This is a genomic window from Sphingobacterium micropteri (assembly GCF_014692515.1).
Taxonomy (GTDB): Bacteria; Bacteroidota; Bacteroidia; order Sphingobacteriales; family Sphingobacteriaceae; genus Sphingobacterium; species Sphingobacterium micropteri.
On sequence record NZ_JACOIK010000020.1, the window covers coordinates 1 to 57,671 of the forward strand.

General features: G+C 42.1%; 50 protein-coding genes (1 of these 50 running past the window's edge). 25 read left to right on the forward strand and 25 right to left on the reverse strand.

Translation table 11 applies throughout. The features are described 5' to 3' along the window. The first annotated feature begins 126 nt into the window (after positions 1 to 126). Together H8B06_RS19990 and H8B06_RS19995 are read left to right on the forward strand one after the other, a co-directional pair. Positions 127 to 504, forward strand: a complete 378-nt coding sequence (locus tag H8B06_RS19990) for an ATP-binding cassette domain-containing protein (RefSeq protein WP_190995959.1) — start codon at positions 127 to 129, stop codon at positions 502 to 504. A 15-nt stretch (positions 505 to 519) separates the two neighbouring features. Beyond that, complete coding sequence (locus tag H8B06_RS19995) at positions 520 to 1,458, forward strand: ChuX/HutX family heme-like substrate-binding protein (RefSeq protein ID WP_223857821.1); 939 nt, start codon at positions 520 to 522, stop codon at positions 1,456 to 1,458. A 19-nt stretch (positions 1,459 to 1,477) separates the two neighbouring features. On the opposite strand, the gene H8B06_RS20000 is transcribed toward H8B06_RS19995, so the two are convergent. Next, on the reverse strand, positions 1,478 to 2,458 hold the full coding sequence (locus tag H8B06_RS20000) for a helix-turn-helix transcriptional regulator (protein WP_190995961.1): 981 nt from the start codon (positions 2,456 to 2,458) through the stop codon (positions 1,478 to 1,480). A 147-nt stretch (positions 2,459 to 2,605) separates the two neighbouring features. Then, the gene (locus tag H8B06_RS20005; RefSeq protein WP_190995962.1) at positions 2,606 to 4,381 is read right to left on the reverse strand and encodes an aminopeptidase P family protein; all 1,776 of its coding nucleotides are present in this window, start codon (positions 4,379 to 4,381) and stop codon (positions 2,606 to 2,608) included. A 158-nt stretch (positions 4,382 to 4,539) separates the two neighbouring features. Here H8B06_RS20005 and dacB point away from each other — a divergent pair, with 158 nt between their 5' ends. From dacB to ruvA, 3 genes are all read left to right on the forward strand, one after another. Beyond that, positions 4,540 to 5,964 carry a D-alanyl-D-alanine carboxypeptidase/D-alanyl-D-alanine endopeptidase gene (gene dacB, locus H8B06_RS20010; RefSeq protein WP_190995963.1) on the forward strand — a complete coding sequence of 475 codons (1,425 nt, stop codon included), beginning with the start codon at positions 4,540 to 4,542 and terminating at the stop codon, positions 5,962 to 5,964. Between the two features lie 75 nt (positions 5,965 to 6,039). Further along, positions 6,040 to 8,316 carry an NADP-dependent malic enzyme gene (locus H8B06_RS20015; protein ID WP_190995964.1) on the forward strand — a complete coding sequence of 759 codons (2,277 nt, stop codon included), beginning with the start codon at positions 6,040 to 6,042 and terminating at the stop codon, positions 8,314 to 8,316. A gap of 2 nt (positions 8,317 to 8,318) precedes the next feature. Continuing rightward, complete coding sequence (gene ruvA, locus H8B06_RS20020) at positions 8,319 to 8,903, forward strand: Holliday junction branch migration protein RuvA (protein ID WP_190995965.1); 585 nt, start codon at positions 8,319 to 8,321, stop codon at positions 8,901 to 8,903. A gap of 13 nt (positions 8,904 to 8,916) precedes the next feature. Here ruvA and H8B06_RS20025 read toward each other — a convergent pair whose 3' ends face one another. The 11 genes from H8B06_RS20025 to H8B06_RS20075 form a co-directional block, all read right to left on the reverse strand. Then, positions 8,917 to 9,831, reverse strand: coding sequence for a WD40 repeat domain-containing protein (locus H8B06_RS20025; RefSeq protein WP_190995966.1), 915 nt, complete (start codon positions 9,829 to 9,831; stop codon positions 8,917 to 8,919). A gap of 14 nt (positions 9,832 to 9,845) precedes the next feature. After that, entirely contained in the window at positions 9,846 to 10,427 is a 582-nt protein-coding gene (hisIE, locus tag H8B06_RS20030; RefSeq protein ID WP_190995967.1) for a bifunctional phosphoribosyl-AMP cyclohydrolase/phosphoribosyl-ATP diphosphatase HisIE, read from the reverse strand. A gap of 12 nt (positions 10,428 to 10,439) precedes the next feature. Further along, complete coding sequence (hisF, locus tag H8B06_RS20035; protein ID WP_190995968.1) at positions 10,440 to 11,198, reverse strand: imidazole glycerol phosphate synthase subunit HisF; 759 nt, start codon at positions 11,196 to 11,198, stop codon at positions 10,440 to 10,442. A gap of 1 nt (position 11,199) precedes the next feature. Further along, the gene (locus H8B06_RS20040; RefSeq protein WP_190995969.1) at positions 11,200 to 11,952 is read right to left on the reverse strand and encodes a 1-(5-phosphoribosyl)-5-[(5-phosphoribosylamino)methylideneamino]imidazole-4-carboxamide isomerase; all 753 of its coding nucleotides are present in this window, start codon (positions 11,950 to 11,952) and stop codon (positions 11,200 to 11,202) included. 76 nt (positions 11,953 to 12,028) lie between these two features. Beyond that, complete coding sequence (gene hisH, locus H8B06_RS20045) at positions 12,029 to 12,619, reverse strand: imidazole glycerol phosphate synthase subunit HisH (RefSeq protein WP_190995970.1); 591 nt, start codon at positions 12,617 to 12,619, stop codon at positions 12,029 to 12,031. A gap of 10 nt (positions 12,620 to 12,629) precedes the next feature. Continuing rightward, a complete protein-coding gene (gene hisB, locus H8B06_RS20050; protein WP_190995971.1) occupies positions 12,630 to 13,757 on the reverse strand; it encodes a bifunctional histidinol-phosphatase/imidazoleglycerol-phosphate dehydratase HisB in 1,128 nt (375 codons plus the stop codon). After that, on the reverse strand, positions 13,758 to 14,819 hold the full coding sequence (gene hisC, locus H8B06_RS20055; protein ID WP_190995972.1) for a histidinol-phosphate transaminase: 1,062 nt from the start codon (positions 14,817 to 14,819) through the stop codon (positions 13,758 to 13,760). A 134-nt stretch (positions 14,820 to 14,953) separates the two neighbouring features. Next, positions 14,954 to 15,868, reverse strand: a complete 915-nt coding sequence (locus tag H8B06_RS20060) for a ribonuclease Z (RefSeq protein WP_190995973.1) — start codon at positions 15,866 to 15,868, stop codon at positions 14,954 to 14,956. Further along, positions 15,855 to 16,241, reverse strand: a complete 387-nt coding sequence (locus H8B06_RS20065; RefSeq protein WP_190995974.1) for an STAS domain-containing protein — start codon at positions 16,239 to 16,241, stop codon at positions 15,855 to 15,857. The genes H8B06_RS20060 and H8B06_RS20065 overlap by 14 nt, the downstream gene beginning before the upstream one ends. 29 nt (positions 16,242 to 16,270) lie before the next feature. Continuing rightward, the gene (locus tag H8B06_RS20070) at positions 16,271 to 17,218 is read right to left on the reverse strand and encodes a phosphoribosylaminoimidazolesuccinocarboxamide synthase (RefSeq protein WP_190995975.1); all 948 of its coding nucleotides are present in this window, start codon (positions 17,216 to 17,218) and stop codon (positions 16,271 to 16,273) included. Positions 17,219 to 17,229: 11 nt separating this feature from the next. Beyond that, entirely contained in the window at positions 17,230 to 18,192 is a 963-nt protein-coding gene (locus tag H8B06_RS20075; protein WP_190995976.1) for a PhoH family protein, read from the reverse strand. Positions 18,193 to 18,396: 204 nt separating this feature from the next. On the opposite strand from H8B06_RS20075, the gene H8B06_RS20080 reads away from it, so the two are divergent. The 16 genes from H8B06_RS20080 to H8B06_RS20155 all read left to right on the forward strand — a co-directional run bounded on the left by H8B06_RS20080 (position 18,397) and on the right by H8B06_RS20155 (position 33,092). Continuing rightward, positions 18,397 to 19,182 carry an SAM hydrolase/SAM-dependent halogenase family protein gene (locus H8B06_RS20080; RefSeq protein WP_190995977.1) on the forward strand — a complete coding sequence of 262 codons (786 nt, stop codon included), beginning with the start codon at positions 18,397 to 18,399 and terminating at the stop codon, positions 19,180 to 19,182. Positions 19,183 to 19,231: 49 nt separating this feature from the next. Further along, entirely contained in the window at positions 19,232 to 19,732 is a 501-nt protein-coding gene (locus tag H8B06_RS20085) for a hypothetical protein (RefSeq protein WP_190995978.1), read from the forward strand. A 54-nt stretch (positions 19,733 to 19,786) separates the two neighbouring features. Then, positions 19,787 to 21,628, forward strand: a complete 1,842-nt coding sequence (locus H8B06_RS20090; protein WP_190995979.1) for an ABC transporter ATP-binding protein — start codon at positions 19,787 to 19,789, stop codon at positions 21,626 to 21,628. 115 nt (positions 21,629 to 21,743) lie between these two features. Then, complete coding sequence (locus H8B06_RS20095; protein ID WP_130141651.1) at positions 21,744 to 22,118, forward strand: hypothetical protein; 375 nt, start codon at positions 21,744 to 21,746, stop codon at positions 22,116 to 22,118. A gap of 60 nt (positions 22,119 to 22,178) precedes the next feature. After that, on the forward strand, positions 22,179 to 22,838 hold the full coding sequence (locus H8B06_RS20100; protein ID WP_190995980.1) for a heme exporter protein CcmB: 660 nt from the start codon (positions 22,179 to 22,181) through the stop codon (positions 22,836 to 22,838). Between the two features lie 12 nt (positions 22,839 to 22,850). Beyond that, entirely contained in the window at positions 22,851 to 23,516 is a 666-nt protein-coding gene (gene ccsA, locus H8B06_RS20105) for a cytochrome c biogenesis protein (RefSeq protein ID WP_190995981.1), read from the forward strand. A gap of 20 nt (positions 23,517 to 23,536) precedes the next feature. Continuing rightward, positions 23,537 to 23,737, forward strand: a complete 201-nt coding sequence (locus tag H8B06_RS20110) for a CcmD family protein (protein WP_190995982.1) — start codon at positions 23,537 to 23,539, stop codon at positions 23,735 to 23,737. A gap of 6 nt (positions 23,738 to 23,743) precedes the next feature. Then, the gene (locus H8B06_RS20115; RefSeq protein WP_190995983.1) at positions 23,744 to 24,727 is read left to right on the forward strand and encodes a DUF6427 family protein; all 984 of its coding nucleotides are present in this window, start codon (positions 23,744 to 23,746) and stop codon (positions 24,725 to 24,727) included. Positions 24,728 to 24,852: 125 nt separating this feature from the next. Further along, positions 24,853 to 26,175: a porin family protein gene (locus H8B06_RS20120; RefSeq protein ID WP_190995984.1), complete on the forward strand. Its 1,323-nt coding sequence runs from the start codon at positions 24,853 to 24,855 to the stop codon at positions 26,173 to 26,175. A gap of 2 nt (positions 26,176 to 26,177) precedes the next feature. Then, a complete protein-coding gene (lptC, locus tag H8B06_RS20125) occupies positions 26,178 to 26,777 on the forward strand; it encodes an LPS export ABC transporter periplasmic protein LptC (protein ID WP_190995985.1) in 600 nt (199 codons plus the stop codon). Positions 26,778 to 26,890: 113 nt separating this feature from the next. Then, the gene (locus H8B06_RS20130; protein WP_223857819.1) at positions 26,891 to 28,990 is read left to right on the forward strand and encodes a peptidylprolyl isomerase; all 2,100 of its coding nucleotides are present in this window, start codon (positions 26,891 to 26,893) and stop codon (positions 28,988 to 28,990) included. 60 nt (positions 28,991 to 29,050) lie between these two features. Further along, a complete protein-coding gene (locus tag H8B06_RS20135) occupies positions 29,051 to 29,566 on the forward strand; it encodes a DUF2480 family protein (protein WP_190995987.1) in 516 nt (171 codons plus the stop codon). A 31-nt stretch (positions 29,567 to 29,597) separates the two neighbouring features. After that, entirely contained in the window at positions 29,598 to 30,386 is a 789-nt protein-coding gene (locus H8B06_RS20140) for a DUF3108 domain-containing protein (RefSeq protein WP_190995988.1), read from the forward strand. A gap of 5 nt (positions 30,387 to 30,391) precedes the next feature. After that, positions 30,392 to 30,955 carry a DUF3109 family protein gene (locus tag H8B06_RS20145; protein ID WP_130141661.1) on the forward strand — a complete coding sequence of 188 codons (564 nt, stop codon included), beginning with the start codon at positions 30,392 to 30,394 and terminating at the stop codon, positions 30,953 to 30,955. Positions 30,956 to 31,061: 106 nt separating this feature from the next. Then, positions 31,062 to 32,033: a polyprenyl synthetase family protein gene (locus tag H8B06_RS20150; protein WP_190995989.1), complete on the forward strand. Its 972-nt coding sequence runs from the start codon at positions 31,062 to 31,064 to the stop codon at positions 32,031 to 32,033. Between the two features lie 12 nt (positions 32,034 to 32,045). After that, positions 32,046 to 33,092 (forward strand): TerC family protein, encoded by a 1,047-nt coding sequence (locus H8B06_RS20155; protein ID WP_190995990.1) that lies wholly within the window; start codon positions 32,046 to 32,048, stop codon positions 33,090 to 33,092. A gap of 370 nt (positions 33,093 to 33,462) precedes the next feature. Here the strand turns inward: H8B06_RS20155 and H8B06_RS20160 are convergent, their stop codons facing one another. Beyond that, positions 33,463 to 34,740 carry a hypothetical protein gene (locus H8B06_RS20160; RefSeq protein ID WP_190995991.1) on the reverse strand — a complete coding sequence of 426 codons (1,278 nt, stop codon included), beginning with the start codon at positions 34,738 to 34,740 and terminating at the stop codon, positions 33,463 to 33,465. On the opposite strand from H8B06_RS20160, the gene H8B06_RS20165 reads away from it, so the two are divergent. Next, the gene (locus H8B06_RS20165) at positions 34,727 to 34,960 is read left to right on the forward strand and encodes a hypothetical protein (RefSeq protein ID WP_190995992.1); all 234 of its coding nucleotides are present in this window, start codon (positions 34,727 to 34,729) and stop codon (positions 34,958 to 34,960) included. The two genes, H8B06_RS20160 and H8B06_RS20165, sit on opposite strands and share 14 nt — an antisense overlap. A gap of 224 nt (positions 34,961 to 35,184) precedes the next feature. Beyond that, a complete protein-coding gene (locus tag H8B06_RS20170) occupies positions 35,185 to 36,855 on the forward strand; it encodes a glutamine--tRNA ligase/YqeY domain fusion protein (protein WP_190995993.1) in 1,671 nt (556 codons plus the stop codon). Positions 36,856 to 36,904: 49 nt separating this feature from the next. Here H8B06_RS20170 and metF read toward each other — a convergent pair whose 3' ends face one another. The 4 genes from metF to H8B06_RS20190 all read right to left on the reverse strand — a co-directional run bounded on the left by metF (position 36,905) and on the right by H8B06_RS20190 (position 40,225). Then, the gene (gene metF / locus H8B06_RS20175; protein WP_190995994.1) at positions 36,905 to 37,861 is read right to left on the reverse strand and encodes a methylenetetrahydrofolate reductase [NAD(P)H]; all 957 of its coding nucleotides are present in this window, start codon (positions 37,859 to 37,861) and stop codon (positions 36,905 to 36,907) included. A 60-nt stretch (positions 37,862 to 37,921) separates the two neighbouring features. Continuing rightward, the gene (gene rimM / locus H8B06_RS20180; RefSeq protein WP_190995995.1) at positions 37,922 to 38,443 is read right to left on the reverse strand and encodes a ribosome maturation factor RimM; all 522 of its coding nucleotides are present in this window, start codon (positions 38,441 to 38,443) and stop codon (positions 37,922 to 37,924) included. A gap of 68 nt (positions 38,444 to 38,511) precedes the next feature. Continuing rightward, positions 38,512 to 39,081, reverse strand: a complete 570-nt coding sequence (locus H8B06_RS20185; RefSeq protein WP_190995996.1) for a 30S ribosomal protein S16 — start codon at positions 39,079 to 39,081, stop codon at positions 38,512 to 38,514. A gap of 154 nt (positions 39,082 to 39,235) precedes the next feature. Further along, positions 39,236 to 40,225, reverse strand: a complete 990-nt coding sequence (locus H8B06_RS20190; RefSeq protein ID WP_190995997.1) for an RHS repeat protein — start codon at positions 40,223 to 40,225, stop codon at positions 39,236 to 39,238. Between the two features lie 212 nt (positions 40,226 to 40,437). Between H8B06_RS20190 and H8B06_RS20195 the strand changes: the two genes are divergently transcribed. Together H8B06_RS20195 and H8B06_RS20200 are read left to right on the forward strand one after the other, a co-directional pair. Continuing rightward, positions 40,438 to 43,806 (forward strand): UvrD-helicase domain-containing protein, encoded by a 3,369-nt coding sequence (locus H8B06_RS20195; protein WP_190995998.1) that lies wholly within the window; start codon positions 40,438 to 40,440, stop codon positions 43,804 to 43,806. 13 nt (positions 43,807 to 43,819) lie between these two features. Continuing rightward, a complete protein-coding gene (locus H8B06_RS20200) occupies positions 43,820 to 46,702 on the forward strand; it encodes a PD-(D/E)XK nuclease family protein (protein ID WP_190995999.1) in 2,883 nt (960 codons plus the stop codon). On the opposite strand, the gene hpt is transcribed toward H8B06_RS20200, so the two are convergent. The 7 genes from hpt to H8B06_RS20235 all read right to left on the reverse strand — a co-directional run. Beyond that, a complete protein-coding gene (gene hpt / locus H8B06_RS20205; protein WP_190996000.1) occupies positions 46,663 to 47,220 on the reverse strand; it encodes a hypoxanthine phosphoribosyltransferase in 558 nt (185 codons plus the stop codon). The two genes, H8B06_RS20200 and hpt, sit on opposite strands and share 40 nt — an antisense overlap. Positions 47,221 to 47,237: 17 nt before the next feature. Continuing rightward, on the reverse strand, positions 47,238 to 49,319 hold the full coding sequence (locus H8B06_RS20210; protein ID WP_223857820.1) for a transglycosylase domain-containing protein: 2,082 nt from the start codon (positions 49,317 to 49,319) through the stop codon (positions 47,238 to 47,240). Positions 49,320 to 49,430: 111 nt separating this feature from the next. After that, positions 49,431 to 50,285, reverse strand: coding sequence for a glycoside hydrolase family 16 protein (locus tag H8B06_RS20215; RefSeq protein ID WP_190996001.1), 855 nt, complete (start codon positions 50,283 to 50,285; stop codon positions 49,431 to 49,433). A 30-nt stretch (positions 50,286 to 50,315) separates the two neighbouring features. After that, positions 50,316 to 51,266, reverse strand: coding sequence for a hypothetical protein (locus tag H8B06_RS20220; protein ID WP_190996002.1), 951 nt, complete (start codon positions 51,264 to 51,266; stop codon positions 50,316 to 50,318). Positions 51,267 to 51,275: 9 nt separating this feature from the next. Then, positions 51,276 to 52,796: a RagB/SusD family nutrient uptake outer membrane protein gene (locus H8B06_RS20225; RefSeq protein WP_190996003.1), complete on the reverse strand. Its 1,521-nt coding sequence runs from the start codon at positions 52,794 to 52,796 to the stop codon at positions 51,276 to 51,278. A gap of 13 nt (positions 52,797 to 52,809) precedes the next feature. Next, positions 52,810 to 55,929, reverse strand: coding sequence for a SusC/RagA family TonB-linked outer membrane protein (locus H8B06_RS20230; protein WP_190996004.1), 3,120 nt, complete (start codon positions 55,927 to 55,929; stop codon positions 52,810 to 52,812). Between the two features lie 301 nt (positions 55,930 to 56,230). Next, a protein-coding gene (locus tag H8B06_RS20235; protein ID WP_190996005.1) for a triple tyrosine motif-containing protein crosses the window boundary here: on the reverse strand, positions 56,231 to 57,671 show its 3' portion. Its footprint extends 1,382 nt past the window's final position; the window shows 1,441 of its 2,823 coding nt (coding positions 1,383-2,823); its start codon lies off the right edge, out of view; it ends in the stop codon at positions 56,231 to 56,233.

Sequence of the window (57,671 nt, forward strand, 5' to 3'; positions counted from 1 at the left end):
CCGAACCTCTAACAACGCTCAGATCCACCGCCATTATCTTAAATGAATCATCAAACTTTCTATGCATCTCTACAAATTTAAAATTACTTATTAAATCTGTCTCGCACTAAAGGTAGCAACTCCAAGTTGGATATGCTCTACCAGCACCAGACGTTGGCCATTGCCAATGCGCTGGCAAAGAAAGGTTATATGGTCATATGTGTACTGCACGAAATCAATTTGGCAGCCCAATATGCCGATAGGGTCATTATGCTGAAAGGCGGGCGCAAATGGTGGGACGGTGCTCCCGAAGAGGTTTTTACCGCACGTAATATATTTACCGCTTTTGGTGTACACACGACGGTGCAGACCAATCCCCGCACATTGATTACCCAAGTCACCCCGAACGGTATCAAGTTCGACGCAGCGGCTTTTAACTCCAATCTGGCCCGGGAATACAATAAGCTTTCACTTAAAGAGCGATTTGTTTCCTATCGAGACGAATACCCCGCACAGCCGCTCTAGCAGGTTGCAGATGTACTGGGTGTAAGCGAGGCCGATCTGATGTTGTTGGGCTTAGGTGAAAACGTTACGTTGTTACGACCTGAAATGGATCATATTTTACAATGTATCGAGGGTATCGGTGTGGTAAAAGCCGTAACCTACAATCCATATTGCGAAACAGAACGGTGCGGGGTATACCGCAATTTCTCCAAAGAAGATTTCACCACATTGTTTTTGGACGAGGACATAGACCTGCGCATTTTTACAAGTAGGTGGAAGATTGCGCTGGCGGCTGAAGAGATGGGAAAAGAGAGCTTACAGTTCTACGATGTGTCGGGACGGGCAGTGCATAAGATTTACCTGACAGATGCCAGCTATCGCCAGGTCTATCTCGGTTTGATTGCCCGTTTCCGTGACGACAGACAGGCCGTTCCACATATTGAAAAACCTGTGCGCAAGCGCATGGAAGAACGCCGGGATGCAGAGATCGACATCGAAGAATTCCAGAAAGCGTGGAACAACATGCAGGATACACATGATTTCTTTGGCTTGATCCGAAAGTTTAGGCTGACACGTATGCAAGCGCTTAGGCTTGCACCGCCACGTAGGGCCATGCAGGTAAGCCTAGAATCTTTTCGCCGCACCATCGTACAATGTTCAGTAACCGAGACGCCGGTCATGATGTTCACGGCCAATGCGGGCTGTGTGCAGATCAATACGGGGAAGCTGGACCGCATCGATCAGGATACTTCGTGGTTAACGATCAGCGAAGCATCCGGTGGAAAGGTAAGCTTCAACGAAGATGCGGTGCATAGTGTGTGGCATGTGGTCAAGCCCACGGTCGATGGAAATGTAAACTCCCTTGAACTCTATGATACGGAAGGGGAATTGATCGTACAATTCTTCGGATACCGCAAACCAGGTATCGCAGAATTGGAACGTTGGCGTGAGGCATTAGGCAGCAATCTGTTATAAGCGTAGATAGTGCACCGGGCTATACACCAACTTCGGTAGGAGAGAGTCCGTAATACCGCTTAAACGCCCTCGTAAAATTACTCTGGTGTTTGAACCCGACCAACATGGCTATCTCGTTCATGTTATTATTTTTCTCCTCCATGATCAGTCGACGGGCTTCCACCATGCGCAGCCGGGTTATAAAATCGTAGATGGTCGTACCATAATATTTCTTGAAGCCCGTACGCAATTTTGATTCATTGATAGTCGCAACCCTCGCCAATTCCTTTTGAGTGGGGGGATTCACATAGTTCGATTCCAAAAGTTCCCGGACAACTTCAAGTTTTTCGATGTCCTCACCGTGGAGTATTTCATTTTCGTTCTGCAAGAACTGGCTGAACTGCTCAAGCTGATAGATAATCAGCTCCATAATACGGGCATCCGTAAACATCCGTTTGAGTCCCCCGTCGTGCTTGCATTCCCGTATTCCCTCAATGGATTTTCGCATTTCGGGCGTGATATAAAGGTCTTCGTCCATGAACGAAATAGTTACACCTTTTTCCATCTCGCGCATAAAATCCTCGTGCAGAGGTGAAGATGTATCCACAAGATGGAGATAATAGTCTTTGGACAGCACGACCAAAAAGTAAACATATTCCTGATCGGCCTTTACTTCGTATGATTCCCTACTGGCCGGAATATAGCGGATATTGTGTCGACCACGGGCATATCGGGTACTTTTGGAAAATGTGAGATTTCCTTTTTCCTTACAAAAAATAAACTGACTGGCTATGGCATCTCCTTCGACTTCGGTCTCTATCCGTACACGCTCACTGAAATTCATCTCTGAATATAGCAGAAACAGTCCGTTGGTGGAGAGCTGATAGTTTTTCATATCGACAGGCGCATTCTTGATACTTATCTGCCGTTCGGATAAACGATGATTGGGGACGTATTTTTCCGGAATTTCTTCCAGAAACAACCATTCATTATGGTTTTCGAGCTTTGCCTTGACCAGCATTTGTTCTCTTCTTAATTTAAAGGATATAAATTGACAATATCATCTCGGCGTCAAATATACGTATTATTTATAAACATTCTAAATAATAGTTTTATTTCTCCGGCTCGTTGTCCTTATCCAATATCACGAATATAAACCGAAGGCATATTAAATCGCCCTTGTCTTAGCTCTCAACCATTCTGCTTCTTCCGTTCCTAAATGAGAAGAAAGCTTCTCAAATACCCATCTATTATAATTATTCAACCATTGCACATGTTTATTATCCAATAACGATTTATCGACCAAATCTGTCGCGATATAGCAAATCGTTAAGGTCTCGAAGTGTATAAAATCTCCAAATTGGTTAGATTCAAAAGCCTTGCTCAACACCAAGTTTTCGATACGGATACCATATTCCCCCTCTCGATATAATCCCGGTTCAATAGAAGAGATCATCCCCTCTTCTACCGGAATATCCACATTCGTCGGGTTAAACACATGCGGCCCCTCGTGTACGTTCAGGAAGAAACCAACACCATGCCCCGTTCCATGTCCGTAATTTCGTAGTGTTTCCCACAACGGACGTCGCGTGACCGCATCAATCTGATAACCACACGTTCCTTTAGGAAACACCAGCTGAGATCCTTCAATCATCGCCTTCAAAACAAGGGTATAGTCCGCTTTTTCCTCGTCCGTGATATGACCTAACGATACGACACGTGTAATATCGGTTGTACCGTCCTTGTATTGTCCACCAGAATCCACCAGCAATAAGCCTTCTGTTTTTAGAGCAGCGTTACTTTCTTCGGTAGCCTTATAATGTGGCAATGCTCCGTGCGCCCGGTAGCCTGCGATAGTGTCAAAAGAAATATCAACGAAATCATCCCCCTCGGCACGTAGTTCCTGCAATTTATCCGCAATCGAAATTTCTGTTAACTGCCCGAATGATACTTGCTCTTCTACCCATTTGAAAAAACGCGTCATGGCTACACCATCTTTTACCATGACATCTCGCGTGTGCGCTGCTTCGACATCGTTCTTTACAGCTTTCATCAACGTAGACGGGTTAAGGTCTTCCATTATTTTAGTTGATACCGGAACCGCATCATACATCGCGAAGCAGGTTCTTTTGGGGTCTAGCAAGATCGTATCAGCTTTTAACGATGAAACTGCTGCATATGCTTCTGCATACGGTCTGATCTGCACCGCTGCTTGCTCCAATACAGACTTATCCACTTCACTTATTTTGCCCGTATCTATAAACAAAATTGTTTCATTTCCGGCTAACAGTACAAAACCCAATACTACCGGGTTACACGGCACATCGTTTCCCCGAATATTTAATAACCACGCTAAATCATCTAAAGAAGAGACCAGATGTGCGGAAACACGCTTAGCGCTCATTTTTTCACGCACACGGCTTAATTTGCTGATCGTGCTTTCTCCCGTCGTAGCTTCATCTAATAAAAATGCCGGAGAGGTCGGGAGTATAGGTCGATCCCGCCAAATTACTTCTAAAATATCTACATGTCCGTCCACGACTATAGCTAATGGGGCCAGAGTGTCTTTAACGGCTTGTGCCAAGGCTACGGATGCTAAATTACCATCAAACGCCACTTTGCTGCCGGAAGGAAGCTGTTCTGCCAACCAAGTCGCGTATTCTGCAGCACCTTGCGTCTTCAATTTCACGAGTTCGAACCCCGTTCCTGCTAGCTGTTCATTCGCCTGCACAAAGTAGCGCGCGTCCGTCCATAAACCCGCAAAATCAGCCGTAATCACTAATGTCCCCGCCGATCCTGTAAAACCAGAAACCCAGGCAATACACTTGTAGCGCTCCGGCAGATACTCACTAATGTGCGGGTCTGACGACGGAATGATATACGCATCAATTCCCTGCAATTTCATCTCTCTTCGGATAGCATTTAAGCGTTCTATATACGACATATTAAATCAATTCTAGTATTCGCGCAAGTTAATTTAATCTTTTTTTTTCGCAAAAAAAGAAAACAAAAAACTCATCATAGCGAATCAAACATCAAGGACGATGTACATTTTGGAATGCTTCTTGAGTAGAGGAACCGGCATAAACAGACAAAACGCATATGTTAAAGAAAACAATCTACACGATATTATTCCTATTTATATTTTTGTCCATACATCCAGGTTATGGACAAATAGGCAAAGACAACATCAACAACGCTTATCAACAATTTGTAAAAAGTGGTAAATTTCCGAACGGCATAGCATCACTCACCGTATTGGATGGTAAAACAGGGCAACCGATATTTACGAACAACGCTTCCATTGGGTTGCCAACCGCTTCGACCATGAAGGTTATCACCTCCATCACCGCCTTGGATATATTGGGTCCCGATTACACCTATCAAACCAAATTAGCTTATACGGGTGAAATTGACAGCTTGGGTGTGTTACATGGCGACATTATCGTGATCGGTTCCGGCGACCCTACACTAGGCAGTGATCGTTATGCTGCCACCAAAGCCGAAACCATATTAAACAAGTGGGTATATAAAATTCAGCAAGCAGGTATCACCCATATCAACGGACATGTGGTAGGTGACGACCTGTATTTAAACGGCAATGATGTGCCCCCTACGTGGACTTGGGTCGATATGGGAAACTATTATGGTGCGGGAATTTCCGGATTAAACTGGCGCGAAAATAAAGTAGGTGTTCGTTTTAATCCGGGTATAATTGGGGGTACCGCAGCTATTAGCAGCACAACCTCCTCATTAACAAGCGTTCATTTGATCAACGAGGTCGCGACCGGTCCCAATGGATCGGGAGATAAGGTATATGCGTATTCTGCGCCGTATTCCAATACGGTATATTTACGTGGAACATACGGCAAAGACTTGAAAAAAGTCATCGAGATTTCTGTTCCAGATCCGGCTATGGCATTGGCAGAGGAACTCCACGAAGCATTGACCGAAGCAAATATTCCGGTAGACAGTCTACCAGCTACCGGGAAAGGTCTTCGCAATCAAGGCGTACACCTCGGCAAGCCAACAAAACAACTGGATACCCACCAGTCGCCAACACTGCAAAACATCGTACATTGGTTCAACCAAAAAAGCATTAATCTGTATGGCGAAGCCATGCTAAAAAGTTTTGGCATCATCAGCCACAATAAATCCAACAGCGAAGAAGCCGCTACATTGCTCAGTAAATATTGGGAACAGAAGCTAAAAATTCCCGCTAGCGAACTGCACATCCACGACGGATCCGGCCTTTCGCCGCAAAACCGTGTCACTACACTAGCCATGGCGAAAATAATGCATTATGCACAAAGCAGACCTTGGTTTGCCGATTTTCAAAAAAGTTTACCGACCATCAATGGTATAACTATGAAGAGCGGTACCATCGGGGGAGTTTTAGGATATACGGGCTTTCATACGAATAACGCGGGTACGCCGGTTACTTTTTCACTCTTAGTCAATAACTATACAGGAAGTACTTCCGCCATGCGGCAAGAAATGTTTACATTATTGAATAGTCTTAAATAACCTAAAAAATTCGCTAATCTTCTTTTGAAGTTATAGATTTGTAGCTATAGAGATGACGATAATTTACGTAAACAGATGAGTATTAATAGAAAAAAAGACGCTTTAGACTACCATTCCAAGGGAAGACCTGGCAAGATTGCAGTCGTTCCGACCAAGCCTCACAATTCACAACGGGACTTATCATTGGCGTACTCACCCGGCGTAGCTGAACCCTGTTTAGCCATCGCTGAAAATAGTGAAGACGCGTATAAATATACATCCAAAGGAAACTTGGTCGCCGTTATCAGTAATGGGACGGCCGTGTTGGGATTAGGTGATATCGGGGCGCAGGCAGGTAAACCTGTCATGGAAGGAAAAGGTTTATTGTTCAAGATATTCGCAGACATTGATGTTTTTGATATTGAATTAGACACTAAAAATGTAGACGAATTTGTCAATATCGTTAAAGCGCTCGAACCAACTTTTGGAGGTATAAACCTGGAAGATATTAAAGCTCCCGAGTGTTTTGAAATAGAACGTCGCTTAAAAGAAGAAATGAACATTCCGGTCATGCACGATGACCAGCATGGTACAGCTATCATTTCAGGTGCGGCGTTAATCAACGCTTGCGAACTGATTGGAAAAGATATCAGCCAGGTCAAAATCGTTGTTAACGGAGCCGGAGCTGCGGCCATATCCTGTACGTCCATGTATATGGCTGTTGGTGCAAAAAAAGAAAACATCGTGATGTTGGACAGCAAAGGGGTTATCCGTACCGATCGGGAAAACTTGGATGCCACAAAAGCGCAGTTTGCTACGGAGAGGGATCTTTATACTTTAGCCGATGCGGTGAAGGATACAGACGTCTTCATCGGATTATCTGCGGCAGATGTACTGACACCGGAAATGCTGCTTTCTATGGCGCCGAGGCCCATCGTATTGGCTATGGCAAACCCTAATCCGGAAATCGCTTATGATCTGGCCGTAGCTACACGCGACGATGTGATTATGGGCACGGGCCGCTCGGACTACCCCAACCAAGTTAACAATGTATTGGGATTTCCGTACATTTTTAGAGGGGCCTTAGATATTCGCGCAACGAGTATTAACGAAGAAATGAAGATTGCAGCGGTTCACGCCATTGCTACATTGGCGAAGCAGCCTGTTCCGGAAGAAGTAAATCAAGCTTACGACACCAATAATTTGAAATTTGGCCCAGAATACATTATCCCCAAACCAACAGATCCTCGTCTCATTACAGAAGTATCCGTGGCCGTAGCAAAAGCAGCGATAGCTTCCGGTGTCGCTAGAATAGAAATCGAGGATTGGGAACATTATAAAGAGGAGTTACGCAAGCGTCTGGGCAAAGACGATCGGATTATCCGTAATTTGACAAGCCGAGCCAAGAAAACCCCCAAACGTGTCGTTTTTGCTGAAGCCGACAATTATAAAACGCTCCGGGCAGCTCAGATTGTAAAAGAAGAAGGAATCGCATTCCCTATTTTATTGGGTGATAAAGAGAAAATACAAAGTTTAATTCAAGAATACAGTTTCGATTTGGGGGATGTAGAAATCATTAACCCAACGGAAGAAAAAGGTTCTGAGCGCTTCAACAGATTTGTCCAACACCTTTATACCAAAAGGCAGCGCCGCGGTCTGACAGAGCACGAGGCGGCCAAATTGATGGCGACCAACCGTAACTATTTTGCGGCAAGTATGGTGCAGTTTGGCGAAGCGGACACCTTGATTTCCGGACTGACTCGCAACTATGCAACGACTATACGGCCCGCTTTGCAGGTTATTGGTGCAAAACCAAACAGTCGTGTTGCGGGTATGTATATCATGTTGACTTCAAAAGGACCTCTTTTCTTTGGCGACACCACCGTCAATGCTGATCCTACACCAGACGAATTGGCGGATATCGCCATCTTATTGGATGAAGCCATCAGACGTTTTAATATTACGCCACGCATTGCGCTGCTGTCTTACTCCAACTTTGGCTCAAACGATGGTCATACTGCCGTTAAAGTGCGTGAAGCTTCAAAGATCCTTCGTGAAAAAGCACCACACATCATCGCTGACGGCGATATACAAGCAAATTTTGCTTTAAATAGCAATCTTTTGAAAGATAACTTCCCATTCAGCACCTTAAATGGTGAACCGGCTAATACCCTCGTATTTCCCAATCTTGAATCCGGCAATATTGCTTACAAACTCTTGCAGGAAGCAGGTGATGCAGAGGCTTTAGGTCCTATTCTATTAGGGATGAATAAGCCAGTCCACGTATTGCAGCTGGATAGCTCCGTCCGAGAGATTGTCAATATGGTGACCATTGCTGTGGTTGATGTGCAAGAACACGAGAAGAACAAATAGAAATGTACGATTATTTCAACGGAAAATTAGTATTCAAAGCCCCCACCCATGTCGTCTTGGACGTGGGTGGGATCGGTTATCATATCCATATCTCGCTGACAACCTTTAGCCAGATCAAAGACCAGGAGCAGTGTAAGCTATATATCTCTTTTCAAGTCCGAGAAGATTCTCAAACGCTATATGGGTTCTCGACGGAGGGAGAACGACAACTGTTCAACCATTTGATTTCGGTGTCAGGTATAGGTCCGAATACAGGGCGTATGATGCTTTCTTCCATTACACCCGAAGAAATCCAAAGCGCCATCATTAACGGGCAAGTACAGGTAATCCAGAAAATAAAGGGAATAGGTCCGAAATCTGCACAACGTGTTATCCTCGAACTGCAAGATAAACTGAAAAAACAAGGGCCGGATGCGCTCATTCCGCTTCCGATCGCCAAGCAGTCGGTACCCGAAGAAGCACTCACGGCATTGGTTATGCTAGGCTTTGGTAAACCACAAGCAGAAAAAGTGTTAAACAGCTTGGTAACGAGTGATCCGGAACAAACCGTTGAACAGCTTATTAAAGCGGCGTTAAAGCGTTTGTAAACACATAGGTTAATTAATTCTCCTGTGCAGAGACCTCCCACACTTTCACCAACTTATCGTCGCCGGCGGTAATCAACTGGTTACCTATCCACGTGGCCGTATTGATAGACAAACGGTGGGCATCATAACCACGCTCTATGCTTATATTTTTGAGCAAAGACAACGATAGCACATCCCATATTTTGATGGATTTATCCCGACTAATGGTGGCTACAATAGGTAAGGTGGGATGCGGAAGAATACCATACACGGTAAACATATGCGGTGTTAGGGATTCCAGAACGGATAGATCATTCTTTGCCAACCGAACGAGCTTCGCATCTCGACCGCCCGAAAGCAAGCTGGTGTCAGCCGTAGCCAACGCTGTTACAGGTAAACTGTGTATCTGTTGTTTTGTTATCTCCCGAAAATCTGTCGTGTCGTATAGATGTACAATGCCATCCTTATCACCAAACGCGACTTGCTTCGCCTTCACAGAAGGTTCGATGACACGCACAGTGGTGTCTGTTATTTTGAATCTGTATAGCAAGGCATAGGTATCTAATGACCATACATAGGCCATACCTTCTTCTCCTGTAGCGATGATTTCCCGTTTTCCAGGGAGTACTTTAATCGAGAAGACCGCTCCCTTTTCCGTTTGCACCTTGCTGATAAGGGATTGCTTTTCTATATCTACAAACCACACTTCGCCATTGCGCAAACCGATGACCAAGATCCCTTCTCCCTCCAAAAGTTGCAACGCATAAACCGATGCCGGTACCGAACACAAAATACGTCTGAATTTCCCTTCTTTCAAATCCCATTCCACTACCCCCTTATCGTTTCCACCTGTAAAAATTGTCGTAGCGTCCATTCCGGGGGATACGGTAAAAATAGGGTTTTGATGACCGGCTAGCGTATTAGATAAAGAAACATCGATCCTAAGCATATCCTCGTTCTTTCTTATTGGTGCCGGCCTTCCAGATTCTTGGCAATCGTTTGTAAATCCAGTCCTTTTTCCCGAAGCAATACCAGAAGGTGAAAAAATAAGTCAGAAGATTCATTGATAAAATCCTGTTCTGTTTCGGCCAATGCAGCAATAACGGTTTCTACAGCTTCTTCACCTACTTTTTGTGCGATTTTATTCAACCCCCGCTGACGTAGTTTGTTGACATACGACTCTTCGGTAGGCATATCATAACGTTGCTGTACAATGCGCTCCAATTGTAAGAGAAAATTTTGGTTATATTCCGTTTGGAAACAACTACGGGCACCGGTATGGCAAGTAGGCCCTGCTGGTTTAACTTTAATCAATAAGGTATCCTGGTCACAATCTACATGGGCAGAAACGACATCCAGAAAATGGCCGCTTTCCTCTCCTTTTGTCCACAATCGATTTTTGCTTCGCGAATAGAAGGTTACACGCCCCTCTTGTTGGGTTTTCGTCCACGCTTCCTCATTCATATACCCTAACATCAGTACTTCCAGTGTCTGATTATCTTGTATAACAACGGGAATTAATCCGTCTCCCTTTTTAAAATCCATTTTATTTATTTTTTATTCCTCCCTCACCACAATCCCATTGGCTCGTAATGTTTCTTTCAGTTCCGGAATCAATATTTCTCCGTAGTGAAATACCGAAGCCGCCAATGCTGCATCCACATTTGCCTGTTGAAACACGTCCACAAAATGCTGTTGCTGACCTGCTCCTCCCGATGCGATTAACGGAATATGTATGGTATCGTTAATTTTCTTTAAAAACGTATTATCAAAGCCATTCTTTGTTCCATCGTGATCCATCGAAGTCAATAGAATCTCTCCTGCACCCCGCTGTTCGGCTTCTTTGATCCAATCCTCCGTATGTATATCCGTTTTATCCCGTCCGCCACGTAGATAAACAAAATTTTCACCGTCCACGACACGCGTATCTACCGCTACCACCACAAACTGCCGACCAAACGAACGGGCAAGTTCATCAATCAGCGTCGGATTGCGTACCGCGGCAGAATTAATCGAGATCTTATCCGCCCCTGCGTTAAGCAACACTTCCGCATCTTTCAATTCATTAATTCCGCCACCTATTGTAAAAGGAATATTGACCTGACGTGCTACGGCCTTGACCAATTCTATGGTTGTTTTCCGTTTTTCATGTGTGGCCGTAATATCAAGAAATACCAGTTCGTCCGCGCCCTGTTGTGAATATTGCCAAGCGAGCTCTACAGGGTCTCCCGCGTCCCGAAGGTCAACAAAATTAACGCCTTTCACCGTACGGCCATCCTTTACATCTAAACAGGGGATGATACGTTTCGCCAACATATTAAATACTGATGAGGGTCTTCAAGTTCCAATCTTTAATCTCATCAATGGAAATCTTATTCTCGTAGATAGCTTTACCCACCACGCAGGATTCTATTCGACCTAACGCATTCAAAGCACGGATATCGTCCATGGAGCTTATTCCACCTGAACCAATTAGTTTGATGATTGGCGAATGATCCAAAAGTTTCTGATAGAGTTCAACACCGGCTCCTCCTAGTTTACCATCTTTACTGATATCGGTACAAAGAAAGCGGAAGAAACCTAAAGAAAGACACTTATCTATGTATGAGATCAGCTTAATAGGCGAACTTTCCAACCAACCGGAATATTTGATAACCTCATCTAGCACGTCAATCGCAATAACAATATGTTTTGCATATTTTACACGTCCTTCGTTCAGCTTGGCCAGCTCCTCCAAAAAAGTAGGGTTGGTAATCGCTTGTGTTCCCACGATGACGCGATAGATTCCCGCATCAACCAATTCCTTTACTTTCTCAATACTTCTTACTCCTCCTCCATATTGCACTTTCATATCCGTTTTACGAATAATATCAAACAGATATTCCTGGTTGCTGAAATCGCCCTTTGCCCCATTCAAATCGATGATGTGCACGAGTTCGGTACCATTGGCATGATACATTTTAATTTGTTCTTCCAATGATATGTCATACGTCGTGACGTCATCGTAATTGCCCTCTCTCAGACGGACAACCTTTTTATCCAAAACATCAATAGCAGGAATGATATACATATTTTAAAGTAATAAGTTAAAAGTCAAAACTTGTAAAGTCGTCAATTATTAATCAACAATTATAAGCAATATCTACCTATAATCTGGAAAAATTAAGCAATATCTGTTCGCCAACCTTTCCAGATTTCTCAGGATGAAATTGCACACCATAAAAATTACCCTTTTTTATTGCTGCAGAAAAAACAACATCGTACGTGCAAAACGCACTGGTATACTGCTCATCAGCTTCAATAAAATAGGAGTGTACAAAATAAAAATAGCTATTATCTGCAATATTCTCAAAAAGAGGACAATCCTTTTTAGGGGACACACCATTCCAGCCCATGTGCGGAACTTTTTTGCCAATACGTTTATCAAAATGTAACGTCTTCAATGGCACAATGTTCAAAAGCTCGGCATCCCCCTCTTCCGAAAAGGAAGTTAGCAATTGCATACCTACGCAAATTCCCAATACGGGTTTCTTCAAGGATATTATATGCTGCACCAGACCTGTTTCCTCCAGCTTGTGCATGGCAGCGCCGGCATGTCCTACACCCGGAATAATAATACGGTCATAATCCTTAAAATCATCCAATTTATCGACCATACCATAACTTATCCCCACGCGATCCAGTGCCGCTGTCAACGAAAAGATATTCCCTGCTCCGTAATTTACTATTCCAATCATTTTTTACAATCTACAAAACCCCTTTCGTACTCGGCAACTGCATATTTTCTGCATCCCGTCGTACGGCTTTCTTTATCGATTTCGCAAAGGCTTTGAAGATAGCTTCAATTTTATGATGCTCATTATCGCCCTCTGCTTTGATATTCAAGTTCGATTTCGATGCATCGGAGAACGATTTAAAGAAATGGAAAAACATTTCGGTCGGCATATCTCCTATTTTTTCCCTGTTGAAAGCCGCATCCCATACAATCCAATTCCTGCCCCCAAAATCAATGGCTACCTGTGCCAAACAGTCGTCCATAGGCAATGTGTAAGCATAACGTTCGATACCCCGTTTATCACCCAATACCTTCAGAAAAATTTCGCCCAATGCGATACCTGTATCTTCAATGGTGTGGTGCTCATCGATATGTAAATCACCCTTCGCTTTTACCGTAAGATCAATTGCGCCGTGTCGTGCAATTTGGTCGAGCATATGATCGAAAAACGGTAATCCGGTATCTATATCCGATTTTCCGGAACCATCAAGATTCAATTGGATAAAGATATCTGTTTCATTCGTTTTACGATGGTGCTCCCCGGTACGTGTACCTAATTTTAAAAATTCATATATAGATCTCCAATCAGTTGTCTCCAACGCGATGGAATCACTTTTTATACGGAGGCTTTCGGCCTGACCTAATGCATCATTATTACGCAACCAGATAGCTTTAGCACCTAAATTCTCTGCTAATTTCACATCATTGACACGATCCCCGATCACAAAAGATTCGGTTAAATTATACTGTGCGGCATCAAAATATTCATGCAACATACCAATACCGGGCTTACGTGTCGGCGCATTCTCGTGGGGAAATGTGCGATCGATGTGTTCTTTCACAAAATGAACACCTTCTCCGGCAAATGTGTCGACGATAAAATGATGTACGGGCCAAAAGTTCTCCTCTGGATGAGAAGAAGTTCCCAATCCATCTTGGTTAGACACCAACACCAATTCAAAATCAAGTTCTTTCGCGATACGCGGGAGGTATTGCAACGCTCCTGGGTAAAATTTGAGCTTGGCAAACGAATCTATTTGTTCGTCCTCGGGCTCCAATATCAATGTCCCATCGCGATCTATAAATAATACTCTTTTCATTTATCCATTATAAAATCTCTTCACTTCTTTCAACAGCGTCTTGTTTTCCGCTGGTGTGCCGATAGTCAGACGTAAACATCCTTCGCACAACTCTACTTTGGAGCGGTCTCGTACAATAATCCCCTTATCTACCAAAAAATTGTAAAGAGCTCGAGGTTCTTCCAATTTGACCAGTATAAAATTGGCATCCGACGGTGTTACGTGTGTAACTTGAGGTAATACTTGTAAAGCTGCGGACAACTTCTCCCGTTCGCCAACGACTTCCTTAATCCATTCGTTTACAATCTCCACACCTTCCAACGCCTCTAAAACAATGTCTTGGGTGGCTTGATTAATATTATAAGGTGGTTTGATCTTGTTAAATACCGCAATAATTTCTTTATTGGCAAAAGCCATCCCTAACCGCAATGCCGCTAGCCCCCAAGCTTTCGAAAGCGTTTGTAACACGACTAAATTCGGAAACTCTGCCAAATCTGTGGTAAAGGAAGGTTGTTTTGAAAAATTGATATACGCTTCATCTACCACTACAATCCCATCAAAATTGACCAAAATCGTTTCGATATCTTGCCGACGGATACTATTTCCGGTAGGGTTATTTGGGGAGCAAATAAAAATCAGCTTCGTATGCGCATCAATCGCCTCTGCGATTCCGTCTAAATCCAGCTGGTAATCGATCGTTAAGTTTACCTTTTTATAGGCTACATTGTTGATGTTCGCCGAAACTTCATACATACCATAGGTAGGCGGTACCAAAATAACATTATCCCTTCCCGGTTCACAAAATGCGCGAAAAAGGATATCAATAGCTTCATCGCTACCATTACCTAAAAAGATATTTTCTACCGGAACACCTTTAATACGATGCAACTTTTCCTTCACCCGGTGCTGAAGCGGGTCTGGATAGCGATTATAATTTCTAGCATAAGGTGAACCAAATGCATTTTCGTTGGCATCTAATAAAATAGATGCCTCTCCCTTAAATTCATCTCTTGCCGATGAATAAGGTACTAATCTTTTTATGTTATCCCTCAGCAACAGGTTCAGGCTAAAAGACGTCTTCATATTTTTCATTAGAATAATGTATTCTTTATGGCAATGAAGCTTGCATGAGCTAAGTTATTCATATCCTTTTCTTAGCGGCAGCTCATGCAGGTTTCAATTGAGCGTGTAAAGATGGGGAAAAATCTACAAAAAGCCTATACTAAAAACCACTTACCTTCTTCAGACAGCTCAGTATGGGGAAAAATTGTTTGAGATTCGTCCAAAAGAGGTTGCAAATCTTTATAACGGGCGGAGAAATGTCCGAGCAAAAGTTTCTTGGCATTTACGGTTTGTGCCACCTGCGCCGCCTCCAAACTGGTGGTATGAAAGGTTTCCTTAGCCCGCTCTATACGGTCGTGCAGGAATGTCGCCTCGTGATATAATAAATCTACGCCCTGAATAGCGCCTAAATAATCCGTATTCATCACCGTGTCAGAACAATAAGCATAACTTCGAGGTTGTGGTGGCGCATAGGTTAAATCTTTGGCCGAATAAACAGTACCATCATCTGCAACATAATCGACGCCTCTTTTCAAAAGACGCCTATAGGGAACAGGTATATTCAACCGCTCTACTTCTTCTTTCTTCAATGACGCCGACCGGGGCTTTTCATCAAATCGAAAACCAGTACACGCAATACGGTGTTGTAATGGGAAGCTGGTCACCTGGAGTTGTGTATTTTCGAATATGACTTCTTGACGATACGCATTCGTCGGGTGAAAAATCAATGGATAACGTAACCGCGTATCAGAGTGTTTAAATTGTAAATCTAATATCTCTTTCAACGCGGAAGGACCATAAACGTGTAGGTCGCTCTGGCGCCCTACCAAATGTTGCGAAGAAAGTAGCCCAACAAGCCCCAAATAATGATCTCCATGCAAATGGCTGATAAAAATATGACTTATCCGGCTACCTTTAATTCCATAGCGGAGCAACTGCATCTGTGTACCTTCCCCACAATCTATGAGGAAGAATTGTTCGTTAAAGTTTAGAACTTGGGACGTCGGATGACGACCGTACATAGGTGTCGCCGAACTATTCCCCAATATCAAAACCTCAAACCTCGTCATGTTGGCCAGTTCTTAAATCTAATCGAATCTCATTGCCAAAAATCATATCTTCGGCAGCAGAAACCGTCGATGCAGTTTTGAAATACCCCTCCATATTGGCCATTTTAAGTAGGGTCAAGAGTCGGTCGTTTAATCCGGTAAGAATAAAGAGTCCGCCAGAGGCTTTACATAGCCGGCGTGCTAATAATCCCATGCGTAAACCATCTTCATCCGCATCCGCCACATGACAAAGATTTAATACAATATTACGTTGCCCACCTGTATTGCGCAACATAAACTCACCTTTCAATTTCGCCGCCGCTCCTCCATCTAGGAAATCTGTCAATGGTTCAATAACCACATAGCGTTCATGCTTGTCAACCGTAAATTTCATCTGTATATTTTTATCTTTTCGTCTCTAATCTACAATAATTTGTTTAAAGCTTCCATTATATTTCGCTCTACCCGCGAAATGGCATCTTCATCTGCCGGATATTGAAATTTCTCACCCGCGATATGTTCATATAGTTCAATATAGCGTTCGGATATGGATTGAACAATATCGTCGGTCATTTCAGGCACGGTCTGCCCGTCCTTTCCTTGAAAACCATTATCCATTAACCATTCTCGTACAAATTCTTTAGACAACTGCCGTTGCGGCTCACCATTCGCCTGCCGTTCTTCATAGCCATCAGCATAAAAATAACGAGACGAATCTGGCGTATGGATTTCATCCATCAAGTATATTTGACCATCTTTTTTGCCAAATTCATATTTCGTATCCACCAATATCAACCCTCGCTCCCGTGCCATTTCTGTACCTCGCTGATATAATGCATGGGCAAATTTCTCCAGCTGTATATAGTCTTCTTCAAGTACAATACCCTTAGCTATAATATCTTCCCGTGAAATATCTTCGTCATGTCCCACATCGGCTTTCGTTGTCGGTGTTATAATAGGTTCTGGAAGTTTATCGTTCTCTTTCAATCCTTCCGGCAGGGTTACTCCACAGAGCGTTCTGCCTCCGTCGCGGTAAGTACGCCATAAATGCCCCGCCAAGTATCCTCTAATCACCATCTCCACCTTAAATGGTTCGCATTTATACCCTATGGTAGCATTCGGGTCTGGCACGGTAATGACCCAGTTTGGAATAATATCTTTTGTGGAAGAGAGGAATTTCTCTGCAATCTGGTTAAGCACCTGTCCTTTATAAGGAATAGGGCGCGGCAAAACGACGTCAAAAGCAGAAATTCTATCTGAGGCCACCATCACCAGATATTCATCGGCTATGGTATATACATCACGCACCTTCCCTTTATAAAAGGCCGTCTGTTTATCAAAATTAAATGTTGTTTCTTTTATTGCGTTCATTGTATTAAATCTTATATATCTCCATAAGCCTCCAAAATACGTCTCACCAATTTATGCCGAACGACATCTGATCCGCTTAAATGGATAATATCAATACCATTGATGTTTTCCAACAACTTCACCGCTGTTGCCAATCCGGACTGGGTTTTCTTCGGTAAGTCAATTTGTGTAAGGTCACCCGTAACGATAAACTTCGCCGTTGGTCCCATCCGGGTAAGGAACATTTTTAACTGCATATCCGTGGCATTCTGCGCTTCATCCAGGATAACAAAACAGTTGTCCAATGTACGTCCTCGCATAAATGCTAATGGAGCTACCTCTATTACGCGGCGTTCCAAATAATCTTTCAGCTTATCAGCGGGAATCATATCGTCCAATGCATCATAAAGCGGGCGTAAATAGGGATCCACTTTTTCTTTGAGATCGCCCGGCAGGAAACCTAGATTTTCCCCCGCTTCGACGGCAGGACGCGTCAAGATAATACGTTTTATCTCTTTATTTCGCAATGCCCGAACCGCCAATGCGACTGCTGTATAGGTTTTGCCCGTACCTGCGGGTCCAATGGCGAACAGAATGTCATTTTTGGCTATACTCTCCACCATTTTAAGCTGATTTGGTGTACGGGCACGAACAATCAGTCCATTAGGCCCGTATACAATCGGCTCCCCTTTAAAAACAGCGGGTTCTCCGATTTTCTTTTCCGCCGACCTTTCAGGTGCACCATTTATCCCCACCAAATCCTCCAGTGCATTGGAATCCAAGTTTTGAAATTGTTCAATATGTCGCAATATACCATCAAACACTTGTTTAAACCGTTGTTGTTCCGATTCCTCTCCCAACACCTTCAATTCATTTCCACGTGCCACCAACCGCAGTTTCGGAAACCCTCTTTTTATCCACTCAAAATGCTCGTTTTGAGCGCCCCATAACGTCACTAAATTAACGTCGTCTAATGGTATACGTATTTCGTTCAAATTGTCTATTTTATTTTTTACGTAATAAAGATAAATCAAAAATACAAACTATAATCATCTATTTGTATCTACATGACAAAAAATGGAAATTTAGCTTTGCAGCAATTAATATTGCACTTTCTTTTATTACTTTTGTAGTTCTTTTAAGAAGAGGGCAGCATCGTATTTTAACGTTTTTAGTATCTTTAAAGGGGTACATAATGTATGGGAGTAATAACGCTTACAACAGATTTGGGGCATCGTGATTTTTATCAGGCGGCATTAAAGGGCAGCATCATATCGCAATTGCCGGATGTCCGTCTAGTAGATATTACGCATGAAATCCCTTCTTTTGATATACAGCGTGCCGCTGTGGTACTTCGTAACGCCTTCCGTTACTTTCCGAATGGCACCGTTCACCTTATCGGTATCGACACGGTTTTTCAAGAGGATTCGCATTATGCGATGATGAAATATGACGATCACTTTTTCGTGGGCGCAGACAACGGCATTTTTAGCATTATCCTTGGAGAAAATGATCCGCAGGAGCTCTATGAAATTGACATCATGCAGGACTTGCGCTATCTACACTTTCCACTGGCCGATATATTATCTAAAGCTGCCTGTCATATTGCGAACGGGGAACCGCTGTCCGCCATTGGGCAACCGATCGACAAACCGCTTAAAAAAGTACTTGTACAGCCGTTGGTTACGTCTAATGCAATAAAAGGCCATGTATCTTATATTGACGCTTTCGGGAATGTCATCAGTAATATCAGCAAAGAACTTTTTAACGAAATACAAAAAGGCCGGAGTTTCAAGCTGCATTTTAAAAGGAATGAAACTATAAATAAGCTGAGCTGGCATTATAATGAGGTACCAGAAGGCGAAAAGCTCTGTTTATTTGGGATTAGCAACTTTCTGGAAATAGCTATCAACAAAGGGCATGCGAGCCGGCTGTTGGGCTTACAGCAAGATGAGGTTGTTATGGTAGAATTTTTAGATAGCTAACATGAAACCCCTTTCTTTATTTTTTGTTTTTTTCATGGGTTTGCTCTATATGGGGAAGTCCCAAAGCCATATCGATATAGATTCCATCAATTTCGAACAGCAACGAGAGCGTGTCAACAATTTATTGGAACAACGTAGTAAACGTTTTGGAGAGTTTGATCATAGTCTGCGCCAAAAGACAGGCGTATTTGGTATTTTCAAAAGAAAAAAAGATATGCAGAAGTCGATCGACATCCTTCGGGAAATCGTCTTAACAGATAACGACATCTTTTTGGAAACAAAGAAACTACTCTACATCAAGGAAAACGAAAGTGATCGAAAAGAAAACTTAGCTTCCGCATACGACAAGCAGATCTCCGGCTATATGCACACGATTACGAAGCTCCAAACGGAAAACGAAAAACTGCGCAACCAAATCAACGATCTAGAAAGCAAACAACGAAACAGGCATCGAACCATCCTCCTGCTCGTCATTATCATTTTAGCGTTAAGCTTTACATTATATCTGCGTATGAAGCCGCATAAGCCGAAAAATTTGACGCAAGAGTGATAAGGGCACATAAATAATACTGTATTTTTGCTCTCTAATAATTCGAGTTGAAGAATGGCGAGATCGCGTTTGAATAGTGGCAATACACAGTCGGAAGACTTACCCAAACCCAGGCTTAGTAAAGAGTTACTCAAGAAAGCGTTAAAAATTTTCACCTATTTGAAACCATATAGGGGAAAATTTATATTGGGTATGCTTTTTCTTATCCTATCGAGCTTGACCATGCTGACTCTCCCCGCTCTAGTTGGGGCGATGATTGACGCAGCGCAAGGGCAACAAAGCTATCCTTGGTTGCCTGCCAATATAATCAGCATCGGCGCAATTTCGATGGTATTGCTCTTGTTTCTATCGATTGTATCTTTCGCCAGAATACGGCTATTTGTAGAAATAGCGGAGAAAGCCCTCGCCAATATCCGTAAGGATACGTATCATAAGCTCATCACGCTACCGATTGATTTTTTTGCCAACAGGCGGGTAGGAGAATTAAATAGTCGCCTTTCTACGGATTTGGCCCAGATTCAAGATACGTTAACAACGACATTGGCCGAAATATTAAGACAGACAATCAGTCTGGCATTAGGCGTATGTCTCTTGGTATTCGTTTCTCCGAAGCTTGCGTTAATGAATTTATCGATTCTGCCTATTATCATCGTCATCGCCATTATTTTCGGACGCTTTATACGTAACTTATCTCGGCAAGCGCAAGATCAACTGGCAGATTCCAACACCATTGTACAAGAAACCCTCTCCGGCATTAGTAACGTTAAAGCATTTGTCAACGAATACTACGAAGCTAATCGCTACGCCCATAAACTCGATGCTGTAGTCAAGCTGGCGGTCAAAGGAGCAACATACCGTGGTATCTTTGCATCCTTTATTATTTTCTGTATTTTCGGTGCTGTCATCGTTGTAATCTGGTACGGCGCCTCGTTGGTATCCGCCGGTGAAATCTCCGTGGGCGACTTAACAACCTACATCTTATACTCCTTTTTTGTAGCCGGATCCATGGGTAGCTTTCCTGAATTATATGCCAATATACAACGTTCTATAGGTGCAAGCGAACGGGTTTTGGACATATTGGATGAAGAACCGGAACCGATAGCGATAGCGGAAAACAATAATGATATCGAGATGTCTATGCAGGGTGCACTTACCTTTAATCACGTCGGATTTACCTATCCTTCTCGTCCGGACATCCCAATCCTAAAAGATATTTCGTTTCATGTAGAGGCCGGAAAAAAATTAGCATTAGTTGGACCAAGTGGCACCGGAAAATCAACCATTGCTTCGCTTATTTTACAATTTTATATGCCTACCTCAGGAACCATTGCTTACGACGGTAAGGATAGTACAGCATATTCCCTAACAGACATTCGTAATCAGGTAGCTATTGTTCCACAGGATGTGCTGTTATTCGGAGGCACTATCCGTGAAAACATTGGATATGGCCGCCTGGATGCCAACGCGGAAGACATCATAGAAGCTGCAAAACGAGCTAACGCACACGAATTTATTATGGCTTTCCCACAAGGTTATGACACGCTAGTAGGAGAACGAGGCGTAAAACTATCGGGCGGACAGCGTCAACGTATCGCTATTGCACGTGCACTACTGAAAGACCCTGCCATTCTTATTCTGGATGAAGCAACCTCCTCTTTAGACTCGGAATCCGAGAGATTGGTACAACTGGCTTTAGAAGAGCTTATGCGCAACCGCACATCTGTCATCATTGCACATCGGTTAAGTACGATTAAAGATGCTGATCAAATTGTAGTAATTGAAAACGGCGAAGTATCGGATATTGGAAATCATGTGGATCTAATGTCCAAAGGCAGCGGACTCTACCATCACCTTTATTCCTTACAATCGATCCAACATGTCACACAACGGGATTAAAAAATCCTTTTTGCCCATAAAAAACACGGACACAAAAACTTTTTCCAGATTTTTTTGTTAGATTTAAGAAAGGATGATTATTTTTTTTTAGAAACGACAAAAACAACAGGATATTATGGAAAATAAAAATGGATTCATTGCATTCGCGCTTCTTGGTTTAGCTGCTGGAGCAGCTGCTTATTACTTACTAGGTACAGATGATGGCAAACGCCAATTGGAACGTGCAAACGAGGGTGTGAAAGACCTGACGAAATCAATTAAAGAGCTCTCTAAAAAAGAAGCAAAACGTGCTGCTAAAATAGCAAAGTCTACTAAAGCGGAATTGAACAACTTGAAAGCCAAAGCGAAAGATGCCGGCGTACGAGCAGTAGATGCTGCCGCCGAAAAGGCTCATAAATTAGCTGATAAAGCTTCGCAAGCCGTGCATAGTGCAGAGGACAAAGCTGAAGAGATCGTTGCTAAAGCAAAATCAGAATTAGACAAAGCCTAACGCTTATTTTGGAGAGTTGACGCGGTTTCGAAGACAAGTATTTGTATCTTTGCTGCGTACATGAATACACTCCAGCAAGTAAGGACTTTAGTTTATAAAGATATCGTTTTGGAATGGCGTTCAAAATACGCAATAAATGGTATCTTATTATATGTTGTATCTACAGTATTTGTTTGCTATCAAGCATTCCAATCTGTAGATACACTTGTTTGGAACGCACTGTTCTGGATTATTATGTTGTTTGCCAGTGTTAACGCCATCAGCCGCAGCTTCGTCCAAGAAAGCCAAAGCAGACAGCTTTATTACTATACCTTGATTAGCCCCCACGCGATTATATTATCCAAAATAATTTACAATACGCTGGTCATGATACTCTTGTCGCTGATCGCATATATTGCCTATAGCATCACATTTAGTAACCCTGTCGGCGATCCCTTTTTGTATACAGTCTCCGTATTGTTGGGGAGCATGAGCTTTGCTTCCGTCTTTACCATGGTATCTGGTATTAGTGCCAAAGCAGGCAACAATAGTACCCTTATGGCTATATTGAGCTTTCCGGTTATTATACCGTTACTCATCGTCTTAATTACCTTATCCCAAAATGCCCTAACAGGGATTCCAAGAGATGAAAGCACCAATGAAATACTCGTCTTACTGGCAATTAATGTAATTACGATTACCATTTCTTTATTGTTATTTCCTTATCTTTGGCGTGATTAATTCTTTCGAATCATGAGAAAATCCTGGTGGAAAATTTTAGGACTGGTGATGGTGGCTGCTAGTATTGTGGTTGGCTTCCTTGGCCCGGTTCCCGCTTTGTTCCTCTTACACGAAACCATCCGTAATGTGTATTTCCATGTACCGATGTGGTTCGCTATGTTTGCCCTTTACCTTATTTCCGTTATTTATAGCATACGTTATCTGAACAGCGGACGTATCAACGACGATTTAATCGCCGTTGAGGCTGTCAATACCGGTATTGTTTTCTGTATTATAGGTCTGCTAACCGGCATGCAATGGGCTAATATTACTTGGGGAATGGCTTGGCCTAACGATGCTAAAACAAATGGTTCAGCAATCGCGACGCTTATGTATCTAGCTTACCTCGTTCTACGGAATGCTTTAGAAGAAGAACAGAAAAGAGGTAAAATATCTGCCATCTACAATATTTTCGCGTTTCCTATTATGATCGTGCTGATGTACATTATGCCCAAAATGACAGACTCTTTACATCCGGGAAGCGGCGGCAATGGAACATTTGGCGATCTCGATATGGACAATCAAATGCGTCCCGTGTTCTACACAGCGATTATCGGCTGGATACTCATAGGTGTTTGGATATGTACTTTACGTTATCGTGTACGCCTGCTAGAAAACAAAAGAAACCTCATCGATTAATCTCATAGCACATGATCATCATGAAGAAGATAATTACCATTTTACTACTTTTTTTTCTAACCAGTAGTTATACATTTGCCCAAAATCAAATCGAAATGGCCACAGGGCTTCGTAGCTCTGGAAAGATATACGTCGTCGTACTTGTACTATTGACCATTTTTATCGTTTTGGGTATATTCTTATTTATGCTGGATAGACGCATTAAGAAGCTAGAGAAGTAGTCAAGCATGATCATAAACCAACATCGAAAGTTTTCGCCGGTCAATATTGTATTCGTATCGGCTATCGGTTTGGTTCTGTGCTTAGGTATTTTTCTCAGTCTGCCGGATCACATCACACCTATCCTATTTGAGCCTGCTATTAATAACCTCATCGGGATACGTATAGGCACCGGCCTTTCGCCAGGTGCAAATGTGATGATTACATTAATCCTTACATTGTTGCAAGGATTTTTCCTAAACCGGATTATTAACAATTTCAACCTTTTAGGTAAACCTAATTTTACCCCAGCGTTGATGTATATGACGTTGGTAAGTTTGTTCACCCCGTTTTTGGTACTTTCCCCTCCCCTTATCTGTAACTTTATTACGATATGGATGCTAGGCAAACTGTTTAACATCTATAAGCAACACGATATAAAAGGATTAATGCTTGATTTAGGAATGATTGTGGCGATAGGGAGCCTGATTTATTTCCCCTTTATGGTGATGATGATATTGCTGTGGATAAGTCTATTGATTTTTCGACCTTTTAATTGGAGAGAGTGGATAACGCCTCTATTAGGCTTTTCAACGATATATTTCCTTTTAGGAGTCATTTATTACTGGATAGGACGTTTACAGGATTTTTTCGCGATTTTCAACCCTCTTGGTTACGCTTTCCCGACCGAGTTAACCCTTAATATGTATGATTATCTTGTTATCATTCCCGTAGCCATTACTTTACTGTTTTTTCTGGTGGTATTAAAAGAGCATTTCTTCAAGAGCGTTGTCCATCTGCGTAAATCTTTTCAGCTTTTGTTTTTTATGATATTGCTGACTTTGGGTTCCTTCTACCTCAATGATCATATTACCATAAATCACTTTTTACTCTGCGCACCACCCATTGCTATTTATCTGGCATTTTATTTTACCAATTCTAAGTCGAAATGGGTGTACGAAACCCTTTATCTTGTTATCATAGCAGCCATTATTTATTTCCAGTTTGTTTAATATTAAAACGGCGGCATCTAAAAAACATGGATGTAAAACACTACACGTCAATCGATTAACCTTTTTTAACAAATAGAACTAACGGAATAGTTAAAAAATAGATAGTTTTGTAGCAAATTTTGACCATGCACAGACGTTCGATTGAAAGTTTCACCAAAATAGCACTGCAGTTCTTGTTAGGATTAGGTTTATTTGGCATTCAGCAAGGATATGCACAACGATCCACCTCCCATTCTCCTTATTCACAATTTGGATTGGGGCAGATGCGGAACGACTTATTACCACAAACCCGTGCTATGGGTGGGATTTCTACCGGTGTAAGATATCTCACGGGTCTCCCTACATTGAATATTGCGAACCCCGCCTCCTATTCGGGATTAAATCGTACGGTCTTAGAAGCGGGTATGTATGGTAATTTCACACAACTATCGAGAGATAATGTGAGTGATCATACCGCCGATTTCGCTTTTGGACACCTTGCCATTGGTATCCCATTGCAAAAATACGGTGGCTTTTCCTTCGGATTACTTCCTTTTTCGGACGTGGGATATTCATCAAGAAACGTAGAATCTATAGACGACTTGGCTTATGAAAAGCAGATATTCGGAGAGGGTGGAATCAACAAAGCTTATCTAGGTTACGGTGTATCGCCTATCAAAGGGTTAAGTATAGGTGCCAATGCCGGTTTTCTTTTTGGAAATCTTTATGATATTACGCAGGTCAAGTTTCTAAGCGATCTTTCTGCTTATCCGGCAGAACTAAAGGAAACACGCAATATACGTGGTGTGACCGTTGATTATGGCATTCAGTACAGTAAATCTATCAACAGGAAATATAACCTAACATTGGGTTACACGGGAACATTAAACAATACCATCAACGCGAGACCTAGCAGGTTCATCACTATATCAGAAAATAATTTTGACGACGAATATATTGCACCGCCATTAGACACGATCAGTACAGGAACTTTTCCTACCAGAAAAATCCAACTTCCTTTAAAACATAATGTCGGCTTCACCCTATCAAAAGGGTACAACTGGCTGATAGGTGCTGATTTTAAATATGCTGATTGGTCGAATTTTGAAGTACTGGAGGGCCAGAATAAATTGGAGAAAAGTTACGGTTTTGCGGTAGGTGGGCAAATCAAACCGGATCCAACTTCGGTACGTTATTGGAACCAGGTCGATTACCGATTGGGATTCCGTTATAACCAAACGCCCGTTGTATATAGAAACCAACGAATTAACGACATGGCTGTTAGCATAGGGGTAGGCCTACCGCTACCGGAAACAAACTTCGGACGCACATTTTCTCAAATCAATATTTCAGCTGAGTTCGGACAACAAGGTTCACTCAACCACAATCTGGTACGGGAACGGTATATTAATATTAATTTTGGTTTCACGATTAACGACTCTTGGTTTATCCGCCGAAGTTTAGATTAACGATGCGTTTTCTTTCGCTCCATAATAAAAAACTATCCGCTCCCTTATCTATATTATTCGGGGCAGTTTTATGTATGGCTTGTGAAAATGATCTTCGTGATGTAGAGAAAATTGCGAATATACAGCAAGAAGAGAATGTAAATATCTCGAAAGATGTAACAGTAGTATATAGTGATTCTGCGAAGGTAAAAGCGGAATTGACTTCTCCTGAACTGCGGGAATACCCGGATAGCATCGCGATGTACGAATTTCAAAAAGGTGTATTGATTCGCTTTTTTGATGAAGAAGGTAAGGAGTCTCAGCGTATACGTTCGGATTATGCCGTCCAAAAAGTAAATGAGGAATTAATTGAATTCCGCAAAAACGTGGTGGTCAATATGGTAGACGGCTCCATAATCAAAACGGAAGAGCTTTTTCTCGACCAGAAAAAAAGTATCTATTATAATACTGTTCCTATAACCTTCGACTTCAAAGACGAACGAGGCAGCTTACAAGCCACCTCATTCATTTCCGACACGGATTTTAAAAAAATTGATGGACAGAATATGACTGGTTTTTATATTCCATCAAGCGGCCAACAACTTCCTTCGTTCGGTAATTAACATGTCTCGCACATTTTTTTATTTTTTTTTCATAAAAGTTGTATCTTGCGCCTTGTTTTTAATAAAGGTCAATTAAGTAACTGAATAAACAGAGTATATAGACTATGGGATTAATGAGCTATTTGCGGAACCGAGCGGGGCTGGTAGTAACTGTCATTGGTTTAGCAATTATTGCGTTTTTATTGGGAGATATCATCAGCTATGGGACTCCCTTTTGGATGAAGAATCAAAATCAAGTGGGTAGCGTCAATGGAGAATCCATCGACTATCAAGTATTTAACGCACAGGTTGATCAAACAACTGCCATGTATCAACAACAGATGGGGGGGACTTCATCTCCTCAAATGCGTAATTATGCGGTACAGCAAGTTTGGAATCAATTTATCTCACAAGAGCTTTTAAAGCAAGAGATTGAGAAAATAGGGCTTTCCGTCGGACGGGATGAGTTAAACAGCTTGGTATCTGGTACCAATCCTTCTCCACAAATTGTACAAGCATTTACCAATCCACAAACAGGTGTATTTGATAAAACACAGTTGAATACGTTCCTTTCACAAATCAACAGTCAGGGGACACCGGAAATGCGTCAGCAATGGGAAATGCTTTTAGAAAACATCCGCAATGAGCGTTTGAATGAAAAATATTCGAACTTATTGACCAACAGTGTATATGTTACATCGTTGGAAGCACAAGAAGAGTATAACCAACGCAATAAATTGGCAAACTTTAAATATTTGATGCTGGATTATTCTTCGGTAAAAGATTCTGAAATCAAATTAACGGATGCTGATTACAAGGCTTATTATGACGCACACAAAAATACATTTGACAATCCAGAAGAAACTAGAACGATCGAATATGTATTGATTGATTCCAGAGCTACTGCTAACGATACAGCGGCAACTAAATCAGTTATCGAGCAATTAAAATCAGAGTTGATAAATTCTACTACAGATTCTTTATTTGCTGCAGTCAATTCCGACACAAAATATCCGTTTGCTTATATCCGTAAAGGACAAGTAAGTCCAGCATTGGATTCGGTGATTTTCAATGCGCCTATTGGCACGACGGTAGGACCATTCTTATCTCAAGACAGATTTGAAGTTGCAAAGGTTGTAGATGCTAAATTCAGTCCGGATTCCGTAAAAGCTTCGCATATTCTATTGAATACAACCGCAGAAGGCGGTATTGATAAAGCACAAGCGAAAGCAGATTCTATCAAAAGATTGATTCAGCAAGGAGAAAGCTTCTCTGCTCTTGCTATACAATTCAGTTTGGATGAAGGCAGCAAAATAAACGGAGGTGATCTCGGTACTTTTCCGCGCGGACAGATGGTTCCCGAATTTGACGAGGCTGTATTTTCGGGAAAGGCTGGCGATGTCGTTATCGTTAATAGCCGTTTCGGAACACACATTATTCGTATCGAAAAACAAATCGGCAACTCGAAAATTGTTAAAGCAGCTATTGTAGACAAGGTAATCAATAGTGGTAAAGCCACAACAGATGCTGCCTATGCAAAAGCAAACAACTTCTTTGGCGACGTAAATAGTAAAAATTTTGCAGAAGTTGCCAATAAACAAAGTACCACGGTACATAAAGCAGAGCGCGTAGTACCAATGGACAATACATTTAATGGGGTAGAAGTTCCGAGAGATCTTGTGCGTTGGGCTTTTGAAGCTAAAGAAGGAGAAGTTTCCGAGCGGATATTTGATACCGAAGATAATTTCATCATTGCGCGGGTGGTCAATATACAACCAAAAGGTACACTTTCGCTTGAAGCGGTGAAACCACAAATCGAAGCGCGCGTACGCAATGAAGTAAAAGCAAAAATGCTTACCGAAAAACTAAACAATGCGTTGAGTGGTGCATCCTCTATAGATCAAGTAGCTCAAAAACTAGAGAAAACAGCAGTCGATATTGAGAATATCGTTATGGCCAACCCAGTGCTTCCAGGTATTGCGATGGAACCAGCGGTTGTAGGAACCGCATTCGGCTTGCAACCGAATAAGCTGTCTAAAGCCGTAAAAGGCGAGCAAGGCGTTTATGCAGTGCAAGTGACTGGTTTTGTTAACCCTGCCGAACTTGTTGCTAGTGATATGAATAATCAAAAGCAACAAATGCAAACGTCAAAAGCACAGCGTTCCTGGGGAGCTATTTATCAAGCGCTCCAACACAAAGCCGATATTCATGACAATCGCATTAGATTCTATTAGGATATAATAAGTAACTTTATAGCCGGACATATTTTTGTCCGGCTTTTTGTTTTGTATCGTATGGACATTCAAGAAAACATCGTTAATAAGGTAGCCCAAAGTGGCCTAATTACCATCGACTTGGCGCATTATGCACCCAAAGAAGAAATTGTGATATATGATATCAAGGACAATTTATTTCACGGGCTTATATTAAAGGAAAAAGATTTTCGAGCGTTTATTAAGGAACACGATTGGAGCCAATATCAAAACAAGCATATGGGTATTATTTGTTCAACAGATGCTATCGTCCCAACCTGGGCATACATGCTCCTCGCAAATAAGCTAGAGCCTTACGTGCTTTCTGTACATTTCGGCAATAAAGAAACAGTAGTGGACAATTTATTTAGCCAAGCATTGGACGAGATTGACTTCGGTATCTATCAGGATGAACGTATCGTGGTGAAAGGATGTGGAGATATTTATGTACCAGAATCTGCTTTTATTAAATTTACACTTGGTTTAAGCAAAGTTGTCAAGAGCATTATGTATGGCGAGCCCTGCTCTACCGTACCGGTGTATAAGCGCAAAAGTTAAACTATTGTCGACTATCTTTGTCCATTACTATATGAGAAAAATTTACACGTTTATCGCGTTTTTCATTTGCGGCATAGGCTTGACCATCGGACAGACTTTACCATACTTGGCACAACCTACATACCAAGCTGGTGAAAACTTGACCTATAAATTAAAGTATGGGATCTTGTCTGTTGCGACGGGTACGTTAAAGGTGGAGAAATCGAAATTGCGATTCAGCAACCCTAACGCTTTTCACCTATCCGCCTTCGGCCAAACATCCGGGTTATTTGCTGTTTATAAAGTAAGAAACAAGTACGATTCCTATATAGACGGTGATAATTACCTGCCTTATCTATATATAGAAGATATACATGAAGGCAGTTATACGCGTGAGGAATATGCTACTTTTGACCATCGAAATAAAAAAGTTTCGGGGAAGAAAGGTACATTCACCAGCCCGACCTCGCAATTTTTCGATTTACTATCCGCTTATTATTTTTCCCGTAATTTGGATCTTTCTTCTCTTAAAAAAGGAGATTCATTTAAACTTACGTATTTCTTAAACGATGAAGTCGCACAGTTGGGCATCAAATATATCGGTATTGAAAAAATCAAAACATCGTTGGGGGAATTGGAATGTATTAAATTTAGTCCCGAGATTACACCAGGTCGGATATTCCGAAAAGACAGCCAGCTTTTCTTATGGGTTACCAATGACGGCAACCGGATTCCGGTAAAGGCACAGGTAGAGATTTTAGTGGGCACCGTGACGATGGAATTAGTGGATGCAAGTGGATTAAAGCATACACTTGGAAAACGCGTCAGTTATTCAAAATAAACAACATGATTGAAGTAGGCAACGTATTAGTGCATGAGGATATCATTAAGAATGACTTTGTTTGTAATTTAAACAAATGTAAAGGCATCTGTTGCGTAGAGGGTGACGCAGGAGCACCCTTGAACGAAAACGAAACCGATATTCTCCGGGAAATCTACCCAAAAGTTAAGCCCTATATGACCGAAAAGGGCATCCAGGCTATCGAAGAACAAGGCACGCACGTTATTGATATGGACGGTGATCTAACGACCACCTGTGTGGATGGCAATAAGGAATGTGCTTATGTCACCTGGGATAATGGGATAACAAAATGTGCCATCGAAAAAGCATACGAACAAGGTGAAGTGAATTGGAAAAAGCCTATTTCCTGCCACCTTTACCCTATTCGTACCACACGTTATCCTGCGTTTGATGTTTTGCATTACGATCGTTGGCATATTTGTAGTGATGCATGTACATTCGGTAAAGAATTGGGCGTTCCGGTATATAAGTTTCTCAAAGAACCCCTCATTCGTGAATATGGCGAAGAATGGTACAAGGAATTAGAATTAGCTATCGACACTTTATAAGCTATTTATTATTTTCATTCGTGTTTGTGTTCATGCTACGTGGATATTTCTTATATTTATTGCAATTTTAACTGCTTAAAACGCCATGGTGATTTAGCCATTTTTCATGCTGAAATTAAAAGATATACAAACCCCGATAGCACAGGAGCTAAAAGAATTTGAAAGTCGGTTTAAAGAATCGATGCACAGCGCTGTCCCGTTATTAAACCGCATTACGCAATATGTTTTGAAACAAAAAGGAAAACAGATGCGTCCTATGTTTGTTTTTCTTTCGGCCGGATTATGTGGGAATATCAACGATTCTAGCTATCGGGCAGCTTCATTGGTTGAACTATTACATACGGCGTCCCTAATACATGACGATGTGGTGGATAACGCGAATGAACGTCGCGGGTTCTTCTCGGTCAATGCCTTATGGAAGAACAAAATAGCCGTATTGTTAGGTGATTTCTTGCTTTCAAAAGGCATGTCCCTTTCTGTTAAACATAATGAACTCGACTTGTTAAAGGTCATGTCTGACGCGGTAGAGGAAATGAGCGAGGGCGAGTTGCTACAAATAGAAAAAGCACGCAAACTAGATATTCAGGAAGAAGTATATTTTGAAATTATTCGTAAGAAAACAGCGTCTCTCATAGCTGCATGTTGCGCTTGCGGTGCTTCATCTGCAAAAGCGCCGCAAGAGACTGTCGATCGCCTACGTCTGTTTGGCGAAAAAGTAGGTATAGCCTTTCAAATAAAAGATGACCTTTTTGATTTCGGCCTGGACGATGTTGGAAAACCTGTAGGGAATGACATTAAAGAAAAAAAGATGACCCTACCACTTATCTACGCCCTCAAAAACACGAGTTCTTCGGAGAAAAGGCGTATTATCAATTTGGTAAAAAACCACAGTGAAAACAAAGATAAGGTCACGGAGGTTATCACCTTTGTACGAAGTAGCGGCGGCATGGACTATGCACGGGAGAGAATGCTGCAGTACCAACAGGAAGCCTTTGCTATATTGTCTGCATTTCCAGATAACACCTACAAGGTTGCGCTGGAACAATTAGTCAGGTTTACTACAGAAAGAAATAAATAGAATCTACATCATATGAGTCACGAACTGTTATTTTTTGGAGGGTTTATTGTATTCATTGTCCTCATGCTCGCTATTGATTTAGGATTGTTCTCTAAGAGTGACAAGCCCGTATCATTTAAAGCAGCGGCTATTATGAGTGCCGTTTGGGTTTTCTTTGCCCTGGCATTCGGATTAATACTGTACATCTGGGGGAATGAGCTACACAATGTCCATGATTTCGCTCGACTGAAAGAGATCATTGCGAAGCATTATCACAACATTCGCATCAATGAGAACGATTTGGCCGCCAGTATTCAACTCTACAATAAGACGCTAAGTCTAGAATACCTTACGGGTTATGTCGTGGAATATGCCTTGTCGGTAGACAATATCTTCGTTATGGTACTTCTATTTTCGTCTTTTGGTATACCAGAAAAATACTACCATAAGGTTTTGGTCTGGGGAATTATTGGTGCTATTGTCCTTCGCTGTATATTCATTTTTGTTGGAGCAGCACTAATTGCGAAATTTGGCTGGATACTTTATGTTTTCGGGGCTTTTTTGGTCTATACCGGAATCACAATGTATATCAATCGAAACAAGGAGGAAGAAGTCGATCCTCAAAATCACCCAGTAGTGAAATTTGCCTCTAAATACTTTAAGGTAACCCCTCGATTGGACGGTGGTCGTTTCTTCCATATAGAAAACGGTGTGAGATACATGACACCTTTGTTTTTAGTATTATTGGTTATCGAATTTACCGATTTAATTTTTGCGGTGGACTCTATACCGGCTATCTTTTCGGTAACAAAAGATCCTTATATTGTATTCTTCTCCAATATCTTCGCCGTCTTGGGATTGCGTTCGATGTTCTTCCTTTTGGTGAATATCATTGATAAATTCCATTACCTAAAAGTTGGGTTGGCATTTCTATTGATTTTCATTGGCGCAAAAATGCTACTGCACAGCTGGCTGGAAGAATTCGGTTTCCAAACAGTTCACTCCTTGATTATTATTATATCGATTTTAGCGATTAGTATAGTGGCGTCATTAGTGTTTCCGAAAAAAGAAGAGGTGTAATTTCTTCATTTTTTTCCTTGATGAAAAAAACGAAGCAAAAAAAATCAAGGCTTGCAAGGTTCCGCTACCTTTACTTGTCTATTCCTAAACAGAATGGAACTCGCTATCGCTCAGACAACATTCTGTTTTTGACGGAATAGCCTGTGTAAAGCTGGCCGCGGAACAATGCGAGGCCGATTTAATCCGCATCACCGCTATTTATTATTGTCCACTTTGATTTACGCAATTGCCCCCCCTCCTTTAACCTTTAAGGTCGCATCCGGATGTTTGAGGTATGTAGAAACTCATCCTTAGCTCTATCCACTCCTCTCAAATATCCGCAGCGACGAGTTTTTTGCGTACTTTTTTGAGGTAAAAAAGTACATAAAGATCAATTAATAAAATCTCCTTGTTGGTTTACTGCTTTGACATAAGGGTTAGCATACTTATCCATAATAATAGCAAATTGATAGCGGCTAACAAAAGCTTCTTCGTCAAAACTACCTTCAAATTTTAACCTTGCCGACCATTCTTTCTCTATCTGCTGGCTTATTTCGTCTCCGCGGAGCCCAACGAATTTAATTAATGACAGAAAATCTTTCCATTGGAAATAGTCACCTTTATTATCTAAAAACCACAACTGACTACGGGAGTATAATCTATCGAAAATAGGTTCTACTTCTTTAAAACTGACATGTTCATCTTTTTGGAAACGAAAACTTTCATCTTTATGTAGATTTGGCAGTACACTTGCTAATCCAAAGCGTTGTAGCGCATAAAAATGTATATCACTGATCGGCACATCTTGATAGGGTAAAATACGAGCTTTATATGTCATTAATTCGGTTTGTAACTTTCGAACGTCCACCTTATCCGCAGAAGTTTTAAAAAATGCTAAGTAAGCTGCCGTCGCGCCAACAGCTTGCCCCACGGCAGCACGAAAAGGGCTTAACGCAAGATCGTCCTGGAGCAACTCCGCTACTCCTCTAAAATCAAAAAAACCTTCTTTTTCTCCGGCAAAAATATTTTCTAGTTGTACACTATATAGACTATCACCGATTTCTCCTGCGGCCACTAATGTACGTACTTGGGCCAAAGATAATGTACCGAGCGGTTGCATTGGTGTGATATTATTATCCCAAGATATAGCCGCTAATTTGGATAGCGCTTGTTGCTGGGATGCATCGACTATACACCTTATCACATGCTTATGTTTACTAGATACCTGTACCTCCCAATCGCGTTTCCGTCGCTTGATGGACAATACATCTTCTCCCCTTATTACCGTTAATTGAGGTAGCTTTCGCAATATTTTCTCTACCGCATTCTGAAATAGCCGAGGATTCATTTCTCGTTTGACAACCGTCGCCAGTGAATCATCCGGGGATTTCGCAAGTGCCATTTCCATCAAGATCTCCATCCAAATCCCACCATCCGTATGCGTCATGCTCTCTATCTGTATCTGTCCACCCGAAAATTCAGGCATCAGTTGTTCTCCATCCACCAGCCATATTGTCGGAACACTCGATTTAGCACTCTGCACGGCCACCGAGAACGCTAACAGATCCGACCCGTATACGAGAACTTGGGGTTTCTTTGCTTTTTGCCCAAAACAGGGTTGTGCAACGATCAATAATAAAAGAAAGATATTGCTTATGAGATATTTCATATTCGAAAATACAGAATTTTCTTCTTCTTTTCCCATTGATGGAAAAGAAGCAAAAGATCTAGGCTTGCAAGGTTCCGCTATCTTTACTTGTCTATTCCTAAACAGAATGAAACTCCCTTCGGTCAAACAGCATTCTGTTTTTAACGGAATAGCCAGCGTAAAGTTGGCCGCGGAACAATGCGAGGCCGATTTAGTCCGCATCCCCGCTAGTCATTATTGATCGCGTTAGCTCCCGCTATTCCCCTTCTTTGGAGGGGTGCCCGTTTAACGGGCGGGGTGGTCACTTTGCCCTATCCCATCCTTAACACTTAATGTCGCATCCGGATGTTTTACGACTGTACAAACTCATCCTTAGTACTATCCCTAATGTAAAACATTCGAAGCGACGAGGTTTTGCTTCTTTTTACGGGAAAAAGAAGACAAAAAAAAAGTAACTTTGCAGTTATGTTAAACGAAGAAAAACCACTCAATTTTATTGAGGAGATTATCGAAGAGGATCTCCGCAAAGGCACCCATGACGGACGTGTTCTGACACGTTTTCCGCCGGAGCCGAATGGTTATCTCCATATCGGTCATGCCAAGTCCATTTGTTTGAACTTCGGGCTTGCCCAGAAATACAATGGAGCAACCAACCTACGTTTTGACGATACAAACCCGGTCACGGAAGATACCGAGTATGTGGAGAGTATTAAACAGGACATCCAGTGGTTAGGTTTTCAATGGGCAGAAGAATTATATACGTCGGATTATTTTGAGACGCTCTATACGTATGCAGTAGATTTAATTAAAAAAGGATTGGCATATGTAGACGATAGTAGCTCTGCGGAAATTGCGGCTTCTAAGGGTACGCCAACCGAACCGGGTATTCCTACGCCTTATCGTAACCGTAGTGTGGAAGAAAATCTTACGCTTTTTACGGAAATGCGTGAGGGTAAATATAAAGACGGTGAAAAGGTGCTGCGGGCAAAGATAGATTTGGCAAGTCCGAACATGCATTTACGTGATCCCTTGTTATATCGTATAAAACACGCTCATCATCACCGCACAGGAGATAAATGGTGTATTTATCCGATGTATGATTTTGCACATGGTCAATCAGATTCCATCGAAAAAATCACACATTCTATTTGTACACTGGAGTTCATTCCACATCGTCCGTTATATGATTGGCTTATTGAAAAACTAGAAATATTTCCGTCCAAACAATACGAATTTGCTCGTTTAAATATGACTTATACCGTGATGAGCAAACGTAAATTATTACAACTGGTTAACGAGAAATTTGTAGAAAGCTGGGATGATCCCCGTATGCCAACTATTTCGGGACTAAGGCGTCGTGGCTATACGCCAGCCTCTATACGTAATTTCTGTGAGCGCATCGGTGTTCAAAAACGAGAGAATATGATTGATGCCGGCTTATTGGAATTCTGTATCCGGGAAGATCTCAATGCCACCGCTTGGCGCCGAATGGCTGTATTAAACCCAATTAAACTGGTTATTACCAATTATCCAGATGGGCAAACGGAGGAATTAATTGGGGAAAATAACCCGGAAGTAGAAGGTGGAGAAGGTTCTCGCATTCTTCCATTTTCCAACGAACTTTGGATAGAACAGGATGATTTTATGGAAGAACCTCCGAAGAAATTTTTCCGGTTAGGTCCTGGCCTTTCCGTACGATTAAAGCATGCATACATCGTTCAATGTCACGATTTCACAAAAGATGAAAACGGGAACATAACAGAAATACAATGTACCTATGTACCTGATTCGAAATCAGGAGAAGACACTTCGGGATTAAAAGTAAAAGGAACTATTCATTGGGTATCAGCGGCACATGCTAAAGAAGCTGAGGTTAGGCTGTATGATCGTTTGTTTAATGAAGAAAACCCTGCTGCTGCAGAAGATTTCAAAGCCTCTATTAATCCAAATAGTTTACAAATTATTAATAAGGCTTATATAGAGCCCGATTTAGCGACAGCAGAAGCGGGTAAAGGTTATCAGTTTATCAGATTGGGTTATTTCACCCTAGACACTAAATCTACAGCAGAGCAACTCGTGTTTAACCGCACCGTTACGCTAAAAGATAGCTGGGCTAAAGAGATTAAGAAAGGATGATAAAATAAAAAAGAGGCATAATGCCTCTTTTTTATTGCTTAATCTGTTCCTAAGCCAGTCGTTCCACAATTTTCTTTGTCGGTCCGGGATTACTCATCGTATAAAAATGTAATACAGGAGCACCAAATTTGATAAGTTCTTTACATTGCTCCACGAGCCATTCCTCTCCTACCTGACGCACATCCGCATTTGTCTTACAATCTTCTACTGCATCGCTTAGTTCCTCTGGAATATCCAAATGGAAAATCTTAGGCAATGTAATTAATTGCCTTTTGGTAGTCAACGGCTTGAGTCCCGGAATGATAGGGACATGAATACCGTTGTCTCTACATTTTGTCACAAATTCCTTATACTTCTCGACATTGAAAAACATTTGCGTCACAATAAACTCTGCTCCCATTTCCACTTTCTTCTTGAGCCACTTAAAATCCGTATTGAAATTAGGAGACTCAAAATGCTTCTCCGGATAACCCGCAACACCTATACAGAAATCGGTTTTTGCAGAACTTTCGATATCTTCATGCAAATATTTCCCCTTGTTCATATCAACAACTTGCTGTAGCAAGTCCGTTGCATAAGCATGTCCGCCGGGTGTGGGGACGAAATCAGGATCACCTTTTCTCGCGTCACCGCGAAGTACGAGCACATTATCTATACCCAAAAAGTTCAAATCGATAAGTGCATTTTCTGTCTCTTCTTTCGTAAATCCCCCACAAATCAAATGAGGTACAGCGTCGACTTTGTATTTATTCATAATGGCTGCACAGATAGCGACCGTACCGGGTCGTTTTCGATACGCGACACGTTCTAAAAGCCCACTAACATGTTGCTTATAGAGGTAGTCTTCCCGGTGATAGGTGACATCAATGAACGGAGGTTTGAACTCCATCAGCTCATCCATTGTCTTAAAAATACTCTGAATACCTTGTCCCTTTGCGGGAGGTAATAACTCGAATGAAAATAAGGTCTTTCCGTTTGCGTTTTTTATATGGTCTACGATCTTCATTTTTATCTAAAAGTTACGAAAGATATGGAAGTTATAGAAGTTATGCAACTCTTGCTATCACTATCGATACATTTCTACCAATCCTTCCGGCAATTCTACTTCTATTACTTGTTCCTCCTCATCAATTCCCATAATAAGATCTTCACTTAAAGGAAACATTAATTCCTTTCCATCAAAATCAACCGTAGCGATAAATTGCTGTGGAAATTCCTGTACCGTGATTATTTCACCAATTTCACCTTCGTGCTCATCAATAACGAGATAGCCCACTAAATCGGTATAGCGAAAATCGTCTGGATCTCTTTCCGGCATTTTATCGTTGGGCAGATATACCTTCCTTTTTATAAGCACTTTTGCTTTGTCCACATGATCTACGTCTTCTAAGTTCAGGTAGGCCGTACTATTGTTCTGCAACTTTATACTATCCACAAAATAGGGCACCAATTTTTTGTCTAGCTCCAAAAATAGCACGTCCAAATCCAGATCGACATAATCTTCAAATTCAAAAAAAAGTTGCATTTCCCCTTTTAATCCGCGGGTTTTTGTGATATAACCTATATAGAATGCCTCGTTGATGTTCATAATAGTATATTTACTAAAAAAGCCGAATTTTCATAAACTCGGCTTTCTTGAATCTGTATGAATAATAATTATCCTTCAGTTTCTTCTGTGTTTGCAGCATCTTCTACTGTTGCTTCAGGAGCCTCTGCGGGAGCTTCCGCCTCCACTTCTTCTTCTGTAGCTTCAGTTTCTTCTTCAGCTGGTGCGTTTTTAGCAGCAAGAGCGGCAGCTTTTTCTGCATTTTTCTTAGTTTCTGCAGCAAGAGCAGCTTTTTTAGCCTCTTCTTTCGATTGAACTAAACCTGTTTTCTTACCTTCGATCTTAGCACTCTTCTCCTCCAACCACTTCGCAAATTTCTCTTCTAATTGAGCTTCGTCAAAAGCACCTTTCTTCACACCACCTTCTAAGTGTTTTTTGTAAAGAACACCTTTGTAAGAAAGGATAGCACGAGCGGTGTCCGTAGGTTGTGCACCTACATTCATCCAGTACAATGCTCTGTCGAAATCCAAAACGATAGTTGCGGGGTTTGTGTTTGGGTTGTAAGAACCTAAACGCTCAATGAATTTACCATCACGTGGAGCACGTGAGTCTGCTACTACTACATGATAAAAAGGTTTGCCTTTTTTACCATGTCTTTGCAATCTGATTTTAGTTGCCATTCTTTTTTAATTGTTTATGTATTCAACATATCCCCCGTACTTCGCGTAAGAGGGGATGCAAAGATAGCAATTAAAAACTAAAAAAAGAAAAATAGAGCTTGCAAGTTCATGGAAGATAATTAAAATTTATCTACAGTAATTGCTTGGTTGAAAACTATTCATACGTAACAACTGTTCGCTGCATGGTGCCATCACCTTCTCCAACAATTTCCGTTGGCAATTCCAATGCATTGAAACGATAACTATATGTTGTCTTTCCGTTAAATAGCGGCGAATTGATCTCCATCTCTCCACCGGTATTAAGATCTGTCCAACGAATATCTCCACTCTCCGGCGGCGTCCATCTATCATCTACCCCTTCCATGTCTACCTCAACCTTACTTGTCGCCATCGTATGGGCACTTACCACTTCACGCAGATTATACGGATGGAATCCTAACTGCGTATAAATCTTCGCTAAATGATGAGGATTTATTAAATAAGTATAGGAACTATTCATTTTAAAAGGATGTGGAGTATAAGGATGATTTACCATGGGAGACAACGGGAGATGAAGATAGCTCGTGAGTTGACTTGCGACAACATTTGCACCGTCATAGAAATACTTCACCTCTTCTTCCTCTCCTACATAAACCATACGAGAAGGGAGTGTCCAGCTCATTTTCCGGTACTTAATAGAAGACGGCTTACGGCCTATACCCTCATAACTAAACCTAGCCAATACTATATCAGCTACCATACTCCCGTTATCCGAATTTACAGCCCCCTGCTCCGAAAAGTATATATATCGCTGATAAAGACTGTCTATCCGAACCTCATTTAATCTACCTTGTGTATCCCAATGATAGCTTAAGCGCTCTATATACTCTTCATTCCGGTATTCATCTTCGACTTTTCGTTCTATTCGGGAATATTCCACACGTCCGTTAGCACCATAGTAGAACGCTTTATCATTAACTTTTTTTAAACGCCCCGCGGCATCATATTCAAAGGTGTAAGTCAATCCCGTTGTAGAAGTTCCATACCCCCCCACTGTGCTGATCTCCAAGCTCGAAACCCTATCGGATAAAGGAGCTTCCATATCATCGGATGCACAGGCTGCTAATAAAACGCAAACCAATAGGATGTACAGTACTTTTTTCACAATGTTAATTAACTAGTAGTTACCATAATACACAAACTTACATAAAATGCTTAGCATTTACGAATTGATTTTTAAATGAATTTATGCATGCTTCTAAAAAGAAACAAAAAGCATAATGCTAAAAAGGTAAAATAGGAAGAGTAATTCACTTTTATCTGCAATATAATTGCGATACATATATAAAAGAAGGGGGAAAATAGTTACTTTGTAGCATGAAGACTGTTGCGCCTTTAAAGATATTGAAAGCCTCGGCCGGCTCAGGGAAAACCTTTAGCCTAACACTCCACTACCTTACCTTGCTGTTATCCAATGAAAACAGCTACCGGGAAATTCTAGCGGTGACGTTTACGAATAAAGCCACGGCAGAAATGAAAGAACGTATACTCGGCGTTCTACGAGGGTTGGCAATAGCTGATAAGCGTCAAAAAATTGAGGATTTCAGACAGCTATTACTCGAACAATTCGCGGAATGGGATGAATCACAATTGCAACAAAAAGCGCATACTATATATCGAAAAATATTACACGATTACAGTCACTTTACCATCAGCACAATCGACGGATTTTCACAAAAGGTAATCCGGAGTTTTACGTATGAACTTAATCTCGATGCGGCCTATAAAATCGAGATGAATACTGCGAAGGTTAAGCAAGATTTATCGGTGATGCTCAATCAGCTGTTGGACGAGCGTCCCGACCTGCTCACCTGGATTATGGCATTTGCCGAGCAGAAAATCGCCAACAATGAAAACTGGAACTACCGGCAACAGCTGGTAAATTTGGCTAGCTTGATTTTTACAGAGAATTTCCAGGAGTTTAATGCTCATCTGGCATCTGCACAAGTAGAAGATGTTTTCACGCTATTGAATAGAGATGTACAAGAGAAAACTGCTTTTTTTCTAGACACGTTAAGCCAGACCATCCGGACATTCTCCACGACATTCCGTTCATTAGGTATCACTGCCGACGAGTTAAAAGGGAAAACACGCAATAAGTTATATACAGCTAGTAGAATCAGTATCAATGTTCATAAAACATCGACTACCGAACTCCAAAAGCTTTTTACTCGATTTTTAGCTTTGGTAGATGATGAAGATGCCTATACCGCATCCGACAAGCATTTTCGCCTAGACATTAAGCAGGCTTTGCAACCTATTCTCCAACAATTTACAGAACTTTATCGTTTATTTCCCAACTATATTGGCTATCAAGCCGTGCAGAACAACCTGTATTATCTGCGCCTACTAAAGGAAATGAGCGATTTATTAAGCCAATGGAGAAAGGATAATGGTGCCCAACTCATTTCTGACGCCCAAATCCTACTCAATCGACTTGGTTTAGACGAACAAAATGATCCCACCTTTATTTGGGAAAAGATCGGAAACCGATACAACTACTTTCTGTTTGACGAATTCCAAGATACTTCCCGCATTCAATGGAAAAACTACAGTCCACTACTTATCAACGCACTAGGGCACTCGAAACAGCAATTCCATGAGCATTTAATCGTAGGCGATGTCAAACAAAGTATCTACCGTTGGCGGAATGGCGACTGGCGTATATTATTACAGCAGGTAGAAGAACAGGTAGCACAGGCCTTTCATTTATCCGAAAAACAACGTTCCGATTTTATCGAAAATGGTTCCCTGGAGACGAATTTCCGAAGCTACCCCCATATCATAGCGCTGAACAACTATCTTTTTAGTAGTATACCTCAAAAACTGCAGGCTGTGTTAAATGATAAAGTACAGCAAGAGCTAGATGAAGATGGACAGCGCTGGTGGGTCACCTCCGGAAATGCACAAATGCTCATCAAAGCCTATGAAAACAGTGTTCAGCAGGTAGCTCCACACCGGCAAAACTCATCCGAAAAAGCAGGTTCCATTGAGGTTCGATATCTGCCGGTACGAGATGGCCGCTATAGACGGAATCAAGTAATAGAAAACGCACTTCAGCTCGTTTGTGAGAAAATCAATAGCTGGATTTCTTCTGGTCGTTACACTTCCAAACAAATAGGTATACTTGTCAGAAGCAATACGCAAGCACGTTTGGTCATCGAATCTTTAATGCACTACAAAAATAAGGAAGGTCTTGACTTCGAAATCATATCAGGCGACGCGCTGTCCTTATCCTCCAACGATGCCATTTCGTTACTCATCGAAACGCTGAAAGCCTTGGTATATACTTCCGATAAACACATCGTGTACCGGGCAAGGATGGCTTACCTATATCAATCTATCCGCAAACAAGGCACATTTGATCCTGATTTTTGGTTAACATTTAAAAATAACGATATCCAGGAGCTAGCAGCAATCCTTCCATCGTCATTAGTAGCGCAATGGGCAAAACTTCAGCAATTCCCCCTCATACATCTCATCGAACAGCTTATAGAGATATATGGCTTACATGAAACCGACAACATTCATCTTCCTTATATCTTGGCGCTCAAGGATATCGTTTCGGCATTCTCTGCCCGGGGCGAACGAGGCATCAGCCAGTTTTTACAATATTGGGAAGAAGATGGCAGCAATGCTTCCTTGCCTGCCAATGGCAAAGTAGACGCCATTGAGGTAACGACTATACACAAATCAAAAGGTTTGGCCTATGACGTTGTGATGCTTCCGTTCTGTTCTTGGGATATAGATGGAATGGTGAACGGTGATTTCTGGATCGATACCGCAGATTCTCCTTTTGAGGTATTCGGAAAAATTCCTATTAAATACAACGGTAGCGTAGGGCAATCTATCTTTTATAAACAATATTATGAGGAGATGCTATTTAACTATATGGACGCCCTGAATACTTTTTATGTAGCCAGCACACGCGCTATACAGCATCTATACATTCTGGCTCCGGCTTATAAGGAAACGGTCGATAAGAAAACGGGAGAAATACTTGGATTCGATATCAAAAGCGAATACATCAGCGATATGCTCCATCAAGTTTTATCAGATAGCAACTCGCCGTTTCCGCTTCAAAACAATCAGCTGCTGATGGATCACTCTCTTCCTCATCCCACCAAAGACGATGCGCCATCCCAGCAAGATAGTGAAACGCTAATTGCTTTATCTTCTTATCCTATTTCATCCGAGCTGCAAAATGCTTTCGATAAATCCCACAAACGGAGCATCAATAATATATTGATGCTCGAAAAAGCTGCGCAATATGGCATACTGGCGCATGAAATCATGTCTGAAATCTCTACGGAACGAGAAATTGACGCATTGGTCGATGATTACATCGAGAACGGTATCCTAACAGCAGAAGATCGTCCGTTTATTCTTCAGGAAATTCATCAGATATGGCATCATCCGGTAATTAACCGCTGGCTTACCGGGAACTACAAAATATGGAATGAAGCAAGCATCATTTTGGAGAATGGAGAGACCATCCGTCCAGATAAGGTTTTTACCAGCGACCAAGAAACAATAGTACTCGATTTTAAGTTTACAAAAGGCGATTATGCCGACCATCAATGGCAAATAGATAGCTATAAAAAAGCATTGCGCAACTTAGGCTACAGCCATATAAGGGGCTACCTATATTATGCGAAGATTAATGAATTAGTTGAAGTTGAATAATCGGGAACAAATAATGAATAAACCTTTCTTATATACTGTTGCAGAAGATATATACCGTCGTTTTGGAAACGATCTGTCCGACATCGCTATCGTATTCAACAACAAGCGTCCGATCACTTACCTCAAGAAACACTTAGCAGAGGTTTATGGCAAAGCGATCTGGTCACCCCAGTTTTTCACGATCCAATCATTTTTTAAACAGGCTACGGATGCCTCGGAAGCATCTCTCCTCAGCCAATTCTTCTATCTTTTCGAGCTACACAACGAACTGCTAATTGGAGAGGGCTCTGAACCGGAAACATTGGAAGATTTTTATCCAATTGCAGAAATCATATTGCGCGATTTCGGACAACTGGACTATGAGCTTGTCGATGTCGACCAGATATATATGGAACTCTATGACACGACAAAAATTGACATTGCCTTTCAGCATTTCACGGTCGAACAGCAGCATTTTATCCGGCAATTTTGGCAATCGTTCTCTGTTGCTGGCCATAGCGGACTGCAGCAGCGCTTCCTGAAACTTTGGCGACGACTTCCGATATTGTATAAAGCATTCAAACAAAAGCTAACACAAGAAAAACAGCTGCATTATCCCAGTCTATACCGGCAGCTTGTAGAAGGTAACGTGACCCATCCCCATTTTACAAAAGCATACAAAAAAATATTGTTTGTGGGATTTAATGCCCTCAGCAAAGCTGAGGTTCATCTTTTCCAAAGATGGCAAGCGGAAGATGAAGCTCTGTTCTATTTTGATGCCGACACCTATTACCTGGATGATAAAGAACAAGAAGCCGGTCTGTTTATCCGTCGTAACATAAAAAGTTATGGGTTAGTTAACGCCCTGGGAGAAAGCCAAGCGATATTGGGCCATAGACAGAGCACCGTCCATCTCTATGCCTGCAGCGGTAAAAACAGCCAGACCAAGCTTTTACACGATATATTGCTCGCTTCAGCGTCGTCTGCGAAAAGTGCCGCTATCTTGCTTGCGGATGAAAGCTTACTGGTACCCCTGCTTCAAAGTTTGCCGGATGTAAAACCAAACATTACAACAGGCTACCCGCTAACACAATCGCCAATATACGGCTTGCTAGACTTATGGATGGATGTACAGGAAGAAATTTCGCACGACAAAAGGCGCAAGATCGCTTTCCAATATGTAGAAACTTTTGTGAATCATCCATTAACCGGCGTTTCCGTAAAAGAACGGGAGGCTCTATTCAAAGACATCACCGATAAGCAGCAGTTTGAAATCGATGTGGATAGCATCCGCTTGACGAGTACGGTGTTTACGTCGTTCTTTAAACCATTATCGACTTCCGTTCTACTCATTCCGACCCTCATTCAATTGCTAGATAGTTTGCTCGTTTCGATGACAGCGCAGGACCGTGTGGGCCAAATTGACAGCAACCTTATTATCGAGACCAAGAAAGTGCTCAACCAGTTGCATCAAGGCTTATCAAACTTAGGCTCCACATCAATAGCCTTCCAGCTCGGCTTAATTCGAAAAGCCATCAATCCAATCAATGCGGCCATCGAGGGAGATCCGCTAAACGGACTACAGATTATGGGTCTATTGGAAAGCCGCTGTCTCAACTTTGACCACGTATACATACTCGGTGCAAACGAAGGCATCCTTCCCCAAACATCTAGTTCCCCGACTTTTTTGCCCAATAGTTTACGACGAGCTTACCAACTCCCAATCTTAGAGAACCAAGACGCACTTTCGGCGTATCTTTTCTATCGACATTTTCAATATAGCGATGGTCTTCATGTATTTTACAATAGTTTAGTCGACGAGAGTAGCACCGGCGAAGAAAGCCGTTTTATAAAACAGCTGCAGTTCGAGAGTAATTTTCATTTCAAGATATACACTCAACAACAACCAATTCGTTTCCAGGACACTCCTGATGAATTAGTTATCCCTAAAACGGGTGACGTATGGAAGCAATTATGGGAGATGTTCGTCGTACGAAAGAAAAACTTATCGGCTACCGCCTTAACCAGCTACCTACAATCGCCACTACAGTTTTTCCTGAAGTACGTTGCCGAGATCAAGGAACCTCCCACCATTTCACAGGAGTTTGAAATGAACCGGCTAGGCACGGTTATCCACAATGTGATGGAAACGATCTTGAAGCCATACAAAGGGCTAGCTGATTTTACACCTACCAAACAACTCGCATCTACCTTAGATCAGTTGGACAGCTTAGTCGTTCGCGAGATCGGCACACAATATCACAACGAATTATTAACGATCGACGACTTAAACAGCATGCAACGTATTATGCATAAAATAGCTTCCGCCTATGTCGCGGTCTATATCGAATACGACATCGCCCATTACAAAGCCTTTCGCATCATAGAACTGGAAAATGATGAGGATTACAGCATCGATTTCCCGATCCTTATCAACGGAAAAGAAGAAACCATCCGCTTATTTGGTATCATTGACCGTGTGGACGAGGTACTTACCCATGACGGTCAAGTAAAAACACGTATTGTCGACTATAAAACAGGCGGCGATAGTGTCGAATTTAAAACTATCGAAAAAGTATTTGCTGCCAACACCGAAAACAAAGCGCTGGTGCAAACATTGTTTTATGCGTATGTATTTGAACAAGTAACAGGTCGAAAACAATTAGAACCTCATTTATACGTTGCACGTCGTATGCGCGAAGACGGTACTTTATTCCGAGTACGGACCGAAACATTGGAAGAGGAAAGATTGCTCACTATAAAAGAAGACTTTATAGTGTTTCTCCGGGCTACATTAGAAGAGATTTTTAATCCGGATGTCCCTTTTAAACATACTCCGGAAAGTAAGGTGTACCCGTCCGATCCCTATACCTTATTTTATCGGAATGCAACGGAAGATGTGGAGGAATTTTTATAGATATCTGGTAGGTTGCGGCATTGGCCATTGTAATCCATGCCGTATCCTACAACGAACTCTTCACCGATCTCAAAACCGACATATGCGATATTGTCAAATGCATGTTTTATACATACAGGCTTCATCAATAGGGCACACACCTCGATGTTTGCAATCTGAAGTCTTTCCAGTGCTTCCATCGTGTGTTTTAGCGAATTTCCCGAGTCGATAATATCTTCGACAATGATGACATTACGTCCTGTTAAATCCATCCCTACGCCCACCAATTCATGAATTTGATCCTGTGTAGTTCCATTATAAGACGCCAGTTTCACAAAAGACAGCTCACATGGAATATTGATCTCTTTCACAAGATCGGCCATAAACATGAAACAACCATTCAACACCCCCAGAAAGACAGGATTCTTATCGGCGTATTTCAAACTGATATCCATGCCCATCGACCGGATACGTTCTTTTATCTGACCATGATCAATAAAAAGCTCAAAATTTAAATTGTCTATTTGGATATTTGCCATCTATTTAGATCTGTTTTTTATTCCTTCTCTACTTCCGCTTCTTTACCAAACAGCTTTTCCAACAGGCTTCTACGTCTCGCTTCGTCGCTTTCCATCTCCTGCATAATGGCTTCTTGCTCCGGATCGATTTCCCTGAACGTGGTATCGATCAACCCTTTCGGCCTTGGCGGTCGTAGCCCAGGCTCTAGAACAACACCATAAAACCCGTACGCTTCCGGCACCTGTTCATCCTGCAGCTGCCCAAGCTTACTCATAATATAACCATACGTATTAAAATGCCGCTGTACCCAAGGTTTTAGATGCCCAGTATAGTCAAAAGAAGAAAGTCCAGTTTTCGGGCGAGGAATAATACTGGAGAGGAATAAACTCTCCCCGATGTTTAGCTGAGCAGGTGTTTTGCCAAAATAATAGGAAGATGCTTCCTGGATACCATATACATTTTTGCCCCATTCAATCACATTCAAATATACCTCAAACATGCGGTCTTTACCCACCTGTTCCGAGGTCTCCATTAGCCATACCAACAAAATCTCTTCAAATTTCCGCATCATGGTTTTGTTCCGGTTCAAAAAAACATTTTTCACCAACTGCATGGAGATGGTACTTGCTCCACGTTTGAACGCCCGTTCCTTCACATTCGTAGCGATAGAGAGCTTAAAGGCCTCCTCTTCAAATCCGTTGTGCTGATAAAAATACGGATCTTCGGTATTCAACACCGTTTTCTTCAATATAGAAGCCACTTGATTTAACGGTGTGAATGTTGGATTTTGTGTCCCCACCACAATCTCCCGCATCAATACAGTATCCTCATAAGCCTTGTACGTAAATGGCTCATTTAGTTGATTGACAGCTGCATTTCCCCATTGGATTATTTTCAGCTCCTTGTCATCGATTTTAGAATGAAAAGCCAGACTATCCGGCTCCGCAAAATTGATCAAAAAATCGAGATCATATGCGATCTTTCCTTCAACCTGAATACCATCCAGTGTTTCAAATAATCCCTGCGGAATAGCATCAAATAACTTTTGTGCTTCGAACTTGCCCGTATGAACAGATAAACTAACCACTTTATCCGGCTTCGGAATAAACTTAATATAAGGTTGAAATTCAAATTCCTTCACACGGATTTTACTTGCTGGATCAATTTCAATAGCAGCTTTGCCGATATTAAGCTGTCCTTCTCCAATAGCTTCAGGAATAACAACCTCATCTTCCGACAGACGACGATGATTCACATGCAGATTGTCGAAAGACCATTTACCGGCAAGTGTTAAAGAATCTGCCGTGATGCGTTTCACTTGTGCCAAGTCAAACATGATCTTATCGAAACTTACCCGCAGACCAAATTTCCGACGTAGAAAAGGGAGTTCCACATTTTTTTCCTCGGACGACACTTCAACCCGTAATTGCTGTTTATCGGGATTTACACGTCCGCTCAAGTTCCACTGGGCATCATGGTCATTCAAAAAAAGGCTGGTCTCGAAATCTCCGTCGTCCATCACCGCTTCCGGCAATCGAATCTGTTGGTGGACGCTATCATCCTGATAAGAAAGCTGAAAATTCTCTAATTCCATATTTCGGGGAATCTTAAAGAAGATCTGCTTTATCACACCATCAATCAAAGAAGCGTAATTACTTTCTACATCTTCTTCTACCCTAACCGTGGTATCTTTTGCTTGCTTTTGAAATAGAAAATCATAATTACTGATCGTATCACGCTCTAAAAGAGTTACATCTGCATTTTGTAAAGCTAAATTTCCAATTTTTACATCACCGAATAACAAAGGAAACAATCGAACCGATACAGCCATACGTTCAATTTTGGCAAGCGTATCCCGCTGTTGCGGTATAACTTCAATGTCCCGGAAAGTAACAGTGGCCAGCCCCGTAAACGAATATTCCTGTACATTAAAATCAATATGATACCGCTCACGCAAGGTATTTTCCACTTTCACCATTACCTCATCCAACATCCGCGTACGAACAGACAACGCTATAATAAGTCCTATTACGAGTAGCAAAAGAAGAATACCTCCAGTTATTAAGGTAATTTTTTTTTGCTTTCGTGTTAAAGAGGGTAATTTTTCGATTATACGCATACCAATCTATTTCTTGTTTAAAAATAGAATATTTTTTCTGAAAGTATACAACAAAAGAGGGTGACCTGTGTGTCACCCTCATCATCTAAAAATTTTTCGTCTATAAGTTGCTTACGGATTCAGCAAATCATACACTCTAACGTAATCTATCTGCAACTGTGCCGGGAAAGCTTCATCATCTACACCCTCCTGTCCGCCCCAATCACCACCGATAGCCAGATTCAATAGCCAGTGAAATTTCTGATCAAAAGGCCATACGCCACTGCCTGTTCCTTCATTCGGGAAATTGAATATCTGTATATTGTCTACAAAACCACGAATATATTCTGGTGTCCAGTCTACACGGTATTCATGAAACGCTGTCGTAGCATTCTCAATTTTCCTGTTGGATCCGACCTGGGTATCAATGGAATGATTATAATCTTCCGTATGCACCGTAATATGCACCACGTCCTGATCATAACCAACGTGTTCCAGGATATCGATTTCACCGGAGCGAGGCCAGTCTCCATAAACTCTATCCGTAGGCAACATCCAAGCGGCAGCCCAATTCCCTTTTCCAGGAGGCACTTTGGCACTTACCACAAACCGACCGTAAAGAAAATCTCCCTTATCTCTGCTCACCAACCGTGCCGATGTATATCCGAACCCTTCATATTCTTCTTTTAAAGCGGTAATATGCAATACGCCGTCGGCTATATGTACATTTTCTGGTCTCGCTTCCGTATAATACTGCAGTTCATTGTTGCCCCAACCATTGTTTTGCGAGCCGACATCATAACTCCATTTCTGGACATCCGGAAGACCGTCTACATCAAATTCATCTGCCCACGAGGGTGTTGTCGCAAAGTTATACGTTTTAGGTTCAGGAGGTTCGGGAATAACAATGTAGTTCTCGTTTGATTTTTCAGAACAAGACAGCATAACAACTAAAGGAAGTATCCAAAGACTCATATTTTTTTTCATTTTATTCATTTTATAAATTTAGATGGGGTTCTATTCAAAAGACCGTAAAGTGAATGTCCACCAAGAAGCTTGTCCCGTCGCGGGATCCACTTCGGAGATCCTTACCCCGATTTTTAAGATATCATAACCCTGACCGTTTACATTGCTTTTCATTTCCAAAATGTCATACAATACGAAATCATTAACGGGTCCCGATACTGTTTCGCCGCCATTGTGTGCTTTTTTGACACCAATATGAGCACCTCGGCCTACTAATCGGAGTTGGCCAAGCCGGTTTACACCCGTACCTTCGGTCACGGAAAACCGGAAGGTTCCGGAATTCCACAGAGCTTGTTCGCCGGTTAGATTTGCAGCCGGTTCACAACCCGATGTGCCGTTCCCCAGATAACCATCTGCAAAAAAGTCACCTTTGTTGTCGTAGGCAAAAGTGCCTTCAGCGTTGAAAGAGAAAACAAACTCGTCGTTAAATTCGCATGCCCTCGCGGTGACGTCTGCGACACCGCTGCTCCACCATTCACCGTTATCCGGCCCAGGACCTACCTTGAACGCACCTGCTTCCGGATTCAATTTCCATTTTTTCTGATCACAGCTCGCAATGAAACCCAAGGCCCTGTCGTTAGCACATGCTTCGGGATCATTTTCCGAAATGGTGACTGATTTGGTTATGCTTGCCATCCCCCCTTGTCCGACGACGTTCAATTGGATATCATACAAGCCTTCAAAAATCAAATTTGCCTCTACGACATCCCCTTCCAGCGTTTGCCCACTGCTCAATACGGTCCATTTGGCAATGGTCGGTGTATTAGTTTTATTTGTTAACTGTACCCGTCCCGGTCCGGTCTCTATAGCCTCAAAATCGGGTTGTGGCAAATCATCCAATGATAGATTTTCGCCCTCTATCTGACAGGACTGTATAAAGAAGAGCAGAAGCATCGCCCCCCACACCTTCATTTTCTTTGGTATTTTATAATCGATTGTCATGATATTTTTTTATTTAGTTCCACCGTATTCTTTATTCTGTTCCAAAAGGGTATTATCCAATTCCAACAAAGGGATAGGCAATACTTCATGCTTTCCAGCCACAAATCCTCGGTCTCCAAGAGCCGTTGCGGCGTCGCCCCAGCGTACAAGATCAAACCAGCGGTGTCCCTCGCCTGCCAGTTCCAATCTACGCTCGCGTTTGATATTTTCAAAAGTAGCCGCTACCGGCCCTAAGCCTACCCGTTCCCGAACCGCATTCAATAGTGCAGCAGCGCGAGTAGCATTTCCGCCTCCTCTGACGAGAGCTTCCGCTTCCAACAGGTAGGTGTCAGCGAGCCTAATATCATAGATATTCTGTGGAAAGTTGAGTTCAAACGATCCGGCACCTGTCCAGCGATTGGATTCTCTTCCAGCATATTTTTCTAGAAAATACCCACTGTCCATATAACCGGGTGTGTACGACGACCCATTTCCTGCCAATTGATGCATGTCGATGACGGTAGAAGAATATCGCGGATCTCCCTGTAACACACCCACCAATTCCGTCGTCAGCGGAAGGAATCCCCAACCTGCAACATAGTCCGGTGCTCCGGAGCCGGGTGCATAGCCACGGGGACCAATCATAATGTTGAGGATGTTCCCTTCGGTACAGTCTATACAGCCCCAATCACCCACCGATGTATTCGTAAATGAAATTTCAAAGATGGATTCGCTGTTGAATTTATTATCCACATTGAACAGTTCGGAAAAATTATTTAACAAACTATATCCATATTGACTGGTTTGGCCAGGCTCACCGTTTACCTCGCTAAATTGTGCCGCTGCCTGCGTAAATTTTTCCTGCTGTAGATAAACCTTGCCCAGCAGTGCTCTTGCCGTACCTTGCGAGGCTCTTCCTGCTTCTGAGGTCGCGTTTATCGTTAGCGGTAAACCCGGCATTGCCTCCAACAGATCGTTTTCCATGGCGGTGTATACATCTTCTGGAGCAGCTTGGATTACTTCATAAATGGCATCTCCTTCCAGCGGACTCGTAATCAACGGAATATTCCGGAAATAACGGATCAAGTCAAAATAAAAGTAGGCTCTCAGAAATTTTGCCTCTGCCTCAAATCTTGCTTTTTCCTGTTCAGACATCGGAACGTCTGATAGCTTTTGCAACAAAACATTTGCACGCATGATCCCCATATAGCCCCTTCTCCAAAGATCTTCCTGCGGGCCCACGGCAGGTTCTAACGAATAATCGGACCACGCCTGGATATGTGGCAAGTCTGAAGATCCACCACCGCCTGCGAAATGGTCATCGGAAGCAGCGGAAGTGCTCAATATTTTTGTCGTGTATCCTGAACTTTGGAATCCCACAACATCATAGATTGCCACCAAACCATTGTATGCCTCCTGACGATTTCTATAATAATTCTCTTCCAAGTCTGTGCCCCGAGGCTTTAATTCCAAAAAACTATCGGAACACGACTGCAATCCCATAATGGATAAAGCACCAAACATCAGGGATAATTTAATATATCTTTTCATCACGATTTCTAATTTAAAATGCAACATTAAGTCCCACCATGAATGACCGAGCCTGTGGATACACACCACGATCTATACTCATAATATCTCCACCAATTTCCGGATCAAAGCCGGAGTATTTAGTGGATGTCCACAGGTTTTCGGCCATGACATACAATCTCGCTTTCTGCAGACCCACTCGCTTGGATACGTCGCTGGGCAGCGTATAGCCTAACTGTACCGTCTTGAAACGGAAATAGCTACCATCTTCCAGATAAAAATCAGAAGGATTCGTAAAATTGTTATTATTATCCGCATCCGTCAGGCGCGGAAAGTCATTGGACGAGCCATCACCCGTCCATCTTCCCAATGCCCGGGTAGAATAATTGGCATTGTTGATATCCAACCGGCGTAGACCTTGGAATATTTTATTTCCCGCTACCCCTTGCCCAAATATCAAGGCATCGAAATTCTTCCAATCCAAATTCAAGGTAAAACCGTAAGACCAATTTGGTGTTGGATCGCCGATAAATGTACGATCATTGGCATCAATGACGCCATTTCCATCAATATCTGCCCATCTAAAATCACCCGGACGAGCGTTGGGCTGTATCAGACTGCCTTCCGCATTTGTATAGGCATTGATCTCCGCTTCATTCTGGAATATACCCATGGTCTGGAAACCATAAAAGGAATTGAACGCATGGCCTACCATTGTTCGGGTGATATTATAGGTAGACGCTTGAAAAGCAGCCCCGTTCAAAAAGCTTACACCTGCACCGATGTCCGTAACCTCGTTTCTAAGGTAAGAGGCATTCCCGTTGACCGCAAAACCCAATTCTCCAATTTTATTACGGTAGCCAAGCTCCAATTCCACTCCAGTATTTTTCATATCTGCCACGTTGGCTGCCGGATTGCCTATCGCTCCTACAAAACCCGGAATCCGCGGATTTTGAAGAATACCCGTCGTTACCTTGTTAAACCAGTCAAACGTTAAATTGAAGTTATTCAAAAACGTCATTTCCAGACCGATGTTCGTCTGGCTGGTCTGCTCCCAGCGTAAATCTGGATTTGATGGCGCATTGGGGCTGTATCCAATGGTATACATATCGGTAAGCCCAATGGTGTAATTACGCCCTCCCCCAATGGTGGACAAATAAGCAAAATCACCGATATTATCGTTACCGACCACACCGTATCCGCCCCTGATCTTTAGCATATTGATGTACGGATTATCGGCCAAAAAGTCCTCGCGACTGGCAAGCCAACCTAAAGAAAACGATGGAAAGACGCCATATTTGTTATTTGATCCGAAACGGGAAGAGCCATCCCTTCGTATCAAACCTTCGGCCATATATTTTTCCTTGTAATTATAGTTCAGCCTAGCGAACAAGGAGGAGACCGTATGCCCCACATTTTCGTAGCCCGAGGAATTCTTCTGATCCGCAGGAATATTATAATTCAGAGAGGCATCATCGTAATTATTTACGGGTAGACCAAAGTATGTCACCGATAAACCACGTGCACGGTTGTCATAATAAGCTCCTTGCCCCAAAAGCACCGTGAAGTTGTGATCCTCTATAGCGCGTTCATAGGAAATGGTGTTTTCCAGATTCCAGTCAAAACCTCGATGTGTTCCTCTAGTAAAATCATTTTGTGAACGTTGTACAATGGTATTTAAATAATGAACGGGTGTAAAACTTTCATTGCCCCAAAAAGACAATTTCGTTCCTAAGGTCGAACGGATCTTCAATCCCTCTAGTAATTCAATTTCACCATAAACATTTCCTACAAAGTTGTCCGACCATCCGTGGTTTCCGAGCCGAGTCTGCATATATGCTAACGGGTTTGACATTTCCTGCACCACATAAGGCGAAATGCCGTACGGATTGCCAAACGCATCACGAACCACGGCCTGACTTTGGTAAGGTCTATTCGGGCTGTTGATAACATCGGGATCCGTCTCTATAACAGGCGTTATCGGATCCAGGTTAATAGCCGAAGACAAGGGGCCACCGTATTCGCTATTGGTATTTCCGACGCCCTGGCTTCTCTCATGAGAATATCCTAAGTTTTGTCCCAATTTAAGCCATTTTGTGACCTTATGTTCAGAATTTAAACGGATATTGACCCGCCTGTAATTGGATATATCAGAGGCAATGACCCCGTCTTGCGAGAGATACCCAAAAGAAGTGTAAAAGGTCGATACATCATTACCACCACTTACGCTCAACTCATGGTTCTGCCGGAATGCATTTTTATTGAAAATCTCCTCCTGCCAGTCTGTTCCTTCACCAAATGATCTGGGATCAGCAAATGGTATTGCATTTCCGGCAGCAAAGGCCGCTTCATTTCTCAAGGTTGCGTATTCTGTAGCATTAAGCAAACTGAGTTTGCGTGCCGGGGCAGAAGTTCCGACAAAAGTGTTGTAGTTGACACGCATAGCGCCGGCAGCTCCTTTTTTGGTCGTAACCAAAATAACGCCTGCTGCGGCCCGAGCCCCATAAATTGCCTGCGAAGACGCATCTTTCAGCACTTCTATGGATTCGATATCCGATTGGTTCAGATAACTGATACCTCCAGCGTCGATAACAACACCATCGACGACCCAAAGCGGGTTATTGTTCCCAAAGGTGGTAAAACCACGCACACGGATAGTCGCTGCCGAACCGGGCTGACCGGAATTCGTGGCGATGGTTAAACCGGACGTTCGCCCCTGCAAAGATTGTTCAATACGCGTTACCGGCATGGTCTCCAAATCGCTCGCCTTGACGCTGCTAATTGCTCCGGTAACCACACTTTTCTTTTGCGTTCCGTAACCGACGACAACGACCTCTTCCAGTTCATCCACACCTTCCTGTAGCTGGATGTCATAAACGCCCGCCTGGGTCACCGTGGCCCGGGCAGACAGCATGCCCATTTGGGTAAATATTAAGGTAGCCCTATTACCTGTTACCTGAATGGAATACTGTCCAGATCCATCCGTACTGGTTGCCTGTGTACTTCCCTGAACGGCGACGGTCACACCCGACAAAGGCTCTTGGGTAACGGCCGACGTAACCCGCCCCCGCACCTGCATAGTCTGTGCAGCAAGTTCCGTAACCGAAAAGCACATACACAGTAACATGAATGCATGTAAAATTCTAATCCTCATAAGTTGAATTTGTTTAACATGGTTTATAAAAATTTTGGTTCACTCCAATTCTTTGTGATTGCCAAAGAACATGGTTCAAAAATAGGAGGGTAATCGGTAAAGTGTCTTTTTTCCGAGACTACAATTACCACTACAAAAGATCATATTAGCAAATAAAACGCCCAAAACACCACTACAAACACGCTACACTATTATATTAAAACACTAATTATCAATATTCTACAAAAAACAGTAACTAATAATTAACAATTCGTGATCAATAGCTACACACGCTTTACTTCTCAGGCGCACTCCTTATTCATCACTCTTCACTCTTCGTATATTGCATCAAATAATCATAGAGATTAACTTCCGAATCGATCTTTAATTTCTTTCGCAAGCGGTAGCGACTTACTTCAACTGCTTTGACCGTAACATGCATCAGTTGAGCAATTTCTTTAGAGAGCAGATTCATACGTAGCAAAGCACATAGTTTTAATTCATTTGCTGTCAAATCGGGATGCTGTTCTTTTAATCTTAGAAAAAAGTTTTCATTGGCATGATGAATATGCGTATTGAATTTTTCCCAATCATCATTTGTTCTTTCCGCAGACCGGATAAGGCGAATCAATTGCCGGAAGTTTTGTTGTTCCTCCTTATCTTCTAAGCGATTCATTGTTTGGGTAACGTTATCCTTAATTTTACGCAGCACCTCGCCACGTTGGATGATATTCATGGTTAAATTAGCCAATTCTTTATCCTTGAAACCTAATTCCACTTCCAGCTTTTCGTTACGGAGTTTGATAACTTCCTTTTCTTTCTTTTCAATTTCCAATTGTCGCACGTGGAGCTCATCCCGATGCCTTTCTTTTAATTTTTTACGCTGTACACCCAGCAGCCAAAAAATAAACACGAGAAACAAAACAGCATACAGTACATAACTAACCGGATGTGCATACCAAGGAGGCGCAACACGAAACGAAAATTGCTGTTCTTCCGATTCGTTCCCCATCCCGTTTCTAGATTTCACTTTAAAAACATACGTTCCTGCCGGCAAATTTGTATACTCTTTTTCACTTCGATTACTCCAAGCCGACCACTTTGTTTCCAGTCCTTCCAACATATAACGGAACTCTACTTGCTCCTGTTGGTCATACATGGTCGAACTAAAATTAAATTGAAGCGAGTTAAAGGCATAGCGCAGTTTTGTATCGGGTACATGCTGATATCGATACCCTCCAAACAACAGTTGCTCTTTTTTATCGCTATCAAACGCTTTGACAGTCCGAAGCAGCATGTTAGGTCTAGACGCACGTTCCTGATAGGCCGTGTAATTCAGTAAAATCCCTCCTTTTTGTCCACTTATAAACACATTTTCCGCATCATGTACATACACCGATTCAAACCCGCCTAATATCTCTCCATTCAATTCCGGAAAATAAGAAACAGTATATTGGTATTCCCCAACAGGACGGGAAAAGTCCAGCACACCCAACCGCTTATTGCTCGCAAACCAAACATTTCCCATTTTATCTTCCATCATGTATTGGATGGGTATATTAACGAGTGCTTGATATTCTTCCGATGCTATAAAAGTGTCATTCGCTGCATTGTAGACATACACGCCTTTAGGTGTCGACACCATAATATCATTTCGAATATGAAAAATATAATTGTGCAACATAGATGGTAAGCCTCCTGCTACGTCATAACGCTGTTGGTGTGTAATTTTCTTAAAGTCTTTTGACAGGGATAATTTAAAA

Excerpts from the sequence above, each read along its gene's own strand:
- H8B06_RS20000 (WP_190995961.1), bottom strand. The coding sequence starts at position 2,458 with ATGCTGGTCAAGGCAAAGCTCGAAAACCATAATGAATGGTTGTTTCTG.
- H8B06_RS20005 (WP_190995962.1), bottom strand. The coding sequence starts at position 4,381 with ATGTCGTATATAGAACGCTTAAATGCTATCCGAAGAGAGATGAAATTG.
- dacB (WP_190995963.1), top strand. The coding sequence starts at position 4,540 with ATGTTAAAGAAAACAATCTACACGATATTATTCCTATTTATATTTTTG.
- H8B06_RS20015 (WP_190995964.1), top strand. The coding sequence starts at position 6,040 with ATGAGTATTAATAGAAAAAAAGACGCTTTAGACTACCATTCCAAGGGA.
- ruvA (WP_190995965.1), top strand. The coding sequence starts at position 8,319 with ATGTACGATTATTTCAACGGAAAATTAGTATTCAAAGCCCCCACCCAT.
- H8B06_RS20025 (WP_190995966.1), bottom strand. The coding sequence starts at position 9,831 with ATGCTTAGGATCGATGTTTCTTTATCTAATACGCTAGCCGGTCATCAA.
- hisIE (WP_190995967.1), bottom strand. The coding sequence starts at position 10,427 with ATGGATTTTAAAAAGGGAGACGGATTAATTCCCGTTGTTATACAAGAT.
- hisF (WP_190995968.1), bottom strand. The coding sequence starts at position 11,198 with ATGTTGGCGAAACGTATCATCCCCTGTTTAGATGTAAAGGATGGCCGT.
- H8B06_RS20040 (WP_190995969.1), bottom strand. The coding sequence starts at position 11,952 with ATGTATATCATTCCTGCTATTGATGTTTTGGATAAAAAGGTTGTCCGT.
- hisH (WP_190995970.1), bottom strand. The coding sequence starts at position 12,619 with ATGATTGGAATAGTAAATTACGGAGCAGGGAATATCTTTTCGTTGACA.
- hisB (WP_190995971.1), bottom strand. The coding sequence starts at position 13,757 with ATGAAAAGAGTATTATTTATAGATCGCGATGGGACATTGATATTGGAG.
- hisC (WP_190995972.1), bottom strand. The coding sequence starts at position 14,819 with ATGAAGACGTCTTTTAGCCTGAACCTGTTGCTGAGGGATAACATAAAA.
- H8B06_RS20060 (WP_190995973.1), bottom strand. The coding sequence starts at position 15,868 with ATGACGAGGTTTGAGGTTTTGATATTGGGGAATAGTTCGGCGACACCT.
- H8B06_RS20065 (WP_190995974.1), bottom strand. The coding sequence starts at position 16,241 with ATGAAATTTACGGTTGACAAGCATGAACGCTATGTGGTTATTGAACCA.
- H8B06_RS20070 (WP_190995975.1), bottom strand. The coding sequence starts at position 17,218 with ATGAACGCAATAAAAGAAACAACATTTAATTTTGATAAACAGACGGCC.
- H8B06_RS20080 (WP_190995977.1), top strand. The coding sequence starts at position 18,397 with ATGGGAGTAATAACGCTTACAACAGATTTGGGGCATCGTGATTTTTAT.
- H8B06_RS20085 (WP_190995978.1), top strand. The coding sequence starts at position 19,232 with ATGGGGAAGTCCCAAAGCCATATCGATATAGATTCCATCAATTTCGAA.
- H8B06_RS20090 (WP_190995979.1), top strand. The coding sequence starts at position 19,787 with ATGGCGAGATCGCGTTTGAATAGTGGCAATACACAGTCGGAAGACTTA.
- H8B06_RS20095 (WP_130141651.1), top strand. The coding sequence starts at position 21,744 with ATGGAAAATAAAAATGGATTCATTGCATTCGCGCTTCTTGGTTTAGCT.
- H8B06_RS20100 (WP_190995980.1), top strand. The coding sequence starts at position 22,179 with ATGAATACACTCCAGCAAGTAAGGACTTTAGTTTATAAAGATATCGTT.
- ccsA (WP_190995981.1), top strand. The coding sequence starts at position 22,851 with ATGAGAAAATCCTGGTGGAAAATTTTAGGACTGGTGATGGTGGCTGCT.
- H8B06_RS20110 (WP_190995982.1), top strand. The coding sequence starts at position 23,537 with ATGAAGAAGATAATTACCATTTTACTACTTTTTTTTCTAACCAGTAGT.
- H8B06_RS20115 (WP_190995983.1), top strand. The coding sequence starts at position 23,744 with ATGATCATAAACCAACATCGAAAGTTTTCGCCGGTCAATATTGTATTC.
- H8B06_RS20120 (WP_190995984.1), top strand. The coding sequence starts at position 24,853 with ATGCACAGACGTTCGATTGAAAGTTTCACCAAAATAGCACTGCAGTTC.
- lptC (WP_190995985.1), top strand. The coding sequence starts at position 26,178 with ATGCGTTTTCTTTCGCTCCATAATAAAAAACTATCCGCTCCCTTATCT.
- H8B06_RS20130 (WP_223857819.1), top strand. The coding sequence starts at position 26,891 with ATGAGCTATTTGCGGAACCGAGCGGGGCTGGTAGTAACTGTCATTGGT.
- H8B06_RS20135 (WP_190995987.1), top strand. The coding sequence starts at position 29,051 with ATGGACATTCAAGAAAACATCGTTAATAAGGTAGCCCAAAGTGGCCTA.
- H8B06_RS20140 (WP_190995988.1), top strand. The coding sequence starts at position 29,598 with ATGAGAAAAATTTACACGTTTATCGCGTTTTTCATTTGCGGCATAGGC.
- H8B06_RS20145 (WP_130141661.1), top strand. The coding sequence starts at position 30,392 with ATGATTGAAGTAGGCAACGTATTAGTGCATGAGGATATCATTAAGAAT.
- H8B06_RS20150 (WP_190995989.1), top strand. The coding sequence starts at position 31,062 with ATGCTGAAATTAAAAGATATACAAACCCCGATAGCACAGGAGCTAAAA.
- H8B06_RS20155 (WP_190995990.1), top strand. The coding sequence starts at position 32,046 with ATGAGTCACGAACTGTTATTTTTTGGAGGGTTTATTGTATTCATTGTC.
- H8B06_RS20165 (WP_190995992.1), top strand. The coding sequence starts at position 34,727 with ATGAGATATTTCATATTCGAAAATACAGAATTTTCTTCTTCTTTTCCC.
- H8B06_RS20160 (WP_190995991.1), bottom strand. The coding sequence starts at position 34,740 with ATGAAATATCTCATAAGCAATATCTTTCTTTTATTATTGATCGTTGCA.
- H8B06_RS20170 (WP_190995993.1), top strand. The coding sequence starts at position 35,185 with ATGTTAAACGAAGAAAAACCACTCAATTTTATTGAGGAGATTATCGAA.
- metF (WP_190995994.1), bottom strand. The coding sequence starts at position 37,861 with ATGAAGATCGTAGACCATATAAAAAACGCAAACGGAAAGACCTTATTT.
- rimM (WP_190995995.1), bottom strand. The coding sequence starts at position 38,443 with ATGAACATCAACGAGGCATTCTATATAGGTTATATCACAAAAACCCGC.
- H8B06_RS20185 (WP_190995996.1), bottom strand. The coding sequence starts at position 39,081 with ATGGCAACTAAAATCAGATTGCAAAGACATGGTAAAAAAGGCAAACCT.
- H8B06_RS20195 (WP_190995998.1), top strand. The coding sequence starts at position 40,438 with ATGAAGACTGTTGCGCCTTTAAAGATATTGAAAGCCTCGGCCGGCTCA.
- H8B06_RS20200 (WP_190995999.1), top strand. The coding sequence starts at position 43,820 with ATGAATAAACCTTTCTTATATACTGTTGCAGAAGATATATACCGTCGT.
- hpt (WP_190996000.1), bottom strand. The coding sequence starts at position 47,220 with ATGGCAAATATCCAAATAGACAATTTAAATTTTGAGCTTTTTATTGAT.
- H8B06_RS20210 (WP_223857820.1), bottom strand. The coding sequence starts at position 49,319 with ATGCGTATAATCGAAAAATTACCCTCTTTAACACGAAAGCAAAAAAAA.
- H8B06_RS20215 (WP_190996001.1), bottom strand. The coding sequence starts at position 50,285 with ATGAAAAAAAATATGAGTCTTTGGATACTTCCTTTAGTTGTTATGCTG.
- H8B06_RS20220 (WP_190996002.1), bottom strand. The coding sequence starts at position 51,266 with ATGACAATCGATTATAAAATACCAAAGAAAATGAAGGTGTGGGGGGCG.
- H8B06_RS20225 (WP_190996003.1), bottom strand. The coding sequence starts at position 52,796 with ATGAAAAGATATATTAAATTATCCCTGATGTTTGGTGCTTTATCCATT.
- H8B06_RS20230 (WP_190996004.1), bottom strand. The coding sequence starts at position 55,929 with ATGAGGATTAGAATTTTACATGCATTCATGTTACTGTGTATGTGCTTT.